The sequence below is a fragment of the Thalassovita sp. genome (assembly GCF_034670005.1).
Taxonomy (GTDB): domain Bacteria; phylum Pseudomonadota; class Alphaproteobacteria; order Rhodobacterales; family Rhodobacteraceae; genus Thalassobius.
Map to the genome: position 1 here is coordinate 1 of NZ_JAXMOH010000014.1, position 54,604 is coordinate 54,604.

A 54,604-nucleotide genomic window follows, 5' to 3' on the forward strand; every position below is an offset into this window, starting at 1 on the left:
CCAAGGACCTGTGCCGCAAGCATGGGATCAGTGATGCGACCTTCTACAAGTGGCGTTCAAAATACGGCGGCATGGAAGTATCCGACGCCAAGCGCCTGAAGGCGCTGGAGGCCGAGAACGCCAAGCTCAATATTCCGAATGCCACCATGATAGACGTGCACAAGCTGGTGAATGTCGGGCTGAATGACAAAGCTCCAGACGATCCAGTCTTGGCCATGAAGATGCTATGTTAGGTTATCAACCACCGTTCCAGCAGCCTTGGTTGCCTACAGGCCGGTCGTAATGCGCAAAAAAAGCGGCGCCTCCCCCAAGGCGCCGCTTTTTGTTTCCTACCCCTAGGAAAATCAGGCGATTTCGACCCCGAAATAGCACAGTGCGCGCGACAGGTCGGAGGCGGCTTCGGCGAAATAACCGGTGGCCAGTTCGTCGATGGCTTCGTCAAACAGGCCTGCATTGATCAGCGTGGCGACCGCACCGGCGGCGTCGTGGAATTCGGCGTGCAGCATGTCGACTTCGCGCATCTTCGGGGTGTTGCGGCCCTGAGCGCACAGCGCCATCAGCAACTGCGCCAGCGGCGTCTTGCTGCGATCGCGAACATGGCGCACCGAAATGGCGCGGTTTTCGTCATATGCTGCTGCGCGCAGCTGCAGGCCCAGAGCGTAATGCGCGACATGCGCTTGCTTAAGAGTGTCGCGGGTGTTCGCTGTGATCGTTTGCTGAGCCATTTTGATGTCCTTTGTGTCTTAAGTAGGGGCAGTCACGCGCCGTTGATTACCTAAACGACACTACAGGCAATCATTTTAGTTCGATACTATCCAAAAGTTTTTCAGACACGCTATTAAGTATGTAAGCGGTGATAAACTAACGAGTTTATCACCTCGCCAGAGGGGTTTTTACCTCATCAGAAGCGCAGACCGACCAACAATTGAAAGTGAGACTGCAATTTCGGGGCCAACTCGGGCATGCGATTCCCCGGGGGGCAGACATAAAACCGCCCCCGGCTGGGCGGGGGCGGTTAATTGTACAGAGTTCTGTCATCAACAGGAGTTGCCGCCTAAGGCAACGCCGCCACGGCCGGGTTGACGACCCGTGTTGTGATGGAGGCAGTACCTGATACTATCTGATCTGCTTCGCTAGGATCTTTATTGCACAGCCAATTTCCAACGCATCATCGCCTTGGCCAGTTCCACCGATAGATCGTTGTATTCGTGTCCGCTGAGATTGGAAATCGCTATATCGAATTGGCCGAGATATATCTGTTCGGCAATCCCGCCAGCACAGGCGTGAAACATCTTGTGCAGCCTATCAACTTCGCGGACTTCTCCTGAATTGCGCAGGAAATGCGGCAGAGACTGCAGCCATTCGCCAAAATCGCAACAAACATCGCTTTTGATTTCTTCGACAGGAAGATCGGTGTCCCCGTAGACGGCAGCTTCGCGCAGGCGCAGTTTCCAATCAGAGTGTGCCCGCATGGCGTCGTCCAGTTCGTCCTGCAATAAGATGGCTGTTTGGGTTTGCATGATTTCTTCCTCTATCGTGATGTCTCAATAAACTTTGTCGCCGTTGTCAGACCTCAAAACGACAGTGGACCCATACTTTTTATTGTGAAATAGCAAAAAAGAGAGCAAAAATGACTGTGACAAAGTACTGAAAAATAAGACCTTTGTTCTGTCTTTGATAGGAAGGGCCTAGAGACATGGCGTCGACTGAACACCGTTTCCCCTGCGATGAATGTGGCGCGGATTTGCGGTTTGACCCCGAACAGGGCCAATTGGTCTGCGATCATTGCGGGTACAAGGCCGAGATGGCGCAACAGTCGCCACGTACCGGCGGTATTCAGGAACTGGATTTCAAACACGCGCTGGACAACCTCTTACCAAGCCAGGATTTCGAAGAAACCAGGGTCAGTAAATGCCCCAATTGCGGTGCCCAAATCGAATTGGACGACGCCACACATGCCGCTGAATGCCCGTTCTGTGCCACGCCCGTGGTGACAGATACCGGCGCACATCGCCATATCAAGCCGCGCGGCGTGCTGCCCTTTGCCCTGACCGAAAGTCAGGCTCGCAAGGCGATGACCGATTGGTTGGGCCGGTTGTGGTTCGCGCCGAACGGATTACAGGATTACGCCCGCAAGGGCCGCAAGATGGAAGGCATCTATGTTCCCTACTGGACCTACGATGCCGACACCAAAAGCCGCTATCGCGGTGAACGGGGCGTCGTGTATTACGAAACCCGTACGGTTATGCGCGATGGCAAGCAGGTGCAGGAGCAAGTTCAAAAGGTACGGTGGTATCCCGCTTCGGGTCGGGTGGCCCGGTTCTTCGACGATGTGCTGGTTCTTGCTTCACGGTCTTTGCCAAAAAGCTATACCGACGCTCTTGAACCGTGGGATTTGGCGGCGCTGGAACCCTATCGACCGGAATTTCTGGCTGGGTTCAGGGCCGAAGGATACACGGTAGACCTGGACGAAGGCTATGACGAGGCGCGCCGCCACATGGACCGGGTGATTGAACGTGATGTCCGTTTCGATATCGGCGGCGACCGGCAGCGTGTCCACGATATTCAAACCCAGATCAGCGATGTTACCTTTAAACACATCCTCCTTCCGGTCTGGCTCGCCGCTTATAAATACCGTGGCAAGACCTATCGCTTCGTGGTGAACGGGCGGACGGGTCAGGTCCGGGGTGAACGGCCATGGTCGGTTTGGAAAATTACCATCGCTGTCATATTGGGACTGATCGCGGCGGGTGGCATTGGATATCTAATAGCGATGAGCGAAGGTAATGTCTGATCAAGAACCAAACCAACCGAGCAGTGCCTTCGATACGCTTTTCAGCCTTCTGCATGATCGGCACAGTTGCCGGGGATTTTTGCCTGATCCGGTGCCGGCGGAACAAATCACGCGGATTGTTGCTGCGGCACAACGGGTGCCCAGTTGGTGCAATGCTCAGCCGTGGCAGGTGATTGTCACCAGTGGCATGGAAACCGACCGGTTTCGGGACATGTTGTATGATGCAGCACTGACGAAACAACCCGAACCGGATCTTGATTGGCCCAAGCGCTATACCGGGGTTTATCAGTCGCGCCGTCGCACCTGTGGTTTGCAGCTCTATGACGCGGTCGGGGTAGAGCGCGGCGACCGTGCGGCCTCGGGGCAGCAGATGCTGGAGAATTACCGGCTTTTCGGCGCACCGCATGTGGCGATCGTGACCAGCGAAAGCGATCTGGGGCCGTATGGTGCGATGGATTGCGGCGGTTTCATCGCCGCTTTCACTCTGGCGGCACAGGCGTTGGGTATCGCGACCATCCCACAAGCGGCGGTGGCGGCTTTCGCCCCCAGCCTGCGGGACCATTTCGACATCCCCCAAGACCGCCTGATCCTGTGTGCCATTTCCTTCGGCTTTGAAGATGCCGACCACCCCGCCAACCGTTTCCGAACGGAACGGGCACCGCTGGACGAGGTGATTGACTGGCGCAAATAGGACAGGGCCCTTAGCCCTTGTTGATCTTGACCTTGGTGCCCTGCTTGGCTTCGGGGCCTGCCTTGGGTACGACCACCTGCAAAACACCGTCTTTCAGATGCGCTTCGACTTTGTCGCCATCGGCATCTTCAGGCAGGCGGAAGGACCGGCTGAAGGACCCGTATTGCCGTTCGGAAAAGAACCAGGTCTCGCCTTTCTCTTCTTTCTGTGACGTTTTTTCACCCTTTACGACGACCACACCGTCATGCACCGATACGTCGATATCTTTTTCCTCGACCCCGGGCAGTTCCAACGAAATCTTGTAACTGTTCTCTGTGGTCGACGCCTCTGATGCCGGCGCCAGCCAATCCGCCATCTTCTGACCAAAGTTTCTCAGCGGCTCGTAAAAATTCGGCCAAGTTCCGGCGGTATGGGATTTCTCTACCATTTGTTTTCTCCTCCGCGTAAATGTCTGCGCTTAGTATTCCGACACGGATGGGAACGCGCTTTGATCCGCATCAAGTCTGCTTGCGGTCAGCTCTGGATTGTTCAACCTATAAGGCAGGTGAATCGAGGAGAGATAAATGCGTGCTGTGTTGCAACGGGTCGGTCGGGCCTCGGTATCTGTCGCGGGAGAAGTGATCGGGCGCAGCGGCCCGGGACTGTTGATTCTGATCTGCGCCATGCAGGGCGACGGCGAAGCGCAAGCCGATCAGTTGGCAGCCAAGATTTCCAAACTGCGCATCTTCAAGGATGATTCGGGCAAAATGAACCGATCGCTTCTGGATGTTGGCGGATCGGCCCTAGTGGTGTCGCAATTCACCCTGGCCGCCGATACGTCGCGCGGCAATCGCCCGGGATTTTCCACCGCCGCCGCGCCGGAAGAGGGCAAGAGGCTCTATGAGTATTTTGCGGTGAGGCTTGCCGCGCTTGGTGTACCGGTCGAAACCGGGGTATTTGGTGCCGACATGCAGGTGGATCTGCTCAATGACGGTCCGGTAACGATCTGGATGGAAGCCTGAGACTCAATATTGCCGACGGCGCCAACCGTTTCACACGCTTGAAACGTCTTCATTTTATGTGGCGTGAAAAAAATCCGGACCGAGAGTTGAAAAAAATGTGACATAGGGGGCAATCGGGTCTGAATCGGTCTTGTACTCCCCCCGCGGTTCCCATAAACCACCCCAACAAGTGTCGCGGGGTGGAGCAGCCCGGTAGCTCGTCAGGCTCATAACCTGAAGGTCGTAGGTTCAAATCCTACCCCCGCAACCACTTTTCAATGCATATCAATATGTTGCCTGCCGCCCTTGGGCGGATATTTGCGTTGCCCAATCCGCGCTGGAAGCATCGTGGAAGCAAGTGAAGCGAACTGACGGCGTAGTTATTATGCAACACGAGAATGCCGGACTGGGGCGGATACTACGGCCCAAAGCTGCTGTTTCGAACAACATGAGAGGTGGCCCGACAAATCTGTACAGTTGAGTTAGGTGGATTTTCCCTTCCCAAGGGGCGCATTTCGTCGAACCGTGCTGCCAGCGCAAGATCCCGATCCTGTTCTTACAAAACACCACCGGTTTCATGGTCGGTTCGAAATACGAGGCGGGCGGGATCGCCAAGGACGGGGCCAAGCTCGTTACTGCCGTTTCAACCGCCAACGTCCCGAAGATCACCGTCATTATCGGCAGGTCCTACGGCGCGGGCAATTACGGCATGTGCGGCCGGGCCTACGGGAGGCGGCGGCAAGCCGCATGGGGCGGACGATGCGATTGATAAAAGGGAACACTGAGCAATCGTGGTTTAGAATTTGTCGATGTGCGTTTGACCACAAACCCTACCCACAAGATGAACCCCTATGGTTAGCCGATAGGCAAAGGGGGGTCATGTAACACCCCCCTCCACGACTACGAAAGCGAAGAGCATCGCAGATGAACGCACAAATCCTTCATTCGGGCTTTGACGGGCTAAGGTTCACCCTACAGGCGCAAATTACGCCGGAGCTGCGCAAGGAATTCGCCCAGGCGAAAGTCCACGCCAAGGAGCACAATCAGAATATCGACCTGCACTTTGGCGCTCGTCCGCGCATAGTTGTAAAAAATGCGGCCGAAATGATCGCGATCCGGTCGTGACGTTGCTGTGTAATATGGTCATTGTTTTCTCCTGACGTGTCGACGCATTTTCCCCACCCTCTCGCGTCACGGGACGGATCGGGTAACAAGCGGTCTGTCGAGTGTCGGGTTATTGCTTCAGCGCACCATCAGGCTTGGCAGCCACAGCGTGATCTGCGGAAAACTGAGCAGCAGAATCAGGACCAGAATTTCCATCACGAGAAACGGTAGAATTCCGCGGAATATTGTTCTGAGCGGCACACCGGTTTGCCCCGCCGCCACATAGGCGTTCAATCCCAAAGGCGGGGTCAAAAGTCCGATTTCCACCGTTTTAGTCACAACAACACCGAACCAGACCGGATCATAGCCAAGCGCCATCGCGGTCGGGAAGGCCAATGGCATTGACAGCGACAGGATCGCAAGCTGGTCCATGAACATCCCCATGACCAACAGCGCTAGTACCATGATCAGCATGATAACTTCGCGGGGCAGATCGGTCGTGGATGCGAATTCCAGCAAAGCATGGGTAATCCGGGTGAAGGCCAGGTAGTTGGAAAAAATCGCCGAACAGCAGACAATCGTCACGATCATGACGGTCGCCCTGATCGAACCCGAAATTGACCTGTTCAGCGCCGTGAAACTGAGTGTGCGCTGCATCAGGACGATAACCAGAGCTCCCATCACACCCAAAGCAGCGGCTTCGGAGGGCGAAGCAAGCCCGCCATAGATGGCTCCGATCACCGCCAGCATTAACAGACCCATCGGGATCACATGACGGCTGTTGCGGATCGCCTTGCCCAGCACAAAGGGATCGCCCTTGGGCGCCTGATCGGTACGCACGGCAATAAGGGCGATGACGACGACCAGCCCCGTAGCCGTCAACAGGCCGGGCAGGATGCCCGCGATGAACAGTTTGCCGATCGAGGTTTCGGTCAGCACTCCATAAACCACCAATACGATGGACGGGGGAACGACCACCGCAAGGGTGCCACCCACGCTCACAACTGCCGCGGCAAGCCGTTCGGAATAATTGTGGTTGCGCATTTCGGGAAAGGCCGAGGCGGCCATCGCCGCAGTCGATGCGGTCGAACTGCCCACCAGGGCTGCAAGGATGACCGACGCCGCGACGGTGGCCATTGCAAGACCGCCTTTGACATGGCCGATCCAGCTTTGGCACGCGTAAATGGCACGGCGCGTAACATCGCCTGCGGTCAGCAGTTCCGCCATCAGGATGAACAGCGGGATCGCGACCAGAATGAACGACGACGAACTGTCAAAAAATACCCGTTCCAGAACGGCGAATGCAGGACGGAGACCAAGTTGTAATGCGAGGCCGAAGAAACCGACCAGTCCCATAGCGAAAGCGATCGGCATGCGAAAGGCCATGAATACGGCAAGCAGGATAAGCAGAGCGAAAAAAGTCAGCATCAGCGGGTCGCGAGCTCCATTTGCCGGACGGTCGTCGAAACGATCGTCCGGCTGGCTTCAGGGCAAAGATGTTACTGGGAGGTCAATGTGCGATACTGGTCCAGCACTTCGGCTGCACTATCGCTCTTGATCCGTTCCACCCAGTCCGAGCTGACCGCGATCAGGTTGTCGCGGATTTCTACAAGTTCGGCATCGGTGAAGCTGTAGGTATCGATACCATCGGCTTTCCACTGGGTCAGCAGGCCCTGCACCGACTCGTCCTGTGCCATTGCCACATGCAGCGCGGCTTCGCCGCCCAGTTCGATCATTTTCGCCTGCACATCGGCAGACAGACCGTCGAACAGATCGCTGCGGATGGCCATCACGAAGCTGTAACCGCCGAACGATCCGTTGCTGGAAATGTGGCTGACCACTTCGTTCAGCTTGTACCCTGGCACCGACGGCAGCGGGAACAGCACCGCGTCCAGACGCCCGCGTTCGACTGCGGTATAAACTTCTGGACCGGGGATCGAGATTCCGACAGCGCCCAACGCGCGGGCGGTCATCGCCTGTGTCGATCCCGAGGTGCGGATGTCCAGGCCATTCCAGTCGGCGGGCACACCCAGATGCTTCTTGGCCAAAACCTGATAGGGTGGCAGCACGAAGCCGAAAATCGGGGTCACCCCGGCGGCCAGAAATTCATCGCGCAATGGGCCGTCTTTCAGCATGGTCTGCAGCGCCTCGGTGCCTTGCTGCGCCGTGCTGTAGAAACCGGGCAGGCCAACCACCGAATTCAGCGGCAGCGCTTCGGCGTGATACAGCGCCCCCAACAGGGCCGCGTCGAGAATGCCGTTGTTAACCGCATCGAGTTGCGCCTTGGATTTGGCGGCCTGCTGCGATGGGAAATGTTCAAACTTCACCTCGCCGTTGGTCGCTTCTTGCACTGCCGCCATCCAGCGGGTTGTACCTTCGACCGAAATGATGTGACCGGTCGCCTGGAAATCGCCCAGTCGCAGCGTCGTTTCGGCGGATGCGCCGAAGCTGGTCAGGCCAAGCGCTGCCAAGCCGGTCAGCGTTGCACGAACAGTGTTCAATAGTTTCATCTTATTTCCTCCCAATTTCTTTCCTCCAACTTTCAGATTATCCGAGTGAATCCAGACCCTTACTCAAAAAAGCATCGTGGATAAGCCGCAAAGCCAGAACCCCGCATCCCACCGGGACAACGGAATAGGCCCACCCGAGCGGCCAATCGATCACGCCATATTCGACCTCGCCATGCGTGATGGCCTCCAGGGCGAATTGGCCGGACTTGTAAGTGACGGCGGCAAAGAATGCCGCCGGCAGCAGAAGCCGGATTTTTACGATCAGAGCACCGAAGAGCCCCGGAAAGTTTTCCGGCATGAAGTCGACCGCCAGATGCCCGCCCTCGCGGAACACCCGCGACAACGACAATGTGGCCAAGGCTGGCATCAGATACAGTTCAGTCAGTTCGAACTGGATCTGCACGGGCCGGTTAGCGAACAATCGCAGCAGGATGTCTGCATTGATCAACACCGCCACTCCAGCCAGTGCGAGGCACCCGGCACTATGCAGGGTGTCCTCGATTTTTTTCAGGATGTTACCTAAGACGTCCAACCCAACCTCCTCATGGTTGACGCGCCGGTTCCCATCAGCGCTTTGGCAATTCGACGATGGCCGATCCCATAGCGGAAAGTTCCCCGTCCTGTTGCTCGGCGCGTTGCTGGATTTCCAGCAGGTAGCGGCCGTTTTCTTCGTATTTGCGGATCACGGTCCCGTGGATCAGGATGATGTCGCCTTCGGGGTTATGCCGGCGGACCTGGCATTTGGCCTGACGCAGGAACCCGTCATCGCTCATCCAGTTGGTGACTTGATGAGTCAGCCACGAAGTTCTCTCGGGGCCGTAGTCATACGCACCGGGCGCACCAACCTCGAGAGCGAATTCCTCTTCCCAGTGTACCCGCTCGGGGCAATCGGGAATGCCGAAACGGTTCTTGATGCCGGCCGAGGGGTGTTTCTGCTGCAGTTGCCAAGCCAGCTTGTTGGCACGGATGTAAAGACCGCCCCAGCCCTGCGCATAGGCGATGAAACCCGTTGCGGTCATCGGACCTTTCACCATTGTCGGCAATTCGTCGCCTTCGTTGACGTCGTCCCAATAGCGGGTTTCAGCACCGCGAATGGTTTCCTGCTCGTAATACTTGTAATATTTATCAAGCTCTTCCTGGGTGTAGACACGGCGACCTTTTTCTTTGGCCTCGGTGTACTTGGTCCCGTTTTCGCGCGCCTGATCGCGGTCGGTGCGGAAACACCAGCTATCGGCATCCGCAAGCAGGTCGCCGGTATTGGCGTCATAGAAATCGACGTGATAGATCTGCTGTACCGCCTTGCCGGCGAAGCGGGTCTCGTGTTCGACCAGGTCCTTCAGATAGGCTTCGGTACGGAATTCGGTGTTGCGCGGAATGACCTTATGCCAGTTCCAGTTCGCGCCCGACCACATTGCGTGGACGCCCGGCAGACCGCCGACATAGCCCGAGATGATCCGGCTGGTGGCGAACAGGAAGCTCGGCAGCGCGATGACTTCGCCGTATTTGGTGGTCTTTGCGTAGTCCGGGTCGCACCACAGCGGGTTGTCGTCGCCGATCCCATGGGCGTAGTGACGGATATTGTCGCGGGTGGCCTCATAGCACCACGGCTCGACGGTTCTCTCGATTTTCACACCGACGCGCTTGCGCAGATCGTCGAGACCTTCCTCGGTGATCTTCGGAAATTTCCGTACCATTTCGTTCATCTTGTTTTTCTCCTTGGATAATGACGGGGGCGCAGGCTCAGCCGGCAGCCTCCAGTTTTTTGGCCTGCTGATCGCGCAGGATTTTCCGATTGACCTTGCCTGCCGGTGTTTTCGGCAGTTCGGTCACGAATTCGATCTGGCGGGGGTATTCATGGCGGCCCAGCTTGGCCCGGACATGGTCCTGGATGCTCTTCGCGACGCTTTCGCTTTCGTCCTGGCCCTTTAGAATGATGTAAGCCTTGACCACTTGGCCACGCAGGTCGTCGGGCGCGCCGATCACGCCGCATTCGGCAACCGCCGGATGGCCGAGGATCGCGTCCTCAACCTCGACCGCGCCGATGGTCCAGCCGGCCGAGATGATCACGTCATCGGCCCGGCCGCCGTGGTAGAAATAGCCGTCCTCATCGACCCGGCCCAAATCCTTGGTCGGGAACCATTTGCCGCCCTTTTTGACCATCAGTTCACCGGGTTCATTCGGCTTGCACGGATTGCCGTCGGCATCCTGCACTTCGACTTCAACCCCAGGAACCGCCTTGCCCATTGCGCCATCGCGCACCTCAAGATCGTCGGCACCGGGATAGTTGGCGATGATCACACCGATCTCGGTTGTGCCATACATCGACCGCACCTTGGGCCCAAAGACACGCTCGACATAAACTGCTGTTTCGCTGTCGATTGGTTCACCGGTAAAGGACAGTTTTTCGAAGTAAAAATTGAATTCCTCGGCCCGACCCGAATTGCGCATCATGCGATAATGGGTGGCTGCCGCCGTCAGGTTGGTGATTTTGAAATCCTGCAGCGCCTTAAGCAACCGCACCGGATCGAACTTGCCACTGAACGTGCCGGTCGACACGCCCATGGCCAGCGGCGCCAGCGTACCGTGCCACAATCCGTGCCCCCAGGCCGGGGACGAAGGGCAGAAAAACCGGTCGCCCGGACGAATGCCGGTAGCGTAAAGCGCGGCTACCATCAGAGTCACGATCGACTGGTGGCTGTGTTTTACCGCAGCCGGCAACGCCCTTGTCGTACCCGAAGTGTATTGCAGTACCGCCAGATCGCGCCCAGACGTTGACCACTCGAACGTTTCGGGCAGGTCTGCAAGGCTTTCAAGAAAGGCCCGATCGACAACGGTGACGTTCTTCGCGCCGCCCTCTTCGGCTTCCGGTGCCTTTTCCACATTGGTGAAGAAAACGTCAGGATCGCAATCACCAACGCGCAGCTTGATCCCATCAGGCCCGAAAAGCGTGAACATCGGCACCGCCACTGCACCCGCCTTGATCGCACCGAAGATCGCACAATAGAATGCCAGCGAGGGTTCGATCATCACGGCGACCCGGTCGCCTTTCTCGATACCCTTCGCCTTCAGGTAATGCGCGATCTGTGACGAACGGCGGGAAATTTCCGCGAAAGTGATAACTTCGTCCGACCCATCCGAATGGGCGATCCGCAATGCGATATTGTCCCCGTCGACATGACGGTCGATGCACTCATGGGCGATGTTGAACCGTTCCCGCGTACCATCGAACAGCTCCCAAAGCCCCTCTTTGGTGTAGTGCGCCTGTGCATCCGCATAGGACGTGTATTCCGTCAATCGGACCATATCCCGTTTTCCTCCCGTTTCAACTCACACCGAACCGCCAATCCGCGGTCCGTCGCTTCGTTGACAACGGTAGAGAGTTGGATAATCTATTGTCAATACGCTTATATTATTGTACATGTACAACAAATATCAGCAATATCAGAGAGTTCCAATGGCCGACAAAGACGAAAAACAGATCACGAAACGACAGGTGCCCGCAGTGACGCGAGCCGTTGCAATCCTTAGGTTTTTGGCCCGTTCGAACGATCCTGTCGGGGTCAATCCGATGGCACGGGAACTGGACCTGGTGCCCAGCACTTGCCTGCACATTCTGCGGGTGTTGCAGGACGAGGGGCTCGTCGAATTCGATTCGCAGACGAAACGCTATTCGATCGGAATCGGCATCTTGCCACTGGCGCGCTCGGCGCTTCAGAAGAACACTTTCTCGGTGATGATTCAGCCGCGTCTGTCCGAACTGTCCACGCGTTTCGGGGTGACTTCGATCGCCACCCAGCTGTCCGAACCGGGTCAGATGGTCGTCGTTGCGCTGTCGCAATCCTCGCTGCCGTTCCGGCTTCAGGTGGATCTCGGGTCGCGTTTTCCTCTCTTGATCTCTGCGACCGGACGTCTGTTCGCGGCCTTCAATGATCTGTCCCGGGAAGAGCTCAATCGCGAATTTGCAAAACTGGTATGGGACCATCCGCCTTCATTCGAAGAATGGCTCACCGAAGTCGGAGAGGCTCGCGAGCGTGGTTATGCTGTTGACCAAGGGAGCTATATTTCGGGGGTCACGGTCGTCGCGGTCCCGATTTTCAATGAAAAGAAGCAAATGATCCGCTCGCTCGTCGCCATCGGCATCACCGAACGGCTTGGAGAAGGGGAAATCCCGAAACTCGCGCGCGCCCTGATGGATGTGCGCAATGAAATCGAAACCATGCAAATCACGACAGGGAGTTAGAGAGTGACAGACGCAAGGGAGGAAAAAACCTGGAAGCCGCTGAACGCGGGGGCTTTCATGGCGAATGTCGGCCCGTTGATGGCCGCGCACGACGGTGAAGGGGGGTATGTCTACGCGATAGATACGGCGGAACAACATGCCAACGCGCTTGGATTGGTCCATGGGGGTGTCATTACGGCGCTTCTCGATCAGGCAATCGCCATGGTGGCCTGGCATGCGGCCGACCGTGCCCCGACCGTCACGGTACAGATGGACACCCGGTTCGTCGGCGCCGCCAAACCCGGCGCACGCCTAGAGGCGCGGGCGAAATTGCGGCAGGCAACTGGGTCTATGATGTTTCTGGATGCCGAAATCGTCGATGGCGCTAGAATCGTTGCGCTGGCGTCGGCGGTAATGAAAATTTCCCGAAAGGTGGCCTGATATGACCGACCAGAAAAACGCCGCGTATCAAGGGCCGCTTGCCGGGATCAAGGTTCTCGATTTCTCGCGCATTCTTTCCGGGCCCTATGCGAGCATGGTTCTTGCGGATCTCGGTGCCGAGATCATCAAGGTGGAACCGATCGAAAAAGGCGATGAAACACGAAACTTCCCCCCGTTTCATGGTCCGCTCAGCCATTATTACATCGCGCTCAACCGCTGCAAACAAAGCATCGCGCTGAATCTGAAATCACCGGAAGGCATCCAGATCGCCAAGGATCTGGCGCGTCAGAGCGATATCGTTCTGGAAAATTTCCGACCCGGCGTGATGGACCGGCTGGGCCTTGGCTATGACGTTCTCAGGGCGGAGAACGAACGTCTCATCTACTGTTCCATTACCGGCTTCGGAAGGAACAGCCCGCACGGTGACAAGCCGGCCTTCGACATTGTGGCGCAGGCGCTGTCGGGCGTGATGAGCGTCAATTGCGAACCCGGTCAGGCCCCGAACAAGCTCGGGATTCCCATGGGGGATATGGCGGGTAGCATCTTTTCTCTGTTCGGACTGCTGGCCGCGCTGCATGAACGCAACGTGACTGGCCGGGGGCGTCATGTGGAAATCGCGATGCTTGACAGCCTCATCGCCCTGCAAGGTTATCTGTCTCAGATCTATTTTGTTACAGGGGAAAGCCCGAAGCCCGTCGGTACGCAACATCCAAGCATCGTGCCCTACGGGTCTTTCCCAACGTCGGACGGCCATGTCATCGTTGCTTGCCTCACCGAACGGTTCTGGCACAATTTCGCCCGCTGCCTCGGGCGCGAAGACCTGATCGAAGACCCCCGCTTCGCGCTTTACGAAGCGCGGCTCGATAACCGCGATGAGCTGGAGCCGATCATCCATGACCGCATGACACAAGACAGCACCGCCTATTGGCTGGACCGACTGACCGAATTCGATGTTCCCAACGCCCCGATTCTGTCGATTGCCGACGCCCTGGAACAGGAACATGTCGCCGCGCACGGTCTCGTCGAGACGGTTTCACACCCTTCGGTCGGCGAGATGAAGGTGGTGCGCGGTCCGATACTGTTCGATGGACAGGGGCCGAAGCCTTCGTCGGCCCCGTCATTGCTGGGCGAAGATACTGCAAGGGTGCTGCGCGACCGGTTCGGCTATGACGACGTGAAGCTGGCGGCGTTGAGCGAGGACGAGGTTATCTTGATGGGGGAAAAGCCCTGACAGGCAGGGGCCTGAAATCATGGTCCGGAGGCTTGGCTATTGATCCGCCTTCTCTGAAAATGCCTGCCGGTCCTTTCAGGCAAACCGAAGGCCTGAATGGCTGTGCCGGGGCATATACTCCGCCGGATTGCTATGCCGTTGCGGCAAATTAGGGTTCTGGCTGGCCAGGGGGTGGCCCGGTCATGCGATCCAGGAGGGTCGCATGACCGAACGGACCGAAGGCCGCAGGCGTAAACGGTAAACGCTCTTCATTTTATTCAACAAACCGCTGAGCTTAACTTGGAAACTCGTAGCGCCCTTTCGAAGTCGTCCATGGCAATGGGGGCCAAACTGGGCGATGTCGTCAGCCGCGACAGACTATCTCGACCTACAAGTACTCCTGCCTGACCAAGCGCGTTCTGGCTCTTCGCATACATCGCAGTTTTGGAAATCTCGGTCGTGCACTTTGGGGCGGTGAAGTGATCCCTAATTTATCCTACAGGCTTCTGCAAAGCATGAAGCCAGACCAGGCCGCAAACCCGGTCAACACGCCGCCCCAGAGCGTGTCGACGATCACCTGTTCAAGGCTCCAGTCGCGCAGCGTAGCGTAGTTGGTGAACTCATAGGTGCCATAGGCCATCAGCCCCAGAAGCGCCCCGCCGATCAGTGCCGCAAGCGGGTCCCCTGCACGCAGTGCCGGGACGGAGACGAACCAGAGCACCCCAGCCACGTAACCCAGATAAAACAACCCCGCTGCCCCCAGTCGGAACGGATCTGCCAAGAGATGCCCGACATGGCGTTCGAACACCGGCTTTATCAGCAGGCGCAGCCCGATCAGGTCGATCAGCAGAAACACAAGCGCGGTCGCGAGGTAGAGGATCAGAATCTTCATCATTTCGGCTCTTTCATCAAGGTAAGCAAAATGCGCACGCTAAGAAGCGCGACACCCAGGCAGGACAGGAAGATCACGGGCAGGTTCGGGCCGCCCGCATTGGCAATGATGACGCCGATCAGCGCCCAGACCACCGCAGCCGGATAAGCCCATTCGCCGGGACGCCGGGTTTGGACGGCGAGCGCGACGACCAAAACCGCGCTCAGGCACAAAAAGGCAGCGGATTGCGCTGACAAGATGCCATACCCGCCCAGCACCACGCCGGTGCCTACGCCCGAAGCTGCTGTCAGCCATCCGGCATAGAGCGCGATGGGGCGGACCAGCAGCCAAGGTGTGTCGGACCCTGAGCGCAGCATTGCGCGGATGGCACTGGCGGCCATTACCAGGATCATCCCTGTGGCCAGCAGTGGGGAGGCATTGGCCGCCGCGATCCAGAACGTGCCCACCCCCAGGCTGACGGCGAGCGCCGGGCGCATCGCCGCCCAGTCCGGGTGATCCGGTGCGCGCAACAGCCCATACAGACCACCCGCGATCAGGCCCAGATAAATCACGCCCCAGATCGAAAATGCATAGCCCGCGGGCTGCACGGGCGGGTCGACTTGCGGTAGCGGGAACTGCTCCGCCGCGAAGCCGTTGAACCCGGCGCTGAACAGCGGTGACAGGGCGAATGTCACCGTCAGCACCGCCACCAGAAGGGGCAGGGGAGCGTGGGCACGGATCATGTGATCAACCTTTTCAGCAGGGGCAGGCTGGCCCAATAGGGTAGGGCGCGCAGCAGTTTCAGGGCGCGGGTGAAGCGGCGGGGGAAGTGGATTTCGAACCGACGTCCGTCGAGCCCCGCCATGATCGCCTTCGCGGCCTGTTCCGGCGTGCTCAGCGCGGGCATGGCAAAGCGGTTCTTGCGTGTCAGCCGGGTGTCCACAAAACCAGGCGAAATCAGGCGTACATCTGTCTGCCCCGCCCATTCCGTGCGCAGGCTTTCGGCAAGGTTGATCACGCCGGCTTTGCTGGCGGAATAAATCTGCCCGAGCGGCAGGCCGATATAGCCAGCGACCGAACCACACAGCGCCAGTTGACCGCCGGGGCGCAACAGGCGGGGCGCAACCTGCGCCACGTGGAAGCTGCCGGTCAGGTTCACCGCCACGATTTGCGCGGCCCTATCAGGGTCCAGGTCGGCTACCATGCCGGGATCATAAAGCGCGGCCAGATGCACGATCCGATCAAGCGGCCCGTCCGCTGTGATCTGTTCTGCGGCGGCCTCCAGCTGTGCCCGGTCGCTCACATCCAACGGCAGGACCATGTGGCCGGGGCCGAGGCGTTCGGCCAGCGCGGTCAGAGGTGCCTTTGACCGGGCCGAAAGGATCAGCTCTACCTTCGGGCCAGCCCAGGCGCGCGCCAGTGCTGCGCCGATGCCGTCGGAGGCGCCGATGATCCAGATACGCTCGCGTATGGCGTCTGAGTCAGGCATGGGACAGTTCGACCTGCACAACATCGGTCTGACCTACCGCGAAACTGGCTGCGCAAATGCCCAGATAAAAACGCCAGTTGCGCAGGAATCCCTCGTCATAGCCCAACTTGCGTATCTTGGCGGCCTGTCGGTCCAGTGCCGTGCCCCATTGCGCGCAAGTCTGGCCGTAATCCGCGCCAAAGGCATAGCTGTCACGCACTTGCAGCCCTGCGCGGGCGGCCTGATCGGCAATCACCCGGGCGCTTAACAACATGCCGCCCGGGAAAGTGTAGTGCCGGATGAAATCCGAGCTGCGCCGGTAGGTCGCGAAATAGCTGTCGGGAACGGTAATCGCCTGGATCACCGCGCGGCCCTGATCGGCCAACCTTGCCTTCAGCGCGGTGAAATAGGTGGGCCAGTACCGTTCGCCTACCGCCTCGATCATCTCGATCGAGACGATGCTGTCGAAGCGGCCTTGGGTTTCGCGATAATCCTGCAAGCGGATATCGGCCCGCCCGTCAAGGCGCGCATCGGCATAGCCCTTCTGGCTGGGCGAAATGGTCAACCCGGTCACGGCATGGCCGCGATCGGCGGCGCGTTCGGCAAAACCGCCCCAACCACAGCCGATTTCCAGCACCCGTTCGCGCCCTTCCAGCCGGTTCAGGATGCGGTCGTATTTGCGGTTTTGCCCGCGTCCCAGATCGGTGTCGGTGCCTTCAAACAGGGCCGAGGAATAGGTCATGCTCTCGTCCAGCCAGAGCTGATAGAACTCGTTGCCCACATCGTAGTGCGCGCGGATGTTGCGAGACGCCCCGCGTCGGGAATTGGCGCGCAACAGATGGTTGACGACGCGAAATTTCAGGCTGTTCCAGACCCCGGCATAGGCATAGCCCGCGAACTGGTCGAGATTGCGCAGCGCCAGTTCGGTCAGGTTCTGGATCGAGGGCGTGTCCCACAGGCCCGCCACATAGGTCTCGCCCAGGCCGATGTCGCCGCGCGCAGCAATGGCTGGGATGACGGACCAGTCGTGGATCTGCATCTCGGCCACCGGTGTGCCGTACCCGAAGTCGTGAAATTCGCCCTCGGGGGTGTGGATGCGCAGACTGCCATTGGTGATGCGGGCGCAGGTGTCCAGGAAGTCATGCTTCACGCGCTTGGTCAGGAACAGCATCAGGTCACCTCGTGGTTGGGGGGCTGTGGCCGGGTGCGGTAACGCGCGCCCTTGAGTTTCAGGCGCAGGGCCTGCCAGTGGATCAGGATGGTGGTGCGCAGCGCACCTAGCGGGCGGCGGGCGAAGGCGCGGATCAGGCCGCGATTTGTCAGCGGCGTGCGTGGGCCGGAGAGGGTCGCCACCATCCTTTCGGAACCGTTGCGGAAATGGATCTGAATGGTGATTTGATCGGCGCGGATGTCGAAACCGAACCGATAGCCGCCCGCAACGTCCTGAAAGGGCGATACATGCAGCGATTTGGGCCGGTCTATCCGGGTCTTGCTCGTGATGGGGGCAAAGCCAGTTTGGTGACACAGATAGGAATGGCGATCACCGAAAGGGGTCGAAACCTCGGCCACCACCGCCAGCAGATCCTCCGCACGCCAGACCAGCCAGAAGCTGACCGGGTTGAAGGAATACCCCAGAAAGCGCGGCTGGGTCAGGAGTTCGATGCGCAGCCCTTCGGGGGTGAGGCCGTTCTGCGTCAGTACGTCGTGCAGCCAAACCACCCCGCGCCCGTGCCCCATACGCCCGCCGTGGTCGCAGTCATGCACGGCGGCAAGGTTGAACCGGTTGCGGGAAAAAAGGCGAGGACCGGGTGCGGGTGCCTCCGGGTCGATCAACACGTAGTCAACGCCGTAGCGAAACGCATTGCTAACTGCGCCGCGCCGGGTATGGGTGGTCATACCCGCGATATGTTCAGGGGCGCGGGTCATGCGACCTGTCGCGCCCAAGCAGGCTGTGCATTCCGATCCAGCATGCGCGCAATGCGCACGGCGCTGGCAAAACCATCTTCGTGAAAACCGTGGCGGGTATAGGCACCGGCGAACCATGTGGCATTCTGCCCCTGGATTTCGCCCAGCTTGCGCTGCGCGGCCAGCGCCGGTCCGTCGAAGACAGGGTGGCGGAACGTCTTTTGGTCATAGATCAGATGCTCGGGCACCTCAGTCGCCGGGTTCAAGGATACGAACAGCGGGTCGTGTTCGGGGATGTTTTGCAATCGGTTCATCCAATAGGTTACGCCGATTGCCGGTTCCTGCCGCGTAGTGTCGGCGCGGTAGACCCAGCTGGACCAGACTTTGCGGTTCTTTGGCATCTGAGCGGTGTCGCGGTGCAGGATCATTCGGTTATCCTGAAACCGTATGGCGGACAGGGCCGACTGTTCCTGATCTGTGGGACGGGCGAGCAGCGCCAGCGCCTGATCGGCGTGGCAGGCAAAGATCACCTGATCGAAGACCTCTGCCCCGACCGGACAGCGAACAGTGACTTGCCCCATGCCCCGTTCGACCGACCGAACTGGTGTACCGGGGCGCAGGGCCACGCCGCGTCCGCGCAGGTGGTGTTCCATACGGCGCACATATTCAATGCTGCCGCCATCGACCGTCCACCACTGATGCTGTCCGGTCGTGCTGAGCAGCGCGTGGTTGCGAAAAAATTGCACAAGGGTACGGGCGGGGAAGGCGCGGACCTGGCCGGGCGCGGTCGACCAGATCGCCCCGCAGAGCGGCATCAGGTAAAAGCGTTGAAACCAAGTCCCAAGGCGCAGCGTATCCATCAGCTCGCCAATCGTAATGGTGTCGTCCTGCGCCATCGCCTCGGCATGTTTGTTGAAACGCAGGATGTCGCGCACCATTCGGGCAAAACCGGGTCGGGCCAGATTGCGTTTCTGCGCCGTCAGCGCGATCAGATCACGCAGCCCGTATTCGATGCGGCCATTGTCGATCGTGGCGCCGAAACTCATGTCGCTTTTTACGACCGGAACGTCCAGGTCCTGAAACATGCGGGTCAGATGCGGATAGTTTGCATAGTTGAAAACAATGAAGCCCGTATCCACCGGTTGATCGCCCCGGAGCCCCGCCATGACCGTACGCGCATGCCCGCCCATGCCCGGTGCGGCCTCATACAGGGTCACGGCGTGCTGTGGCGCCAGCATATAGGCGGCTGCAAGGCCCGAGATGCCGCCGCCGATCACGGCAATGCGTTGAGGGTGGCTTGTGGGAAAGTCCATGTAAATTGGGCCTCTTTGTTTCATTTGGTTCGGATACGTGCCCAAAAAGAATTCGGATCAAAAAATGATCCAGTTTCCCTACGCCACGTATCCGCTCTATGATGATCGAGAATTTGGAAATAACGACACGAATGCCTCGCCCTGCCCGAAGGCAGGCGTCGCAGCCGCGAAAGGAGATCAAAGCGGTGACCTGCCCGTCCCCCGAGATCTCGCGCGAGACAGAATGCATGCTCGCGGTGCGCGACCGGCGCGACCGGGCGGCCTTTGCCGAGCTTTTCGATCATTTTGCGCCGCGCTTGAAAGGGTTCATCATGCGTACGGGCACCGGGGCAGGGCAGGCCGAAGAGATCGTCCAGGAGGTCATGTTGACGCTCTGGCACAAGGCCGAACAGTTCGATCCGGCGCGCGCGCAGGTCTCTTCCTGGATCTATCAAATCGCGCGAAATCGTCAGATCGACGTGGCGCGCAAGGAAAACCGCCCCTTACCCGAGGAACTGGCCGAAGACCCGGACGCCGAGCCCGACGCGGCCCAAGTATTGGCCGTTGAACAAGAGACCCAGAAGCTGAAACAGGCGCTGGCCAAACTGAAACACGACCAGCGCGAAATCATCGAACAGGCCTATATGGGCGAGCTGACCCATCAGGAGATCAGCACCCGCACCGGCCTGCCGCTGGGAACCATCAAGTCCCGCATCCGTCTCGGACTGGAACGGCTGCGACACGACCTTAAGGACATGCGTTAAGATGACGACGATCCGACACCATACCCCCGACGCCCTGCTGGCCGCTTATGCGGCAGGCAGCCTGCCGCAGCCATTTGCTCTTGCGGTCGCGGCCCATGTCTCTATGTGCCTGGACTGCCGCGCTGGGCTTGAGGCGCATCAGGCCGCAGGCGGGCTCGTACTGGAAGATACAGCGCCCAAGGAGCTGTCCGACGGGATGAAATCCCGTGTGCTAGATTTGCTGGACGGGCCCGCGCCGGTGTCTGTACCGCGCGAGCCGCGCTCTGGCATCTATCCCGGCCCGGTGATGGAGGCGCTGAAGGGCAAGCTGCCGCGCTGGAAGGCTTTGGGCGGTGGCGTGCGCCAACAGATCCTGTCGGCAACGGACGATGGATCGGTTCGGTTGTTGTTCATCCCCGCCGGGCAGGCGGTGCCCGATCATGGTCATGGCGGGCTGGAACTGACCCTGGTTCTGCAGGGCAGTTTCAGCGACGAGACCGGCCAATTCGGTGTGGGTGACCTGGAGGTGGCCGACGAGGATCTGGAACATGTGCCTGTCGCGGGGGCCGGGGCGCCCTGCATCTGCCTTGCGGCGACGGACGCGCCATTACGTTTCAACTCGCTAATCCCGCGTTTACTGCAACCCTTGTTCCGCATCTGACGGGGTCATGATTCCGGACGATACCGGCGAGATGGCGAATATGGTGATCGCGGACATCATTGCCGAAAATGGCGTGATCCATGTGGTGGACAAGGTGCTGCTGCCGGGAACCCGTCCCGCCTGCCTCTGATCGACTGTGACGACTGGCCAACTGGGCGGGGCGTTTTAGCAGATCCCCTCGCGGGGTTGATGACCGATTAAGTTGTGCGCATGTCAGTGGCTGATTGTACGGGCATTAGCCCCGTGAGCAGCAAGCTGGGCAGTTCGTCCTGCAGTGCCGGCCAAGGGTCGGGGCCTCCGGCGAACCCGGTGCGGATCAACGCATCAGGCACCCGAATTTCTGCTCAGCCAATTGACGATGTCCGTCATCTGTTGGGTCATGGCCGTATCGAATGCAGAAACGATCAGACCCGCGGATGTATCGGCGACTGCTGCGGTATTGCTGAAACTCCGGGACGAAACCACAGATCCATCGGTGCCGCGCAACAAGGTCATGGTCGAGCGAATAACAACCGTCACTTGGTCGGCGTCAACCTCGGCCTGAAACGCTTGCAGATCCGTCAGCAGCACATAATCCGGTGTCGGGCCCGAACCTGCGCTGGTGACCAGCGAAAAGCGGCCCGAATTGGCCAGTGATCGCACCAACAGAAGTTGAACATGTTCGGTTGCCTCGTTGACCCATCGCGCCTCGGGAAGGGATTGAATTTCAAGCGGCGTCGGTTTGATCACGATCCGGTCGCTGTTCAGCGCCCCGGTCGCCGTCGGCAACGCGACCTCTAGCTGGCGCCTGCCGCGCGGCACGGATACCGAACCTGCCGGCAATGGCGTAAGCTCGAACGTGTTGAGGGGTTTCGAAGCCGATTGAAGGCTTGTCAGGCCCGAACATCCGGTCAAGGCCGCAAGACCAAATCCCAACACAGCGAAGCGAAAGACATTTCGAAATGACATCTTGGTCTATCTCCTGAATTCGGGAATGTTGTTGCCGAAGAAGAACCGCGCGGGATCCCGTTGCATTTTCTTCGTCAATTGCTCCATCTGATAAACCAACTGCTGGGCCTCGCGTGCAAATTTGGTGAACTCCGGCAGGCCGGTTTGTGCAAAGGACTGGATAGGTGGCGCGCTGGCGCTAACGGTGTCGTCGATCTGCTGAATCACTTCCACGGCGCGCGTCACGGCTTCGCGCAGATCGGTGGTGACCGCCGGGATATCTTCCGACAGTGTCGCCATCGTCTCTTCGAATTGGCCCGCTGCCTTGCGGACATCCGATATTGCCGGGCTCAGATCGGTCGAGATAACGGTTTCGGCCCCGGCAAATGTGCGTTCGGCGACATCCAGCGTTTTCTCGGTTGCGCTCAGCGCCCGGTCCAGGTTGGCGAGTGTGCGGTTGGCGTTCTGCAACGTTTCCGTCGCCGCCTTGAGGGTTTCGTTTCCACTTTCGGCCAGCGGATCGAGCCGGGTCGTGAACGCCGCGAGATCGGCTGCGACTTGATCTATTACAGTGGTCGCCGATGTGACAGCCGTGCGGATGTCGGCGACGGTGCCCGGAATGTCTTCCTGAAACACCGTGTCCATTCCCGCGATCGTGTCCTGAACGGTTTTCAGCGTCGCCCGGGCATCGGTGACCAGCGCGGATCCCTCGCCGTCTACCAGCCCCTGAAAGTTGATCGATGCGTTTTCGACTGCGGCCAATGACGTGCGCGCGTCGGCAAGGGTGAGGTCGAGCGTGGCGATCGTGGTCTCCAGCTCGGAAAACCGTTGTGTCGCGGCTTCGGCAGAGCCTCCGAACTGCGTCAGCACGGTATCGAGCTGGGTTCGTAAATCGTTGGTTGCGGTGTCGATCGACTGGATCGCGGCCGCCAGGTCATCCGCGATTTGCGGCACGCGGGTCTGAACGAAGCTGTCGACGCCGCTGATCGTGGTTTCTGCGGTGGTGAAGGCCGCAGTCGCCGAGCGCATCGTCGGTTCGATTTCGCCAAGCGCAAGCTTTGCCGCGTCCAGAGTTTCGTTGACCTTCTGAAGCGAGGTTTGAACCGTTTGCCCGATCTCGTCTAGGCGGCCGGTGAATTTCGATATCTCGGCAGTGCCCGCAGATACAGTCTGTGAGATGTCGGAGAAATCCGACAGCGCCTGATCAAGCTGGCCTGACGCGCGATCAAGGTTTTGCAGAAGGTTCGACACCGCTGCCTGATTTTCCGGGCCAAGGAAGTTTCTGACTTCCTTGATCGCCTCTACCGCTTCGTTCACCAGATCGGGGGCATCCTCGGTCAGGGCCTGAACGGCGGACCGCTCTGCCGTGATCAAAGGAACTGTGGTCGGGTCGGCTGCATCGCGCAATAGCGCGGCGCTCTGGCTGCCTCCCGTCAGCGCGACGAAGGAAACACCGGTGACTCCCTGTGAATTCAGCTGCGCGGTGGTGTCGGTTTTGACCGGGGTGCCGGCGGCGACTTCGATCCGAACCCGCACCTTGCCGGGATTATCGGCATCAAGTCCCAGACCGATGACCTTGCCGACGGACAACCCGTTATAGCGCACATCCGCCGCCATCCCGAGCCCCGAAACGCTGTCGAACAGTACTTCGTATTCGGCATATTGCCGGTCTATCTCGACCTTTGCAAACCAGACCAGCAGGCCCAGAACCCCAAGCATGCCCAGGATTGTCACCGCACCGATCAGCACGAAATTGGCTTTGGTTTCCATTCGGTAAAATCCTCAGTTCCCGACCCCGGCCGCGCGGGCTCTGGGACCGTGAAAGTATTCGTGAACCCACGGATGATCCACATCCAACATGTCCGTCATCGTGCCCGTCACAAAGACCCGTTTTTCAGCAAGCACCGCGATACGGTCGCAGATAGCATGCAGGCTGTCCAGATCATGGGTGACCATGAACACCGTCAGCCCCAGCGTGGTCTGCAACTTCTTTATCAGCGCATCAAACGCCGCGGCCCCGATCGGATCCAGCCCGGCCGTGGGTTCGTCCAGAAACACGATTTCGGGGTCAAGCGCCAGCGCACGCGCAAGCCCGGCGCGCTTGCGCATCCCACCTGACAGCTCCGAGGGGTATTTATCAAAGGCGTTCGGCGGCAAACCGACCATCGACAGTTTCAGTTCGGCCAGGGCCCGGCGCGTTTGCGGCGACAGGTCGGTCTGTTCGCGCATTGGAACTTCGACATTTTCGCGGACGGTCAGCGATGAAAACAGGGCCCCGTCCTGGAACATCACGCCCCAGCGTTGCTCGATCTTCTGACGCGCCTGATCAGATGCGTTCAGCATGTCGGTACCAAACACGGCGATGCTGCCCGCTTGGGGGCGCAACAGGCCGACGATGGCGCGCAGCAGAACGGATTTTCCGGTGCCCGACCCACCGACCACGCCCAGCACCTCGCCCCGGAAAACATCCAGATCCAGACCGTCATGCACGACATGATCGCCGAATTGATTACGCAATCCGCGGACTTGGATGATGATTTCACGCGCGTCCTGCATCACACCCCGACAACCGCAAAAAAGATCGAGAACAAGGCGTCCGCCACAATGACAAGGAAGATAGAAAGAACAACCGATGTCGATGTCAGCCGCCCAAGCGATTCAGCGTCGCCACCAACCTTCAACCCTTCGTAACTGCCAACGATTCCGATGATGACGGCAAAGAACGGTGCCTTGATCAGGCCGACGGCATAATGCCAGACATCGACAGAATCATAGAGCCGGGTCTGGAACATCCCCGGTGAAACGCCCAGTTCGATCCACGCCATCACGGCACCGCCGAACAGACCCATGACATCCGCCACGAACCCCAGCAGCGGCAGCATGATGACCAGCCCCAAAACGCGTGGCAGTACCAGAACCTCGATCGGGTCTAGGCCCAGTGTCTGCATTGCGTCGATCTCTTCGCGCATCTTCATGGACCCGATCGCAGCGGTGAACGCCGCACCGGACCTGCCAGCGACGATGATGGCGGTCAGCAGGATACCCAATTCGCGCAGAATCGAAATCGCGATCAGATCGACGACGAACACCTCGGCCCCGAACTGGCGCAGCTGGACGGCCCCCTGAAACGCCATGACCACCCCGATCAGGAACGCCATCAGCGACACGATGGGAACGGCATTCAGCCCGATTTCCTGCATGTGGTGCACAAGCGACGTGAACCGCAAACGTCCCGGATGGATCAGCAGCCCGGCAAATCGCGCCACCACGGTGCCGAGAAAACCCAGAATTTCGATCAGGCTCTGGCCCCCGAGCCACGTCGCCTCGCCGACTGATTCAAGCCAGTCGAAAAAACCATGGCGCGGTTTTTGGGCCTGCTCCTTCACCGGGATGTTGTTTCGAACCACATCAATCAGGTCTGTATGTACAGTCGAGGCGCCTTCGATGTCGCATCGCCCGCCACGGTCGTGGATCTTGTTCTGAACGTCGATGATCAGCCAGGCCCCGGCCGTATCCAAGGCCTGTATCGACGACAGGTCAAACGTGACATCAAGCGATGCCTCCGCCGTCACCAATTGCGCCCGGATCTCATCGACCTTTGCGACCACGATCCGATCTGGCAACGTTACTTTCATAGATTTACTTGATGGCCTTCCAGAAGGTCCGTGGAGGCAGAACCAACGACATGCTAGCAGAGTTCAGTCGGGTGATCTACGGTCTACCAATGGTTTGAAGGCAACAAGAAAAGCGTTCTGAACGGGGCAGTCGGATCAGTGAAACGATCCCGGGAATTCGGACGGCGCGCTAAGGCCCGTCCCATCGCTGATCAGGTCGGAAACCCATAACCTTACACGATTTTCCGGAATACGCGGTTGACGCCATGCAACATCTTGACCGCGTTCTCGATGTCGGTGGTTTACCTGTTTTTATGCGTAACCGTACAGTCGGCAATCCGCATCAGGATCGCCCAGGCTTTGCCGGCATCCTTGTCAAATGAATAAATGCTGTGCTTGTAGCGTTTTCGAAGTGCGGCGTCGGTGTCCCTGAATGATTTTCCGACACGACCCTGCGGAGCCCGCACGGGTCAGATAGAAAAACGGGCGCTGCATGAGATTGCAGCGCCCGGTCTGATTTGGTCGATACGGCGCGGATGCGCCCCTCGGATCAGGTCAGGTCGAACCGGTCAGCATTCATCACCTTGGTCCAAGCGGCAACGAAATCACTAACGAATTTTTCCTGGTTGTCGTCCTGGGCGTAAACCTCGGCATAAGCGCGCAGGATCGAGTTTGACCCGAAGACCAGATCGACACGGCTTGCTGTCCATTTGACCGCGCCGGATTTGCGGTCGACGATGTCATAAGCGTTGTCGCCTGTCGGATTCCACTTGTTGCCCATATCGGTCAGATTGACGAAAAAGTCGTTCGTCAGCGCGCCGACGCGGTCGGTGAACACGCCATGCGCGGTGCCGCCATGATTGGTGCCCAGCATGCGCATGCCGCCGATCAGAACCGCCATTTCATGTGCGGTCAGTCCCATTAGCTGGGCACGATCGAGCAGCATTTCTTCGGCGCTGACCACATAGTCCTTCTTCATCCAGTTTCGGAAACCATCTGCCAGCGGTTCCAGAACATCGAAGGAGTCTGCGTCGGTCATGTCGTCGGTGGCATCGCCACGGCCCGGTGCGAACGGAACCGAGATGTCGTGACCGGCAACCTTGGCCGCCTGTTCGATGCCGACGTTGCCGGCCAGAACGATCACGTCGGCAACGCTGGCGCCGTATTCCGCCGCAATCGGTTCCAGTACGTTCAGAACCTTGGCCAGACGGTTAGGTTCGTTACCCTCCCAGTCCTTCTGTGGCGCCAGCCGGATGCGGGCACCATTTGCACCGCCACGCATGTCCGACTGACGATAAGTGCGGGCGCTGTCCCATGCAGTCGAAACCAGCTCGGATACTGACAGACCGGAAGCGGCGATCTTGGACTTGATGGCACCGATGTCGTAATTGGTTGGACCGGCCGGGATCGGATCCATCCAGATCAGTTCTTCGGCCGGAACGTCGGGGCCGACATAGCGCGCCTTCGGACCCATGTCGCGATGGGTCAGCTTGAACCAGGCGCGGGCAAACGTATCCTTGAAGTAATCGGGATCGGCCATGAACTTTTCGCAGATGGCGCGATAGGCCGGGTCGACTTTCATCGCCATGTCGGCATCGGTCATCATCGGCATCCGGCGGACTGACGGATCGGTCGAGTCGACCGGCATGTGCTCTTCCTTGATATCGACGGGTTGCCATTGGTTTGCGCCGGCCGGACTTTTGGTCAGTTCCCAATCATAGCCGAACAGCAGCTCGAAATAGCCCATATCGAAGGTGGTCGGATTGGTGGTCCATGCGCCTTCGATGCCCGAGGTGACGGCGTTGGTGGCTTTGCCGTCCATGTTCGGGTTGATCCAGCCGAAGCCCTGGTTTTCGACGCCCGCAGCTTCCGGTTCAGCGCCAAGCGCGTCGGCATCGCCATTGCCGTGCGCCTTGCCCACGGTGTGGCCGCCGGCGGTCAGCGCAGCGGTTTCTTCATCGTCCATCGCCATCCGGGCGAACGTTTCACGAACCTGTTCAGCGGTCTTAAGCGGATCGGGAGCGCCGTTCACGCCTTCGGGGTTCACATAGATCAGGCCCATCTGCACGGCGGCCAACGGGTTTTCCATCGTGGCGGGGTTGCCGACGTCTTCGTAGCGTTCGTCGGATGGTGCCAGCCATTCCTTTTCCGCCCCCCAGTAGGTGTCGATTTCCGGGTGCCAGATATCTTTGCGTCCAAAGCCGAAGCCGAAGGTTTTCAGGCCCATAGATTCATAGGCGATGGTCCCGGCCAAGATAATCAGGTCGGCCCAGGAAACCTTGTTGCCGTATTTCTTCTTCAACGGCCACAGCAGGCGGCGCGCCTTGTCGAGGTTACCGTTATCGGGCCAGGAATTCAGCGGTGCGAAACGGATGTTGCCACAACCGGCACCACCGCGGCCATCGGCCAGACGGTAGGATCCCGCCGAGTGCCAGGCCATGCGGATCATCAAGCCGCCATAGTGACCGTAATCGGCAGGCCACCAGTCCTGACTGTCGGTCATCAGAGCGTGCATGTCTTTTTTCAAAGCTTCTACGTCGAGCTTCTTGAGCTCTTCGCGATAGTCGAAATCTTCGCCCATCGGATTTGTCTTGCTGTCGTGCTGGTGCAGAATGTCTAGGTTGAGCGCATTCGGCCACCAATCCATGACAGTCTTGTCGTTGGCAGTGATCGCGCCATGCATCACGGGGCATTTGCCGATATCGTTTCCGTCCATCTCAGGTCTCCCATTCTTATATTTCGGATCAATTCACGCTTAGAAAAAATGCAGCTTTTGCCCGGCCGCGCGGATGCGTCGGGCCTCCGCTTCGGTCTGTGTGCGATTCTTCCCCTTTTCTAGAATGACTCTAAAGCAGGAAGGGCATTGGGCGAAGTTTCATTTTCTGATGAAACCAATAATCTGCAGTTATGAATGTTCTTTTGGTTAGGCACAAAACAATGGCGAAACCTTGGCAGACGCTTTTGCTATTGTCGTTGCCGCGCACGGAACGGGCGTCAAATAGTTCCTGGCAACGGCTTGACCCACCGCCGTGCATTGCCGACATAAGGCATAATGCTGCTATGAAAGAACACCATGCCCGAAAAAAGTCCTGCTGCCCTTGAGTTTTTGCTGTCCCGCCGATCGCGCCCGGCCAAAACGCTGACCACGCCGGTTCCCAGCCGGGATGAGCTGTTGCCGATCCTGACTGCCGCTGCACGCACCCCCGATCATGGCAAGCTGGAACCCTGGCGTTTTATCGTGATGGAAAAGCCCGCTCTGGATCGTCTGGCAGGGATTGCACAGACCCGGGGCGAGGCGCTCGCGCTTGAACCGGACCGGATCGCCAAGGGGGTGGATCAATTCGCAAACGGCAATCTGGTCGTGGCGGTGATCGAAATCATCAAGCCCAATGAAAAGGTTCCCGCGTTGGAACTGACCTATTCCGCCGGGGCCGTCTGCCTGGCGATGCTGAACGCGGCGCTGGCATCGGGCTGGGGCGCGAACTGGTTGTCGGGCTGGCCCAGCCACGATCGCGGTTTCATGACCGATGCTCTGGATCTGGCCGATGATGAACGGGTTGCCGGTTTCATCCATATTGGTACCGAAAAATCCGCCCCGCCCGAGCGTCCCCGTCCGGACCTGGAGAAGATCACCCAATGGCTATCGGAATAATTTTTTCGTCCTTCTTTGCCGCGCTGGGCCAGATTGGCGATCGCCGGTTCCGCAGGGTGTTGTTGCTGGGCGTCGGGCTGACCTTTGCGCTGCTGGTTGCCGTGTTCGCGGGGTTCCTGTGGTTCCTGCAATCCACGATCGGAGACGAGGCAGTCATTCCGCTGATCGGTCCGGTGACTTGGCTCGACGATCTGCTGAGCTGGTCGAGCTTCTTTGTGATGATCCTGTTGTCAGTGTTCCTGATGGTGCCGGTCGCGTCTGCCATCACGTCGATGTTTCTGGATGAAGTCGCGCAGGCGGTCGAGGATCGGCATTATCCGCATCTGCCCCCGGCGCATAATGTCGGCTTTTTCGAGGCGGTGAAGGATACTGTCAATTTCCTGGGCGTCATCGTTGTTGCCAACCTGCTGGCGATTTTGCTTTACGTGATTTTTTCGCCCGCAGCGCTGTTCATCTTCTGGGGGTTGAACGGCTATCTGCTGGGTATGGAATATTTCACCCTCGCCGCGATCCGCCGGGTCGGGCGGGCCGAGGCAAAGGTTTTGAGAAAACGGCATCGCGTCACGATCTGGGCCGCTGGAACGTTGATGGCGGTGCCGTTGTCAGTGCCGCTTGTGAATTTGCTGATCCCGATCCTTGGCGCGGCCACGTTCACTCATATCTATCACCGGGTTACAGGTCGGGCTGCGCCATACGGTGGAACCAGTCAATATCGCGCACGGTAATCACACCCGACAGGATGATGCCGGCAATGATGCACCACAGAAGAATGGCGATAATCGTGGTGATGATCGCCTTCTTCTTGAGGTGATGTTCTTGCGGGGCACCGGCATGGGTGCCCGGCACGACCGTCCCGACATCGCCTTGGGTTTTCAGGCGCAGTGGCAGCACGATAAAAAAGGTCATGAACCAGATCACCGCGTACAGGACAATAGCAGAGGTGGGACCCATCAGACCTGCTCCAGTTCTACCAGGCAGCCGTTGAAATCCTTCGGGTGCAGGAACAGGACCGGCTTGCCATGGGCGCCGATCTTGGGGTCGCCGGTGCCCAGAACGCGGGCGCCGGTTGCTTTCAGATGATCGCGCGCGGCGATGATGTCGTCGACCTCATAGCAGACATGATGGATGCCGCCTGAAGGGTTCTTTTCCAGAAACCCGTTGATCGGGCTGTCATCGCCCAGCGGGTAAAGCAGTTCGATCTTGGTGTTGGGCAGTTCAATGAACACCACGGTCACGCCGTGGTCAGGTTCGTCCTGCGGTTCACCGACCTTGGCTCCCAAGGCAGTGCGGTATTGTTCCGAAGCGGCGTCCAAGTCAGGAACGGCGATGGCGACATGGTTCAGGCGGCCGATCATTTCTGGTCTCCTTAATCAGGCAAGGCGTTGCAGCCCTTATGCGGGTTGCCGTGTCGCGGCGCAAGAGACAGGGGGACGCAGAAGGGGCGCCGACCCGTTAACGCAGCCTTAGCCTGGGCGGCGCGATGCTAGGGCGCTTAGGCTTTGGAAGGATACCACGATGGACGATAGCGATCTTTTCGAAACGGCCCGTTTTCCGACCCCGATGCGGCCATTGCTGGGGGTGACGGTTCTGGTGGTTGAAGACAGTCGTTATGCCTGTGACGCGATGCGGCTTTTATGTCTGCGCAGCGGTGCGCGGATTCGGCGTGCCGATAGCCTTTCATCGGCGGACAGGCATTTGTCGGTTTATCAGCCCACCGTGATCAGTGTTGATTTGGGTTTGCCCGATGGCGATGGTTTGCAACTGATTGCGAAATTGCACATGGCGGTGCCGCGGATCGGCGTCATTCTGGGAACCAGCGGCGACGACACGGCGGACGAGGCTGTGCGCATGGCAGGGGCCGACGGTTTCCTGCTCAAACCGATCAGCAGTCTGGCAAGCTTTCAGGAACTGGTTCTTTCGCTGTTACCGGAAAATTGTCGCCCGATGGGGCCGCGCATCGTCAATGACGATGTGATCTGCGCAGATTCCGGGGCCTATGCCGAGGATTTGCTGTTTATCCTTGATTTGCTGAATGACAAATCGTCAGGCAAAACACTGGACTATGTTGCGCAATTCCTGACCGGCGTGGCCCGCAGTGCCGGGGATAAGACGCTGTTATTGGCTGGTGAAAAACTGGCCATAGCACGAATGCAACGCCGCGGCTGCAGCAAAACCGTCGCGCGGATCGCCGGGTTGATCCAGACCAGGCTGAGCGCCCGCGCCGGTTCAGAGAGCTGGGTCTGAACTGACCCGTACCAGCCCGGTCAGATCGACCAGGCGTTCCTTTTGCCGACCGTCTGCGCCGAAATTTCCGGGTGATAGCCAGAACGTGAAGGCCTCTTCCAGCGCGGGCCATTCCTGATCGGTCGCAGCAAACCAGGCGGTATCGCGGTTGCGCCCCTTCACGATCAGGTGCTGTCGAAAAACGCCTTCAAAACTTAGCCCCAGACGCTGTGCGGCGTGGCGCGACCCGATATTCTTGGCGTCGCATTTCCATTCGAACCGGCGATAACCGTGATCGAAGGCCCATTTCATCATCAGGAAAAACGACTCGGTCGCGGCCCGTGTTTTTTGCAGAGCGGGGGACAGGTTGATATGGCCAAGTTCGATCACCCCCATGCTGGGCGTGATCCGCAAAAAACTGGCAACACCTCCGAACCGGTCGGTTTCAATATCCTTGATCGCATAGAACAAGGGATCGTCACCCTGCGTTATATCTCGCATCCAGCGATGATAGGCTGCTGCTGAATGGAACGGTCCATAGGGCAGGTAATCCCAAACCGCGTCATGGCCTTCAAAACGACGGTACAGCAACGCCGCATGGCGATCCGCCGACAGTTTTTCCAGTCGCGCATATCGGCCTTCCAATACATCGCCAGAGGGGGCAGGGGGCGTTTGCCAATTTCCCAGTGGTGTGTCGGATACCTTCTGTCCGGGCATTGCGCTCTCCATTCTTAGCGGCCTCACGCTAACGATGCAGTGCAGGTGGTGGAAGCGGAAAACAAGGGACGCGGCGCAAAGGTTTGGGGGCACCGATGATGTGGGGCCGCGGCGCGGGGGGTGTCGCCACACATCGTGGCAACGGTTTGCTGCGGGGGTCTTCCATATTCTTGCAACACATGTCAATGAAGCCGTCCAGACAGAGTAACAAACCTTTGCAAAAATCCGCCGACACCATATCCTGTGGCAGATCGGCCGGAACAAGGCAGGTATAGGGGACGGTATCCAATGGCGCATATTATTGTCGTCGGGAATGAAAAAGGTGGCGCGGGCAAGTCGACCGTGTCGATGCATATCGCCACGGCTCTGGCGCGGATGGGGCACAAGGTGGGTGTTCTGGATTTGGACCTGCGCCAGAAAACCTTTGGCCGCTATGTCGAAAATCGCAAAAATTTCCTTGAAAAATCTGGTCTGGACCTGCCTAGCCCGGATTACTACGACCTGCCCAATGCCGATCAGGACAAACTGAAGCCGGGCGAGAATCCCTATGATCATCGCCTTTCAGCCGCCATAGCAGCCCTGGAGCCCGAGCATGATTTCATCATGATCGACTGCCCCGGATCGCATACAAGGCTGAGCCAGGTGGCGCATTCACTGGCTGACACGCTGGTCACGCCGCTGAATGACAGCTTTGTCGATTTCGATCTGCTGGCCAAGGTTGATCCGGATGGCAAGAAAATCCTTGGCCCTTCGGTTTATTCCGAAATGGTGTGGAATGCGCGGCAGCTTCGGGCGCAGGCCGGGCTGAAGCCGATCGACTGGATCGTGCTGCGCAACCGTTTGGGTGCACAGCACATGGTGAACAAGGAAAAGATGGGGAAGGCACTGGACAATCTGGCCAAACGGATCGGGTTTCGTGTCGCCCCCGGGTTCAATGAACGGGTTGTTTTCCGCGAATTGTTCCCACGCGGGCTGACTTTGCTTGATCTCAAGGATATCGGTGTGACCAGCCTGAACATTTCGAATGTCGCCGCGCGGCAAGAGCTGCGTGATCTGATCAAGGCTCTGAACCTACCGGGGGTAGAGCCGGATTTCTGAGGCCGGACATTTTTTCCGGCGAGGGGATTTAGGTTTCTTCGGTTCGCTGCGCTGTCAACAACTCAGCCCATTTTGGCCAGTTTGCGCAGTACCTGGCGCAACACCTCGTTTTCCTCTGTCGTCAGGCTGGCCGACAGCTTGTCATCGTAGGTTTGAGCCACGGTCAGCAGGTCACGGTAAGCGGTTCGGCCCAGATGGGTCAGTTCCAGATATTCCAGACGGCGGTCCTTGTCGTCTTGCTGCCGGTTCAAAAATCGCCGTTCAGCCAGCCGGGCCACGGCGCGGCTGATCTTGGTTTTGTGCATCTTGGACCTCTGGCCGATGTCCTTGGCCGTCATCCGACCGTAGATACCCAGATGAAACAGCACGCGCCATTCGGTTCTGAGCATCCCATATCGGTCTTTGTAAACCTGTTGAAAGGCAAGACTGCTTTCCTCGGCTGCCTGGTTTAAAAGATAGGGCAGGAAATTCTGCAAATCGAAATCATCTTTTTCCATCATTTTTACGGCTCCTTTGGTTGTTAGTTACAAAATCAACTATTAACAGGGCAAGCGAATAGGAGGACGCGCCATGAATCACCAGACAAAATCGCACGCTTTCGTGCAGGCTCCTACCCCTGCAGGGACCACCCCCGGCTATATGCCGGGATTCGGCAACGACTTCGAAACCGAAGCCTTGCCCGGTGCGCTGCCGCAGGGCATGAACAGCCCGCAGAAATGCAATTATGGACTTTATGGTGAACAGCTTTCGGGAACAGCTTTCACCGCGCCCAGCCATCAGAACGAACGCACCTGGTGTTATCGCATCCGCCCCTCGGTCAAACATTCGCACCGCTACGAAAAGATCGACCTGCCGTATTGGAAATCGGCCCCCAACGTCGATCCCGACGTGATTTCTTTGGGTCAGTACCGCTGGGACCCGGTGCCGGTGTCGGATGACAGTCTGACATGGCTGACCGGCATGCGCACAATGACGACGGCGGGGGATGTGAACACTCAGGTTGGTATGGCAACCCATATCTATCTGGTCACAGAATCGATGGTCGACAGCTATTTCTATTCTGCCGATTCCGAACTTCTGGTCGTGCCGCAGGAAGGCCGGCTGCGGTTTTGCACCGAGCTGGGGATCATTGATCTGGAGCCTAAGGAAATCGCCATCCTGCCGCGTGGATTGTTGTACCGCGTCGAGGTCCTCGAAGGCCCCTGCCGCGGCTTTGTATGTGAAAACTACGGCCAGAAATTCGAACTGCCGGGACGTGGCCCGATCGGCGCCAACTGCATGGCGAACCGGCGCGATTTCAAAACTCCGGTGGCGGCGTATGAAGATCGCGATGCACCCTCGACCGTGACGATCAAATGGTGTGGTCAGTTTCATGAAACACAGATCGGCCATTCGCCGCTCGACGTGGTCGCTTGGCATGGCAATTACGCACCGGTGAAATACGACTTGAGGACCTATTGCCCGGTCGGGTCGATTCTGTTCGACCATCCCGATCCGTCGATTTTCACTGTGCTGACCGCCGCGTCCGGTGTGCCGGGCACCGCCAATATCGACTTCGTGCTGTTCCGCGAACGCTGGATGGTGGCCGAAGACACGTTCCGCCCACCATGGTATCACAAGAACATCATGTCGGAACTGATGGGCAACATTTATGGCCAGTACGACGCCAAGCCGCAGGGCTTCGTTCCCGGCGGCATGTCGCTGCACAATATGATGCTGCCACACGGGCCGGACAAGAACGCCTTTGAAGGTGCGTCGAATGCCGAGCTTGGGGCTGAAAAGCTGGACAATACCATGTCCTTCATGTTCGAAACCCGCTTCCCGCAGCATCTGACGGCTTTCGCCGCGAAAGAAGCGCCGCTGCAGGATGATTACATCGACTGCTGGTCGGATATCGAAAAGAAATTCGACGGTACGCCGGGCAAGAAATAACCGTGGCCGGTGGGTGACGCCCCACCGTCCGCGCAAAAAGGAAACGCGAATGACCCTGATGAAAAGCTGGGTGGCAAGCGCCAACGACGCCAACCACCCGTTCCCGCTCAACAACCTGCCTTACGGCGTGTTTTCCGTAGGCGATGAAGACCCGCGCTGCGGCGTCGCCATTGGCGACATGATTTTCGACTGCGCCGCCGCCGAAGAATCCGATCTGATCGACCTTGGCGTCGGGTCCGTCTTCGACGTTCCGTTCTGGAACGAAGTGATGGAACTGGGGGCCGAGAAATGGGCTGAACTGCGCGCCCGCCTGATCGAAATCCTGTCCGAGGGCAGCGCCGATCAGGACACCGCACAGGACATGCTGGTGGCACAATCCGATGCGTCCATGCACATGCCGTTCCTGGTCAGCGAATACACCGATTTCTACGCTGGTAAGAACCACGCTTATAACGTCGGCTGCATGTTCCGCGGCCCGGAAAACGCGTTGCCGCCGAATTGGCTGCATATCCCGATCGGCTATAATGGCCGCGCGTCTTCGGTGGTGGTGTCGGGCACCGAAATCCGCCGCCCCTGGGGGCAGCTGAAATCGCCTGATCACGACAAACCCGCTTTCCTGCCGTCGCGCCGTTTCGACATCGAACTGGAAATGGGCGCCATCGTTGGCACCGCGTCCGACGGTCCGATCACCGTGCAGGAAGCTGATGACAACATCTTCGGCTATGTGCTGCTGAACGACTGGTCGGCGCGCGATATTCAGGCTTGGGAATACCAGCCGCTGGGGCCGTTTCAGGCCAAGGCGACGGCGACTACCATCAGCCCGTGGATTGTGACCAAGGCGGCGCTGTCCCCGTTCCGTTGCGACACCCCCGCGCGCGAGGTCGAACTGCTGGATCACCTCAAAGATTGCGGCCCGATGCTGTATGACATCGAGCTGGAAGTGACGATGCAGCCTCAGGGCGGCACCGAAAGCACCATCGCGCGCACGAATTACAAGGAAATGTATTATTCCGCCGCACAGCAGCTGGCGCATCACACCACCAGCGGCTGCCCGATGAATACCGGCGACCTGCTGGGATCGGGTACTATTTCCGGCGCTACCAAGGAAAGCCGCGGATCGCTTCTGGAACTTAGCTGGGGCGGTAAGGAACCGATGACGCTGCCCACCGGCGAGACCCGCAGCTTTATCGACGACAATGACACGCTGACGCTGAAAGGCGCGGCAAAGGGTGATGGATATACCATCGGTTTCGGCGATTGCGTGGGCAAGGTTCTGCCCGCCCTCGATGACCCTTACAAACGCTAAAGGAAGACCAAAATGGCAAAGGCATTCGCGTCCCAAGGGGACATGACCGAAAAAACCATCAGCTTCACCGAAGTCGGCGAGGGGCTCTACGCTTTCACCGCCGAGGGCGACCCGAATTCGGGTGTGATCATCGGCGATGACTCTGTGATGATCGTCGAAGCGCAGGCTACGCCCCGGTTGGCCAACAAAGTGATCGAATGCGTGCGGTCCGTGACCGACAAACCGATCACCCATGTTGCACTGACTCATTACCACGCGGTGCGCGTGCTGGGCGCATCCGCCTTTGGCGCGCAACAGATCATCATGTCGGATGCCGCGCGCGGCATGGTGGTGGAACGGGGTCAGGAAGACTGGGACAGCGAATTCCAACGCTTCCCGCGCCTGTTCGAGGGCCATGAAAGCATTCCCGGCCTGACCTTCCCCACGACGACGTTCAGCGACAGCATGACGGTCTACCTTGGCAATCGCCGGGTCGATATCATGCATCTGGGCCGCGCCCATACCGCCGGCGACGCGGTGATCCACGTGCCGGACCAGAACGTGATGTTCACCGGCGATATCGTCGAATACCACTCGGCCTGCTATTGCGGCGACGGACATTTCGCCGATTGGGGCGATACGCTGGACGCGATCAAGTGGTTCGATGTCGACGCCATCGCGCCGGGCCGGGGCGATGCTTTGGTCGGTCACGAAATGGTCAATGCGGCGATTGAAAATACCCGGGATTTCGTCGAAAGCACCTATCGCCCAGCGGCCAAGGTCGCGGCGCGCGGCGGGTCGCTGAAGGAAGCATGGGATGCGGTGCGTGCCGAATGCGATCCCAAATTCAGCGATTACGCGATCTACGAACATTGCCTGCCCTTCAACGTTGCTCGCGCCTATGACGAAGCGCGCGGCATCGAAACCCCTCGGATCTGGACTGCCCAGCGTGATCTGGAAATGTGGGAACAGTTGCAGGGCTGATATCTGAGCCAAAGGGAACGCCCTGTCATGGGGCGTTCCGGGCGGGACATCCCGCCCCCCCTTGGGCCATTGGTGCAGGGGAAAAGAGAGATTTGTCTTTTGCTGGGAGGAACCAGATGAACAAGATTTTCGAAATCCCCCTCTACCCCTATGCTCGCAGCGCCGATCAGGATGCGGCAAAACCGGTGCGGCACAAGGCCGTTGTGGTTGGTGCGGGTCCGATCGGACTGGGGGCTGCCATCGACCTGGCGCAACAGGGCATAGAAGTCCTTGTCGTAGATGAAAATGACAAGGTCAGCTGGGGCAGTCGTGCGATCTGTTTCGCCAAGCGGCCGCTGGAAATCCTCGACCGGCTTGGCTGTGGTCATCCGATGGTCGACAAGGGCGTGGTGTGGAACCAGGGTAAGGTGTTTTTTGATACCCGTCAGGTTTATGACTTCAACCTGTTGCCCGAGGATGGGCACGAATTCCCGGCCTTTATCAACCTGCAGCAATATTATTTCGAAGAATATCTGCTGAACCGGCTACGTGAACTGGAAACCGAAGGCGCACCGATCGAACTGCGCGGCAACAACAAGGTTCTGAAGGTTGAGGACAAGGGCGATCACACGGCGGTTCTGATCGATACGCCCGAAGGGCAATACACGGTCGAGGCCGATTGGCTGATCGCCTGCGACGGCGCTGCGTCGCCGATCCGGTCGATGCTGGGACTGGATTTCGTCGGTCGGATTTTCGAGGACAATTTCCTGATCGCCGATGTGATCATGGAGGCAGAGTTTCCCACTGAACGCTGGTTCTGGTTCGACCCGCCCTTCAACAAGGGCCAATCGGCGCTGTTGCACAAACAACCCGACGGGGTCTGGCGGATTGACCTGCAGCTTGGCTGGGACATCGACAAGGAAGAAGAAAAGAAACCCGAAAACGTCATTCCCCGGCTCAAGGCGATGCTGGGCGAGGATGTGAAATTCGATCTGGAATGGGTGTCGATCTATACCTTCCAGTGCCGCCGGATGGAAAACTTCCGTCACAACCGGGTGATCTTTGCCGGTGACGCGGCGCATCAGGTGTCGCCCTTCGGTGCGCGCGGGGCAAATTCCGGATTGCAGGATACCGATAACCTGATCTGGAAACTGAAGCTGGTGATGGACGGGCTTGCACCTGAAAGCCTGCTCGACAGCTATGACTTCGAACGTGTTCACGGGGCGGACGAGAATATTCTCAATTCCTCGCGGTCGACTGATTTCATCACGCCGAAATCGGAAATCAGCCGTGCATTCCGCGATGCGGTTCTGGACCTGTCAGGGCATTATGAATTTGCCCGTCCGCTGGTGAATTCGGGGCGTCTCTCGGTGCCCTGCACCTATGATGGTTCGACACTGAACACGCCCGATGCGCTGCCCGGTGGCCCTGCCCGGTCCCGCCCGGGATCGTCCTGTTCCGACGCTCCGTTGGATGAAGGTTATCTGCTGCAGCGGCTTGGCAACGAATTCACGCTGATGGCGATCAATACCGATGCCCCGGCAGAGATGGAAGAAAGCGGGATCAAGGTCGGCAGCCTGTCGCTTTATAGCGAAGCGCTCGATCCGGCCCTGGCCGAACGCTATCTGGGGGCTGCGCAAAGTGCCGTCTATCTGATCCGCCCGGACCAGCATGTCGCCGCCCGCTGGGAAAAATTCGACGAAGCCGCAACCCGCGCTGCGATCCGCCGCGCCATTGGCAAGGAGTAAGCAGATGTCCCTGACCCTGACGCCCAATATCGCAAGTGCCGACGATTTTTATGCTGAATTGTTGGCGACCCACGAGGGCCGCAGCAAAGCCGAAAGCGATGCGCTGAATGCGCGGCTGATCCTGATTCTGGCCAACCATATCGGCGATCGCGCGGTCCTGAGCGAAGCACTGGCCGCCGCGTCGAAAGCCGCGCATCAGGAGAAATGACAACCTTTGCGTTGTAGAACGAACCAAGCGGCCCTAATCGGGCCGCTTTTTTTTGATTCTTGACCTCGCCGGGCGCGGATGATCGATTTCCCTTGCCGACCGTCTGGTGTGCATGTTACTTAACATGTTAATTGAAAAGGGAGAGGCTGATGCGATGGAGCGAGTTCCCCAAATGGGGTAAATGGGCGGCGGACTGGGCTGCACAGTACCATGCCGGTTTGCGTGACCGGCCGGTGCGGGCACAGACCAAACCGGGCGAGGTGATGGCTCAGCTTCCTACAGCGCCCCCCGATGCACCGCAGCCGATCGAAGACATCGTCGCGGATTTCGAATCCATCGTGATGCCCGGGATCACCCACTGGCAGCATCCCCGCTTCTTCGCCTATTTCCCTTCCAACGCCTCGCCCGCTGCGGTTCTGGCTGACAACCTTGTCACCGCAATGGCACCGCAATGCATGTTGTGGCAGACCTCGCCAGCCGCAACCGAGATGGAAACCCGGATGATGGACTGGCTGCGCCAGTCTTTGGGCCTGCCGACCGGGTTTTCCGGCGTCATTCAGGACAGCGCGTCCTCGGCGACGCTGGCCGCTGTGCTGGTGATGCGCGAACGGGCGCTGAATTGGGACGGCAACGCCAACGGGCTGCCGGGTCAGAAAGTGCTGCGTGTCTATTGTTCGAACGAGGTTCACACCTCGGTCGACCGGGCGATCTGGATCGCCGGGATCGGGCAGGCCAACCTTGTCCGGATTCCCACCCAAGGACCGCTGCGGTCGATGGATACCCAAGCACTGGACGCCGCCATTCAGGCGGATATTGAAGCAGGTTACCTGCCCGCCGGGGTGATCGCCTGTACCGGCGGCACCGGTACCGGCGCCTGCGACGACATCTCGGCCACCATCGCGGTGGCGAAGAAATACGACCTTTACACCCATGTCGATGCGGCCTGGGCCGGGGCGGCAATGATCTGTCCCGAATACCGAGATCTGTGGACCGGGGTGGAAGAGGCAGATTCGATTGTCTTCAACCCGCATAAGTGGCTGGGGACACAGTTCGACCTGTCGGCCCATTTCGTCAAGTCGCCCGATGACCTGACCCGCACTCTGGCAATCCAGCCGGAATACCTGAAAACCCACGGCGCCGACGGGATCATCAATTATTCCGAATGGTCGGTGCCGCTGGGCCGCCGGTTCCGGGCGCTGAAACTGTGGTTCCTGATCCGCGCCTATGGCTTGGATGGGCTGCGCCAGATGATCCGCAACCACGTGACGTGGTCGCAGGCGCTGGCCGAAAAGCTGCGGGACGTGCCGGATATCGAAATCGTCACCGACCCGGTGCTGTCGTTGTTCACCTTCCGCTTCACCCCCGCAGGGCAGAACGCCGACGACACCACGCTGAACCTGCTCAACGCGATCAACGATGATGGCCGCATCTACCTGACCCAGACCCGTACCGACGGCAAGCTGGTGATCCGCTTTCAGGCCGGGCAATTTGATTGTACGCAGGAAGATATCGACACCGCATTCGACGTGATTGTGGAAACCGCCAACCGACTGAAGGACGCTTGACATGCCCGCACCTGAAAACACCTTCAAATCCGCGCTGAAGCGGGGCGAAATGCAATATGGCTGCTGGGCCGGGTTCGCCGACCCCTATGCGACCGAAATCCTTGCCACCGCCAATTTCGATTGGCTGGTGATCGACGGTGAACACGCGCCCAACGACCTGCGCAGCATCATGCACCAGTTGCAGGTGCTGGACGGCAAGCATTCCGAAGCCGTCGTGCGCCTGCCTATCGGCAACGAGTGGCTGATCAAGCAGGTGCTGGACGTCGGCGCGCAGACGTTGCTGATCCCGATGGTGGAAACGGCGGAACAGGCCCGCGATCTGGTCCGTGCCTGCCGCTACCCGCCCGAAGGCATCCGCGGATCGGGCGCGGCTTTGGCCCGCGCCTCGCGATTTTCTGACATCCCCGATTACATCCAGACCGCCAACGAACAGATCTGCCTGCTGCTGCAGGTCGAAACCCGCAAAGGGGTGGAAAACCTCGAAGCGATACTTGAGGTCGAAGGTGTCGACGGCGTCTTCATAGGCCCCTCGGACTTGGCGGCAGACCTTGGCCATCCGGGCCAGAGCGGCCACGATACGGTGCGTGAGGTGATCAGGACCGGCCTTGCCAAGATCGCCGCCTCGGACAAGGCCGCCGGCATTCTGGCGGTCGATCAGACAGTGGCCACGGAATACCGCGACTGGGGCGCGCAATTCCTGGCGGTGGGCATCGATGTGGTGATGCTGGCATCGGCGGCACGCGCCACAATGGCGAAGTGGAAGGGGTAGGGGTAGGTCTTTCTACCCCTTCATCGTTCTGAGAAATACTTCCGACGGAGGCATCCCGCCTGCGTCTTCGCTCACCAACGGTCGAGCGCGGCCTCGTCTTCGTCCTTGGCCGCGACCCATTCGGCGCCCGAGGTGGTGAATTCCTTTTTCCAGAACGGTGCGCGGGATTTCAGATAATCCATCAGGAATTCCGCTGCGGCAAAGGCATCGGCACGGTGGCGCGAAGACGTCGCCACCATCATGATCCGGTCATCTGCTTTCAGGTTGCCGTACCGGTGGATAATTAAAATATCGCCCAGATTCCAGCGTTCCATGGCTTGCGCCGCAATCTTTTCCAGCGCCTTTTCGGTCATGCCGGGGTAATGCTCGATCTCCATCCGGTCCAACCCTTCACCTGGCAGATCGCGCACGATACCAGTGAAGGTCACCACTGCGCCCATGCTCTTTTGCGCATCGGCAAAGGCATCGGTTTCCGATCCCAGATCGAACGGTTCAGGCTGCACCCGAATGATCATGCTAGCCCCCTGTCATCGGCGGGAAGAACGCCACTTCACGCACGCCCTCAAGCGAGGCGTCAAAATCGGTGAGTTCCTGATCGACAGCAACGCGCAGCGCCGACAGGTCGGCAAAGGCCGCCCGATAGCGGTCTTCGCGTGCGCGTAATTCGTCGACTAGATCGGTCACGGTCTTGGCGGAGGTTTCAAGCGTTTCGCGCGGAATGCCGATCCGTTCCCGGACCCAGGCAAAATAAAGCACATCCATATCAGCCATCCTTCAGATGCGGCAGCGCCTTGCGGAAATAGTCCCCGCCTGTAATCAGTGTCAGCAGCGCGGCAATCCAAAGCAGAAACAATCCAACATTGCCAGCCCAGATCATGCCCCGCAGTTTCCAGCCCAAGCCGTGAATGTCTTCTTCGCGGCCTTCCAGGATGTCGGCAATAATACCTTGGTCCATGCCCTGTATGCTCATTCCGAAATAGTGTTCGAACACGCCTTGGGAAAATAGGGTAGCGATGGCAACCATCTGAAAAGTGGTCTTCCACTTTGCCAGCTTGGTCACTTTCAGCGTGCCTGCTGTATCGCCCAGATATTCCCGCAGCCCGGACACGAACACCTCCCGGAAAAGTATAACCGTTGCCGGTAATACCAGCCAGGGCGACATCGACGAATAGCCGACAATCACCATCAGTGCGATGACCACCATCGCTTTGTCTGCGATCGGATCGAGCATGGTGCCAATCTTGGTTTCCTGCCCCCAAAGCCGGGCCAGATACCCGTCGAACCAATCGGTTACCGCCGCGCCGACGAACAACAAAAGCGCGAACCAATCGGCATAGGGTCTTGTGAAATAGAGAAACATCACCGCTACGCCCGGCGCGGCCAGAAGACGGATAACCGTCAGGATATTGGGGATTGTCCACTTCATAAGACGTTGAATAACCTGTCTGACCGGCGGGGGGAAGCGGGCGTTTCGCTGCAATCTGCGCCAGAATAAGCTTTTTCCTGCGGATTATATGGCTGCGGACTTTTCGCTTAGGACCAGGGAACGCGCTTGCGGGTGCGCGTGGCAGGCTCTTTGCGCATCTTAGGGGTGCTGACGTGCCGACTATGTGCTGCTTGGACCTTTGGTGAGGCTTTGATCGCCAACCCATTTTTGCAGCACTTCTTTCAGTTCTTTGGTTTGGATCGGCTTGGTCAGATAATCTGACATCCCGGCATCGTAGCAGCGATCAGCTTCTTCTTTTAGCGCGCCAGCTGTGATTGCGATGATCGTTGTCTTGGGGCGATCTGTTCGGGCCTCGGCTTCTCGAATTTTTCGCGTCATTTCCAGCCCGTCCATTACGGGCATCTGACAATCGGTCAGAATGGTTCCAAAATGTGTTTTTTGCCATTTCTCGAAACCCTCACTGCCATTCGTTGCAGTGTCATAGTCATGCCCGAGAAGTTCCAATTGCTGCTTGAGAACAGACATGTTTAATGGGTTGTCCTCGACAATCAGAATGGGTTGGGCGGGTTGCTTCTGATCGTCCGGTTGTTGCCCCGTAGCCGGTTCCGTATTGAGCAGACCAGCATCCTTTTCCCGACCGGTCATAAGGGCGATGCCCCGCAATGTATCTGACAGATGCCAGGGAAACCGGTAAGAGATATAAAGCTGTTTTCGCAACCATCCCTTGGGGTGTTCACGCGTGGGATCGAGTACAATGACGTTACAATTCGGATTGCGTTCGGCAATCTTGTCGATCATCAGCAGGTTTTCAGTCAGCGTTTCAAGAGCCAGATAGACCACCGTATCGTCATCGGCTGCGGCTGCGGCCTCCAGCAGGTCGTGTTCGGTTTGAGGTAGCATGACATTGGCGCCTCTGGTTGTGTAGAATTTCGAGATGCGCTCGTGATAGACGGAACTATCCAGCTTAATGATAAGTTTTGTCCCGGCGATGTCGGGTAACTGTTCAGTGCATTCGGCTATCTGCAAAGGCAGCTTCACCGTGAAGCTCGTCCCCTTGTCCGGCTCGCTTTCGACCTCGATTTGCCCATTCATCAGGTCGACAAGTTTGCGTGTGATGACCAATCCAAGCCCGGTCCCACCAAAGCGTCGTGTGGTCGAGTCTTCGGCCTGTTGGAACGGTCGGAAAAGCTGCGCTATCGTTTCTTGGGTCATGCCGATCCCATTGTCGCGTACCCGAAAGCGCATGAATTGGCCAAGGGCGTCGCAATCGACCCATAGTTCAACAAAGCTGATCCTTTCGGTCCCGGGATCAGGTTTGGTGAATTTGATTGCATTGCTGAGCAGGTTCAAAAGAATTTGCCGCAACCGCAAAGGGTCGCTTGCGACACAATCCGGGATCTCTGGATCGACATAAATGAGCAGGCGCACATTGTTTTTCTTCGCCTCGGTTGCCATCGATTCCGCTGTCTTCTCGATCGCTTCCAGCAATGGGAAGGTGGTTCTTTCGATTTCGAGCTTGCCCGCCTCGATCTTTGAGGCATCGAGGATGTCATTGATGATGCCCATCAGGAAAAAGGAGGAATCGCGGATTACATCGACCATACGTTGTTGGTCGTCGGTTAATCTGGTGGTCTTTTGCAGCAGTTCGATCATGCCGACGATGCCGTTCATCGGCGTTCTGATTTCATGGCTCATATTTGCCAGGAAGGCCGATTTCGCCTTGCTGGCATACTCGGCCTCGATCCGCTTGTTGTGCTGTACCCGTTCGGCCCGCATGAACAAAGCGATGACCCCGAAGACAACCAACGCCACGACCAAAGCGACGAGCAAGGTCTGTAGCCACACCGATTGTCGGTATTCATCGGTCTGCAGCTTGGAATATTCCTTGGTAAATGCCGAATAGACACGCTGTTCGTATTGGGCGGTGACTCGATCGATACTCGCAATGCTTTCCTGCAGCGCTGTGAGTTCATCCGCCGTCGGCGAAAGGTTTGCCTCCTGCATCAGACGCTGGATTTTCTCGATATGGCCGATCACGGTCCGGAGTTCGGTATATTCGTACAGGTAGGCGCTGTTTACGAACCCTATTGCGCCAAGCAGATAGTTGGAGGCCTGCTTCAGGTCGTCTTCATTCTGCGTCAGCACCGCGTTCTGATAGGCCACCAAAGCCCGGCGGCTGAGCTTGTCGATCTTGAAGGTCAGGCGCGCCGAGTTGATGATCTGATTGACGCGCCGCGAATTTTCCAGAACGAAATTTCCATTGCGATACTGATATGTCGCATAGCCGACGACTGCGGCAATCCCCAGAAGAATGACGACGATGTATCTGGCATTCCAGAATCTGGTTACTCTTTGAACTCGATCCGAGTGATCATCCAAATCCATTTTGGCAATGTTTCCTGGTATTCAGGTTTTGTAGCGTCATAATCGGGAAAGACGACGCGCATCGGTCCCTTCTTATCAAAACCGATATATTCGCCGTTCACGCGCGTCGACAGCACAATTTGCAGGTCGTTCCATTCTTCCCGGCTGAATTCGATTATGTAATCGTCGATTGCGGTGAGCGTTATCGACTGAACGTTTTCGGCGCCAAATTTCGCAACCAAGTCGGAAAATAAGACTCCTGTATATTTGTCTTCGCGCTGGTCATACGGGTTGAACAGGGTGAAATCGTGCAGTCCTGCCTCCTCGATTTCCCTGACCGTCACGCTGGTTCCCACACGTTCGGTCAAGGCCCCCGCGATGCTGATACGCTTGCTGCCGTCTTCCCCAGCGCTGGCGATGCCGGTGAACAACGCAGAAACCAACAGCGTAATCACCGGGATCGACAGCAGGATGGTTTTCCGCATTCCAAGACCTCTTCCGCGCCCGGGGCGCCCCCGCCCCGACCGTTAAACGCGACTGCATTCGGGATCGACTCGGAATTAAAGTATGTATTTCAGCTACGCTATTTTATAGGTCCCGCGAAATCAACGAGAAGCACACAAGAATGCCCTTCCCGGCGAAGCTCCGGGGTCATCAGCAATCCAAGAGGGAACGCCCAGATCAGCCCTTTTCGTGGAAGAAATCGTATATGGTTTCCGCCAGAGCACCGGAAATGCCATCGACTGCCTTCAGGTCCGCCAGCGCCGCGCGGCTGACCGCCTTGGCCGACCCGAAATGCGCCAACAATGCGCGCTTTCGCGTCGCGCCGACGCCCGGCACATCGTCCAGCGGCGTGGCGCCGATTGCCTTGGTCCGTTTGGCCCGGTGTGTGCCGATGGCAAACCGATGCGCCTCGTCGCGCAGTCGCTGAATAAAATACAGCACCGGGTCGTTCATTTTCAGCGCGAAAGGCCTGCCGCCGGGGCGGTGGAATTCCTCCTTGCCGTGATCGCGGTCGACCCCCTTGGCGACGCCCACCATCGGGATGTCCTCGACCCCGAACTCTTCCATGATCCCGTAGACGGCCGATACCTGCCCGGCGCCGCCGTCGATCAGCAACAGGTCGGGCCACAGACCCTTGTCGCGGTCCGGGTCGTCCTTCAGCAGGCGCTTGAAACGGCGGGTCAGCACCTCTTTCATCATGCCGAAATCGTCGCCGGGGGTCAGATCATCGCCCTTGATATTGAATTTGCGGTACTGGTTCTTCATGAACCCGTCCGGCCCGGCGACGATCATGCCGCCGACGGCATTGGTGCCTTGGATATGGCTGTTGTCATAAACTTCGATGCGCTGGGGGGGGGCATCCAGACCAAAGGCGTCGCTCAGCCCGGTCAAGAGTTTCGATTGGGTCGCGCTTTCCGACATTTTCCGGGCCAGGCTTTCGCGCGCATTGCGTGCCGCACCTGCGACCAGTTCAGCCTTTTCGCCCCGCTGCGGTACCAGCACTTCTACCTTGCGGCCCAGTTTCTGGCTCAGCGCCTCTTCCATCAGATCCGTGTTTTCAATCGGATGGGACAGGATGATCTGCCGCGGCGGTTCCTTGGTGTCATAGAACTGACCCAGAAAGGCTTCCAGCACTTCGGGGGCCTCGATCTCGGCCCCGACCCGGGGATAGAAATCGCGATTGCCCCAGTTTTGACCGGCGCGGATGAAAAATACCTGTACGCAGGCCTGACCCTTTTCGAGATGCAGCGCTACGATATCGGCTTCGGTCACGGTGCGCGGATTGATCCCCTGCGCCGTCTGGACCTGGGTCATGGCCTTGATCCGATCGCGCAAGGCGGCGGCGCGTTCGAATTCCAACGCTTCGGAGGCCATCGCCATTTCTGCCGCGAGGCTTTCCTGAATCTCGGTCGATTTGCCGGACAGGAAACGTTTGGCATCCGCCACCGACGTGGCATAGTCGGCTTCGGAAATCTTTCCGACGCAGGGTCCGGAGCAACGCCTGATCTGATACAGCAGGCAGGGCCGGGTGCGGCTGGTATACATCGCGTCGGAGCAATTCCTGAGCAAGAACGCTTTCTGAAGCTGGTTCAGCGTCCGGTTCACCGCACCGGCGCTGGCGAACGGGCCATAATAGCTGCCCTTTTGCTTTTTTGCGCCGCGATGTTTCTTGATTTGCGGGAAGGGGTGGTCATCGGTCACCAGAATATTGGGGAAGGATTTATCGTCGCGCAGCAACACGTTATAGTGTGGCTTCAACTGCTTGATCAGGTTTTGTTCCAGCAGCAGCGCCTCGGTTTCCGTCCGCGTGGTCAGAAACATCATAGAGGCGGTTTCGGAAATCATCCGCGCGATCCGACCGGAATGGCCGGTGGCCCGGGCATAGTTTGACACCCGCGCCCGCAGATTTCGCGCCTTGCCGACATATAGTACCCGCGCTTGGGCATCCAGCATCCGGTAAACGCCCGGAGAGGCGTCCAGCGTCTTCAGATAGGATTGAATCAGCGCGTGGCCGGTCAGCGAATCAGGGGTCGGGTTCGTCATGTTACAGAAATAGGATTCCCCGGCGGCCGCTGCAATCTTTGGGCGATCAGAGCAAGAGAAAACCTGTCCACCATTTCTGTGGATAAGTCTGCAGATAACTTCGGCCCATTTGGAATTTTTTGTTGTATTTGACCAATTTCGTCGATTTGCCTAAAAAATAGGCAGACTTATAACGCGTTGATTTTAAGTGATATTTTTTATTAATATTGGCAAGTGTTTGAAAGTATTAGACATTTGATGACAGAAACGTGACAAAGATCGGACCGGTGCAAAACTTACCTGAGGGCACCTCGCCTATTCCTCGACCCCCATGACATCAGGTGTCTGCCAACCAAGGTGCTGACCACCATCGGTACAGATCAACTGGCCGGTAACTGCTGGCGAATCGAGGAAAAATCCGAGAGCAGCATTGACGTCCGAGGGATTCGAACCCCGTCTCAAAACGGTGGCGGCCCGTTGGCCTTTGAAATGGGTTTCGGACTGTCTTCCGCCCCGTAAAGTGGGCCCCGGACCGATGGCATTGACCCGTACTCTGGGTGCCAGCCCCTGTGCGGCGGTCTGGGTGAAGGCCCAGAGCCCCATTTTGGCCAGCGTGTAGGACATGAACTCGGGTGTCAGCTTGCGCACCCTCTGGTCGATCATGTTGACCACCACGCCCTGCGCGACCGGTTCGCCCGCCTCGTCGTCGATCGGGGTGGGCACCTGTGCCGCCATGGCCTGTGTCAGGACAAAGGGCGCACGCAGATTGGATTCAAAATGCCGGTCCCAGCTTTCGCGGGTGGCTGTTTCCAAGCGGTCATGTTCAAAGATCGACGCATTATTGACCAGGCAGGTCACCGGAGCATCGAAGCTGGCGCTGACTTTCGGGAACAGAGCTTGGGTTTCCGCTTCGGACAGCAGGTCGGCCTGAAACGCGACGGACTTGCGTCCCAATGCCTGAATTTCATCAACCAGGCTCTGCGCATGGGCGTCCGAACTGGCATAGTGAATGGCGACATCGAAACCGCGCTGGGCCAGATAGGTTGCCATCGACCGTCCCAGACGTTTACCCGCCCCCGTGACCAATGCGACCGTCATCTTGCCCCCTTAGCTCAGTACCGCCACGATATAGCCGATATAAAGCAGCGACAACAGCGCGCCCCATGCCCGGCTGATATCGGTCTTGAAGAACACGAAGGGGATCAGCAGCAGCGATGCGCCCAGCATTACCCACAGATCGAAGCGCAAGAAAGCCGGATCGACCGGAATCGGGCTGACCAGAGACGCGATGCCGATAATGGCCAGCAAGTTGAACATGTTTGACCCGATCACATTGCCCAGCGCGACATCTGCCTGCCGACGCAACGCGGCCATAACGGTGGTCGCCAATTCCGGCAGCGACGTGCCGAGTGCGACCAAGGTCAACCCGATCACACTTTCGGAAATATCGAACATCCGCGCGATCGTGACCGCGCTTTCCAGCAACAGGTTGGCGCCCAGCGGCAGGCCGACAAGGCCCAGGACAAGAAACATGATGATTTTCCACCACGGCATGTCTGGATCGGCACCTTCGAGGTCTTCGTCGTCGTCTTCCCCCGCCGAGATATGGGCCCGCGCGTCGCGGAAGGCGTCGATCAGAACACCGGTCAGAACAGTCAGCAGGATAATGCCGCTGATCCAGGTGAATTCACCAAAGAAACACAAAGCGACAAACAGCAGGGACCCAGCGATCATCAGGACATAGCTTTTGCGGCTGTCGCATTCGCTGGTGTGCATCTTGGCCAGCAACGCGGGTAGCCCAAGTACCAGAAGGATGTTGGCGGTGTTCGACCCTACCACGTTGCCCAATGCGATCCCGGGGACGCCTTCCAATGCGGCGGTGATCGAAATCAACAGTTCGGGTGCCGATGTGCCGAAAGCCACAATGGTCAGGCTGACGATCAGCGCCGGAATGCCGACCCTCAAGCTAAGGTTCACCGCGCCTTTGACCAGCGCATCGCCAGCCAGCAATAGGATCACAAGCCCCAGAGTGCCGAAGAGCCATTCCGTCATGGTTTAGCGTGCTCCCTTTTTGCAGGGGCAGGGGCCCTTGCCGATCCTGTAACGCCCACAGCGCGGGCATTTGGCTGCCTTCAGGCGTTTTTGCCCGGGAAAGCTGAACTTACCGAACATCGCCAGAACGGCCATACCGGCAAGGAAAAGAACGATGACCTTTAATATCACGTCAGAGGCCCAGACGGGCATAGGCGGCCCGCTCCTCTATCGCGGTGACGGCATCATCGGCAAACGACAGTCCAAAGCGCTGTATCACGCTGCGGCGGCGGCCGTAGCGGATGAAACGGGTCTTGTCGCCATAGATCTGTTTCAATCTGGGTTCGGCATGGGCCAGCCCATCGATCAGGCCCAATTGCAGGGCCTTTTCGCCCATCCAGACCCGACCGCTGAACAGGTCCGGATCATCGGCTAGTTTTCCGGCGCGGCGGGATCGAACATAGGTTTCGAACACCTTGTGCATGTCGCCAAGGATATCTTTCAGCCGCTCCACGTCTTCGGGTTTTTCCGGCAGGAAAGGGTCCAGCATGGATTTCGATTTGACCGAGGTATAGACCCGGCGTTCGATCCCATGGCGGGAAATGAAATCATGCGCGCCAAAGCCTGCGGAAATGACCCCGATTGACCCAACAATAGATGCGGGATCGGCATGTATGTCATCCGCCGCAGCGGCCAGCCAATATCCGCCTGAGGCGGCCACATCTTCAACGAAGGCATGGACCGGAACCTCATGCTTTTCCGACAGCCGACGGATGCGCGCGGCGATCAGGGCCGATTGCACCGGCGACCCGCCGGGCGAATTGATAATCAGCGCCACCGCCGCTGGCTTGCCTTTGCGAAACGCCTTTTCGATTACCGGGGCCAGTGCGGCATCGTTCAATGGTGCGCGCGCGCTGGCCGCGATCATGCCGTGAAGGCGGAGCACGGCAACACGGGGCCGGGATGTCTGGAAGGGCAGTTTCAAACTCATAAAGCCCATGTAGAGGCCTGATGCGGGGCAGACAAGGCGCAGGCCGGTCTGGCCCTAAGTTTCGTGGCGAAAATAGCGCGAAACCACGCTTTGCCGGGCTCAGTCCGGAAACGCCGACCTAACGCCACAGAATCAAGTAAGGTCTCAGGCTGCAGGTGGAGGAGACGCCTGATTTCATCGGCGGCCAGTCCTGCCGGGAACAACGCCCCAAAAGCAATTAGGTCTGGGCGATGCTCTTGTTCAAAGTAAACATGTCAGTTTCACCCGGCCAGCATTTTTAAACCTTGGGTGACATCCGAGCGAACCGCCAGACGCAATCCCGGTTCATCCCCGGCCCGCAACGCGGCGATGATCAGGCGGTGAAAATGCGGCGGCTCCTTGCGCCGAAGTCGGCCGTAAAGCGCCCGCATGGTCGGGCCCAGTTGAAGCCAGACGGTTTCTGCCATCGCCAGCATGGCCGGTGCCTGTGCCCGCAAATAAAGCGTCCTATGAAATTCCAGATTGGACCGGATATAGCCGACTGCATCCTGACGGGTGATCATATCGGCAACGCTGGTATTGATTGTTTGCAGCCGCTCGATCAGCGCCATATGGGCGCGTGGCAGGGCGCGACTGGCCAGTTCGACTTCGATCAGAGATCGCAACGCGGCCAGTTCTTCGATCCTTTCGTTGCTCAGTTCCGGCGTCGACACCCGGCCCGAGGTCGACAGCGTTAGTGCCCCTTCGGCCACCAGACGGCGCACCGATTCTCGGGCCGGTGTCATCGAAACCCCGAATTCCTTGCCGATCCCGCGCAGGGTCAGCGCCTGACCGGGGGCGATTTCGCCATGCATGATGCGGCTACGCAGCCCGCGATAGACGCGGTCATGGGCGGAGCTGGGGGTGGATTCGGGGCGCGATGTAATGAGCATGTGTCTTTTGTGATCACATTTTTCGATGCGGTCAATTGCCAAACCGGTAGCGGTGCAGCTTTGCGCCATTTTCGCGCAACCAATTACGTGGAGAGGCGTAATCGCCATACAGGGTTTCGACCTCCGCCCAGAAGGCGGCGGAATGGTTCATGTGGCTCAGATGAGCGACCTCGTGAGCGGCGACGTAATTCAGCACCTCGGGCGGTGCCATGATCAGCCGCCAAGAATACATCAGGGCCCCGGCCGACGAACATGATCCCCAGCGCGAGCGGGTGTCACGCAAGGTCAGCCGGTGATAATCTTGCCCCAGCGCGGCGGCATAGCGATCCGATGCCAGCGACAGCCGAGTCCGTGCCAGCTGCTTGAGATGGCCCGCCAGCCGCGCTCCGGCGGTGTCGGGATTGCCGGGAACAAGGATTTGGCCCGCCTCGATGCGGACGCGTCGGCCCGGTCCGTGCACGACGCGCAGCAACGCGCCTTCACAGGGCAATTCGCTTCCCGGTCCGACGTTGTGGGCTTGGGGTGTCGCGCGCAGTTGCTGTCGCAACCAGTTGGCCTTTTCTTCGGCAAAGGCGACACCTTCGGATTTCGCAACCCCTCGGGGCAGGGTCAGCGTGACCTTGGCATCCAGCCCCGACACCCGCAGAGATATTCTGCGCGCCTGCGCCGAACGGCGCAGATAAACCTGAACCGGGGGATTGCCATCCAGAATATGTTGCCCCATATCGGCTTTGTCCGATCTCACGACCCATCTATCCTTTAAAGCCTTTGACACGCACGGCCTGTTATGGCAGGTGGCGCAGATCGTCGACAAGACCAATTGAAAAAAATGAAAGGGATCGCAGATGCCCAAGGAAGAATGGGGTGTGAAACGTGTTTGCCCGACTACGGGCAAGCGGTTTTACGACCTGAACAAAGATCCGATCGTCAGCCCGTATACCGGCGAAGTCGTTGAGATGCAAAACGGCAAAAGCCGGATGATCTCGGCTGATGCCGAAGACGCGGCCACCAAGAAGGCCGCAGCAGTCGAATCCGACGACGATACCGATCTGGTCGATGACGCAGATGTTGATGTCGATCTGGATGACGATCTGCTGGACGACGAAGAAGAAGATAACGTTTCCTTGGACGATCTGGCCGATGTTCCGGCGGACGACGACGAATAAGAGAATTTCATGTCTGCGGGCGGAATTTTCCGCTTGATCCCGCCCGCAGCATTGCCTAAGTAGCGGCGCACAGGTCAGATTGGCCTGAAAACGGGGCCTTAGCTCAGCTGGGAGAGCGCTTGCATGGCATGCAAGAGGTCAGGGGTTCGATCCCCCTAGGCTCCACCAAATCTCCCTCACAACTATTTGATTTTGCGCAAAAAATGCGAGAGAGAAGAACTCTTGCCAACAACAGTCCCAACATTCAGCGGGAATTAAGACGCATCGGATTAACTTCGTGTTTTTCATTTAGAAAAGCAAACAAAGCTTAGGGGGCTCAAAGTAGGGGCCTCACCCGTCAAGGGAGCGCGGCATGCGAACGCGGAGAAAGATTTTAGCCAGACTAAAAATTAAAGAGCGCGAGAGAGCGGCCAAGAGAAGATCATCGCAGTGACCAAAGCCATTTAAACAGGGTCGACACGCCCCAGATCAACGCCAAGCTTATGATAATCATGGCTAGGTCAACCTTAAAGCCTCCCCACCGGGTGAGGTGCCGCGCATTTCCAATGTATATCAGTTCCGGTTCAGGCTTTGTGGCTTCTGAAGCGGCTTGCATTGTGCGAACTGCCCATATCTGCTGGAATTCAGAATTAGGTCGCCCATTCCCCATCCAGAGATCGGGGAATGGGTGAGAAACCGCGACATACTCCGTCCCATCTTCGGCGGATTTGAACACCGTTCCTGGTTTATATTTCGCATACGACTTCAACATGTGGGCAATTCGCTACGTCGGCGCATGAACTCAAATATTGTTTAGCGTACCCCAATATACCTCTCGCAACAGTCTCAGCAATGGGCACGAACTAGTCCCTCTCTAAGGATGCCCATTTCTTTTAGTTTGGCGGTGGCACCCATTACCCCGAAAGTGGCCTTTGCTCTCCTCCGGCCCGAAGATAATCGGGGAATGAGTGGAAGAGATAAACACTTATCAGCGGTGCCAAGCGCATCTGTGAACCATGACGGCACGAGGCGGCCTATGTTATACGGGGGCAAGGCCCAACATTTTGGTCCTAGAAAATAGGGACGGGGTTCAAGTGGCATGAATGACGGAAGTGACAAGGCTTATCGGATGACGGTCTCCATAAATAACGAGATATATGGAAAAAACACACTTGCCGCAGAGATCGCCAACAACAATGCGCTGGGAAACAACATTCTAAAAGATGATCTCGGCACCTACGAGGAAACGAACATCCCTAGGCTCGCAAATGACCTTGACTGGCAAACACGGGATCAACTTATTTCGCATACCAGACAAGATGTAGCATCAACATTCGCGCATGCTCTGTCAGCATTTAAAGCTGCTCATGAAGCCCGAGAAATAGCCGGAAAGACAAGACGATTAGCCCGATGGATTTTGTTTTTAATGATTATCCTAGTTGTGCAAGGCTTTCTGATTTTGAGCGCCCTAGCATAAGCACCAACGGCCAGTTTGCCCCCCCTGTTTTCTGGACTAAACGACCCACCATCTCAGTGGTGGTGAAGGAACAGCTTTCTAACAGTCCTGCGCGGTCTCACCTAGCTTTCCAAATGTATCAC

General features: G+C 58.3%; 57 protein-coding genes, 2 tRNA genes and 3 pseudogenes. 27 read left to right on the forward strand and 35 right to left on the reverse strand.

The genetic code is table 11. The features are described 5' to 3' along the window. Nucleotides 1-128: pseudogene (locus VOI23_RS17645) on the forward strand (transposase); the annotation flags it as partial. Between the two features lie 216 nt (nucleotides 129-344). Here the strand turns inward: VOI23_RS17645 and VOI23_RS17650 are convergent. Further along, a complete protein-coding gene (locus tag VOI23_RS17650) occupies nucleotides 345-725 on the reverse strand; it encodes a hypothetical protein (RefSeq protein ID WP_323786342.1) in 381 nt (126 codons plus the stop codon). 417 nt (nucleotides 726-1,142) lie between these two features. Next, nucleotides 1,143-1,520 carry a CZB domain-containing protein gene (locus VOI23_RS17655; protein WP_323786343.1) on the reverse strand — a complete coding sequence of 126 codons (378 nt, stop codon included), beginning with the start codon at nucleotides 1,518-1,520 and terminating at the stop codon, nucleotides 1,143-1,145. A gap of 176 nt (nucleotides 1,521-1,696) precedes the next feature. On the opposite strand from VOI23_RS17655, the gene VOI23_RS17660 reads away from it, so the two are divergent. Both VOI23_RS17660 and VOI23_RS17665 read left to right on the forward strand, forming a co-directional pair. Beyond that, nucleotides 1,697-2,794 carry a TFIIB-type zinc finger domain-containing protein gene (locus VOI23_RS17660; protein ID WP_323786344.1) on the forward strand — a complete coding sequence of 366 codons (1,098 nt, stop codon included), beginning with the start codon at nucleotides 1,697-1,699 and terminating at the stop codon, nucleotides 2,792-2,794. Next, nucleotides 2,787-3,485, forward strand: coding sequence for a nitroreductase (locus VOI23_RS17665; protein WP_323786345.1), 699 nt, complete (start codon nucleotides 2,787-2,789; stop codon nucleotides 3,483-3,485). Before VOI23_RS17660 ends, VOI23_RS17665 begins: the two co-directional genes overlap by 8 nt. A 10-nt stretch (nucleotides 3,486-3,495) precedes the next feature. Here VOI23_RS17665 and VOI23_RS17670 read toward each other — a convergent pair whose 3' ends face one another. Beyond that, a complete protein-coding gene (locus VOI23_RS17670; protein WP_323786346.1) occupies nucleotides 3,496-3,912 on the reverse strand; it encodes an Hsp20/alpha crystallin family protein in 417 nt (138 codons plus the stop codon). Between the two features lie 136 nt (nucleotides 3,913-4,048). On the opposite strand from VOI23_RS17670, the gene dtd reads away from it, so the two are divergent. The 4 genes and pseudogenes from dtd (at nucleotide 4,049) to VOI23_RS17690 (ending at nucleotide 5,590) form a co-directional block, all read left to right on the forward strand. Further along, a complete protein-coding gene (dtd, locus tag VOI23_RS17675; RefSeq protein WP_323786347.1) occupies nucleotides 4,049-4,486 on the forward strand; it encodes a D-aminoacyl-tRNA deacylase in 438 nt (145 codons plus the stop codon). A 173-nt stretch (nucleotides 4,487-4,659) separates the two neighbouring features. Continuing rightward, nucleotides 4,660-4,736, forward strand: a tRNA-Met gene (locus tag VOI23_RS17680). Nucleotides 4,737-4,967: 231 nt separating this feature from the next. Next, nucleotides 4,968-5,216: pseudogene (locus VOI23_RS17685) on the forward strand (carboxyl transferase domain-containing protein); the annotation flags it as partial. Nucleotides 5,217-5,389: 173 nt separating this feature from the next. Then, nucleotides 5,390-5,590: a hypothetical protein gene (locus tag VOI23_RS17690; protein ID WP_323786348.1), complete on the forward strand. Its 201-nt coding sequence runs from the start codon at nucleotides 5,390-5,392 to the stop codon at nucleotides 5,588-5,590. A 117-nt stretch (nucleotides 5,591-5,707) separates the two neighbouring features. On the opposite strand, the gene VOI23_RS17695 is transcribed toward VOI23_RS17690, so the two are convergent. The 5 genes from VOI23_RS17695 to VOI23_RS17715 form a co-directional block, all read right to left on the reverse strand. Then, a complete protein-coding gene (locus tag VOI23_RS17695; RefSeq protein WP_323786349.1) occupies nucleotides 5,708-6,997 on the reverse strand; it encodes a TRAP transporter large permease in 1,290 nt (429 codons plus the stop codon). A 71-nt stretch (nucleotides 6,998-7,068) separates the two neighbouring features. Continuing rightward, entirely contained in the window at nucleotides 7,069-8,079 is a 1,011-nt protein-coding gene (gene dctP, locus VOI23_RS17700) for a TRAP transporter substrate-binding protein DctP (protein WP_323786350.1), read from the reverse strand. Between the two features lie 37 nt (nucleotides 8,080-8,116). Beyond that, nucleotides 8,117-8,611 carry a TRAP transporter small permease gene (locus VOI23_RS17705; RefSeq protein ID WP_323786351.1) on the reverse strand — a complete coding sequence of 165 codons (495 nt, stop codon included), beginning with the start codon at nucleotides 8,609-8,611 and terminating at the stop codon, nucleotides 8,117-8,119. A gap of 34 nt (nucleotides 8,612-8,645) precedes the next feature. Next, entirely contained in the window at nucleotides 8,646-9,782 is a 1,137-nt protein-coding gene (locus VOI23_RS17710; RefSeq protein ID WP_323786353.1) for an FAS1-like dehydratase domain-containing protein, read from the reverse strand. A gap of 37 nt (nucleotides 9,783-9,819) precedes the next feature. Beyond that, nucleotides 9,820-11,382 (reverse strand): acyl-CoA synthetase, encoded by a 1,563-nt coding sequence (locus VOI23_RS17715; RefSeq protein WP_323786355.1) that lies wholly within the window; start codon nucleotides 11,380-11,382, stop codon nucleotides 9,820-9,822. Nucleotides 11,383-11,533: 151 nt separating this feature from the next. Here VOI23_RS17715 and VOI23_RS17720 point away from each other — a divergent pair, with 151 nt between their 5' ends. The 3 genes from VOI23_RS17720 to VOI23_RS17730 are packed head-to-tail and all read left to right on the forward strand — an operon-like array spanning nucleotide 11,534 to nucleotide 13,970. After that, entirely contained in the window at nucleotides 11,534-12,319 is a 786-nt protein-coding gene (locus VOI23_RS17720; protein WP_323786356.1) for an IclR family transcriptional regulator, read from the forward strand. 3 nt (nucleotides 12,320-12,322) lie between these two features. Beyond that, nucleotides 12,323-12,739, forward strand: coding sequence for a PaaI family thioesterase (locus tag VOI23_RS17725; protein ID WP_323786357.1), 417 nt, complete (start codon nucleotides 12,323-12,325; stop codon nucleotides 12,737-12,739). Nucleotide 12,740: 1 nt separating this feature from the next. Further along, complete coding sequence (locus tag VOI23_RS17730; protein ID WP_323786358.1) at nucleotides 12,741-13,970, forward strand: CoA transferase; 1,230 nt, start codon at nucleotides 12,741-12,743, stop codon at nucleotides 13,968-13,970. 475 nt (nucleotides 13,971-14,445) lie between these two features. Here VOI23_RS17730 and VOI23_RS17735 read toward each other — a convergent pair whose 3' ends face one another. The 6 genes from VOI23_RS17735 to VOI23_RS17760 are packed head-to-tail and all read right to left on the reverse strand — an operon-like array spanning nucleotide 14,446 to nucleotide 19,512. Continuing rightward, on the reverse strand, nucleotides 14,446-14,841 hold the full coding sequence (locus VOI23_RS17735) for a DUF2177 family protein (RefSeq protein WP_323786359.1): 396 nt from the start codon (nucleotides 14,839-14,841) through the stop codon (nucleotides 14,446-14,448). Then, nucleotides 14,841-15,563, reverse strand: a complete 723-nt coding sequence (locus VOI23_RS17740; RefSeq protein ID WP_323786360.1) for a hypothetical protein — start codon at nucleotides 15,561-15,563, stop codon at nucleotides 14,841-14,843. The genes VOI23_RS17735 and VOI23_RS17740 overlap by 1 nt, the downstream gene beginning before the upstream one ends. Next, nucleotides 15,560-16,309 carry an SDR family NAD(P)-dependent oxidoreductase gene (locus VOI23_RS17745; RefSeq protein WP_323786361.1) on the reverse strand — a complete coding sequence of 250 codons (750 nt, stop codon included), beginning with the start codon at nucleotides 16,307-16,309 and terminating at the stop codon, nucleotides 15,560-15,562. Before VOI23_RS17745 ends, VOI23_RS17740 begins: the two co-directional genes overlap by 4 nt. Further along, nucleotides 16,302-17,459: a cyclopropane-fatty-acyl-phospholipid synthase family protein gene (locus VOI23_RS17750; protein WP_323786362.1), complete on the reverse strand. Its 1,158-nt coding sequence runs from the start codon at nucleotides 17,457-17,459 to the stop codon at nucleotides 16,302-16,304. The genes VOI23_RS17745 and VOI23_RS17750 overlap by 8 nt, the downstream gene beginning before the upstream one ends. After that, complete coding sequence (locus tag VOI23_RS17755) at nucleotides 17,459-18,214, reverse strand: DUF1365 domain-containing protein (protein WP_323786363.1); 756 nt, start codon at nucleotides 18,212-18,214, stop codon at nucleotides 17,459-17,461. Before VOI23_RS17755 ends, VOI23_RS17750 begins: the two co-directional genes overlap by 1 nt. Then, nucleotides 18,211-19,512, reverse strand: coding sequence for an NAD(P)/FAD-dependent oxidoreductase (locus VOI23_RS17760; protein ID WP_416376547.1), 1,302 nt, complete (start codon nucleotides 19,510-19,512; stop codon nucleotides 18,211-18,213). Before VOI23_RS17760 ends, VOI23_RS17755 begins: the two co-directional genes overlap by 4 nt. A 221-nt stretch (nucleotides 19,513-19,733) precedes the next feature. Here VOI23_RS17760 and VOI23_RS17765 point away from each other — a divergent pair, with 221 nt between their 5' ends. From VOI23_RS17765 to VOI23_RS17775, 3 genes and pseudogenes are all read left to right on the forward strand, one after another. Continuing rightward, the gene (locus VOI23_RS17765) at nucleotides 19,734-20,249 is read left to right on the forward strand and encodes a sigma-70 family RNA polymerase sigma factor (RefSeq protein ID WP_323786428.1); all 516 of its coding nucleotides are present in this window, start codon (nucleotides 19,734-19,736) and stop codon (nucleotides 20,247-20,249) included. 1 nt (nucleotide 20,250) lies between these two features. Then, nucleotides 20,251-20,889 (forward strand): ChrR family anti-sigma-E factor, encoded by a 639-nt coding sequence (locus VOI23_RS17770; RefSeq protein WP_323786365.1) that lies wholly within the window; start codon nucleotides 20,251-20,253, stop codon nucleotides 20,887-20,889. Then, nucleotides 20,888-21,019: pseudogene (locus VOI23_RS17775) on the forward strand (fasciclin domain-containing protein); the annotation flags it as partial. The gene VOI23_RS17770 and the pseudogene VOI23_RS17775, both read left to right, overlap by 2 nt. Nucleotides 21,020-21,213: 194 nt before the next feature. Here the strand turns inward: VOI23_RS17775 and VOI23_RS17780 are convergent. The 5 genes from VOI23_RS17780 to katG form a co-directional block, all read right to left on the reverse strand. Further along, nucleotides 21,214-21,837, reverse strand: a complete 624-nt coding sequence (locus VOI23_RS17780) for an ABC-type transport auxiliary lipoprotein family protein (RefSeq protein ID WP_323786366.1) — start codon at nucleotides 21,835-21,837, stop codon at nucleotides 21,214-21,216. A gap of 6 nt (nucleotides 21,838-21,843) precedes the next feature. Further along, nucleotides 21,844-23,586: an MlaD family protein gene (locus VOI23_RS17785; RefSeq protein WP_323786367.1), complete on the reverse strand. Its 1,743-nt coding sequence runs from the start codon at nucleotides 23,584-23,586 to the stop codon at nucleotides 21,844-21,846. A gap of 12 nt (nucleotides 23,587-23,598) precedes the next feature. Further along, nucleotides 23,599-24,372: an ABC transporter ATP-binding protein gene (locus VOI23_RS17790; protein WP_323786368.1), complete on the reverse strand. Its 774-nt coding sequence runs from the start codon at nucleotides 24,370-24,372 to the stop codon at nucleotides 23,599-23,601. Beyond that, complete coding sequence (locus VOI23_RS17795; RefSeq protein ID WP_323786369.1) at nucleotides 24,372-25,451, reverse strand: ABC transporter permease; 1,080 nt, start codon at nucleotides 25,449-25,451, stop codon at nucleotides 24,372-24,374. The genes VOI23_RS17790 and VOI23_RS17795 overlap by 1 nt, the downstream gene beginning before the upstream one ends. A gap of 529 nt (nucleotides 25,452-25,980) precedes the next feature. Further along, on the reverse strand, nucleotides 25,981-28,146 hold the full coding sequence (gene katG, locus VOI23_RS17800) for a catalase/peroxidase HPI (protein WP_323786370.1): 2,166 nt from the start codon (nucleotides 28,144-28,146) through the stop codon (nucleotides 25,981-25,983). Between the two features lie 357 nt (nucleotides 28,147-28,503). Between katG and VOI23_RS17805 the strand changes: the two genes are divergently transcribed. Together VOI23_RS17805 and VOI23_RS17810 are read left to right on the forward strand one after the other, a co-directional pair. Further along, nucleotides 28,504-29,082: a nitroreductase gene (locus VOI23_RS17805; protein ID WP_323786371.1), complete on the forward strand. Its 579-nt coding sequence runs from the start codon at nucleotides 28,504-28,506 to the stop codon at nucleotides 29,080-29,082. Further along, complete coding sequence (locus VOI23_RS17810; protein ID WP_323786373.1) at nucleotides 29,067-29,807, forward strand: EI24 domain-containing protein; 741 nt, start codon at nucleotides 29,067-29,069, stop codon at nucleotides 29,805-29,807. Before VOI23_RS17805 ends, VOI23_RS17810 begins: the two co-directional genes overlap by 16 nt. Here VOI23_RS17810 and VOI23_RS17815 read toward each other — a convergent pair. Both VOI23_RS17815 and mce read right to left on the reverse strand, forming a co-directional pair. Further along, complete coding sequence (locus VOI23_RS17815; protein ID WP_323786374.1) at nucleotides 29,755-30,033, reverse strand: DUF1467 family protein; 279 nt, start codon at nucleotides 30,031-30,033, stop codon at nucleotides 29,755-29,757. The two genes, VOI23_RS17810 and VOI23_RS17815, sit on opposite strands and share 53 nt — an antisense overlap. Then, complete coding sequence (mce, locus tag VOI23_RS17820; RefSeq protein WP_323786375.1) at nucleotides 30,033-30,437, reverse strand: methylmalonyl-CoA epimerase; 405 nt, start codon at nucleotides 30,435-30,437, stop codon at nucleotides 30,033-30,035. Before mce ends, VOI23_RS17815 begins: the two co-directional genes overlap by 1 nt. A 160-nt stretch (nucleotides 30,438-30,597) precedes the next feature. Between mce and VOI23_RS17825 the strand changes: the two genes are divergently transcribed. Then, a complete protein-coding gene (locus tag VOI23_RS17825; RefSeq protein WP_323786376.1) occupies nucleotides 30,598-31,326 on the forward strand; it encodes a response regulator in 729 nt (242 codons plus the stop codon). On the opposite strand, the gene VOI23_RS17830 is transcribed toward VOI23_RS17825, so the two are convergent. Beyond that, nucleotides 31,309-32,022 (reverse strand): GNAT family protein, encoded by a 714-nt coding sequence (locus VOI23_RS17830; RefSeq protein ID WP_323786378.1) that lies wholly within the window; start codon nucleotides 32,020-32,022, stop codon nucleotides 31,309-31,311. The genes VOI23_RS17825 and VOI23_RS17830 overlap by 18 nt on opposite strands. Before the next feature lie 288 nt (nucleotides 32,023-32,310). On the opposite strand from VOI23_RS17830, the gene VOI23_RS17835 reads away from it, so the two are divergent. Further along, the gene (locus VOI23_RS17835) at nucleotides 32,311-33,120 is read left to right on the forward strand and encodes a division plane positioning ATPase MipZ (RefSeq protein WP_323786379.1); all 810 of its coding nucleotides are present in this window, start codon (nucleotides 32,311-32,313) and stop codon (nucleotides 33,118-33,120) included. A 62-nt stretch (nucleotides 33,121-33,182) separates the two neighbouring features. Here VOI23_RS17835 and VOI23_RS17840 read toward each other — a convergent pair whose 3' ends face one another. Next, a complete protein-coding gene (locus VOI23_RS17840) occupies nucleotides 33,183-33,620 on the reverse strand; it encodes a MarR family winged helix-turn-helix transcriptional regulator (RefSeq protein ID WP_323786381.1) in 438 nt (145 codons plus the stop codon). 70 nt (nucleotides 33,621-33,690) lie between these two features. Here VOI23_RS17840 and hmgA point away from each other — a divergent pair, with 70 nt between their 5' ends. From hmgA to VOI23_RS17875, 7 genes are all read left to right on the forward strand, one after another. After that, nucleotides 33,691-35,052 carry a homogentisate 1,2-dioxygenase gene (gene hmgA / locus VOI23_RS17845; RefSeq protein ID WP_323786382.1) on the forward strand — a complete coding sequence of 454 codons (1,362 nt, stop codon included), beginning with the start codon at nucleotides 33,691-33,693 and terminating at the stop codon, nucleotides 35,050-35,052. A 49-nt stretch (nucleotides 35,053-35,101) separates the two neighbouring features. Next, the gene (gene fahA, locus VOI23_RS17850; protein ID WP_323786385.1) at nucleotides 35,102-36,358 is read left to right on the forward strand and encodes a fumarylacetoacetase; all 1,257 of its coding nucleotides are present in this window, start codon (nucleotides 35,102-35,104) and stop codon (nucleotides 36,356-36,358) included. Between the two features lie 12 nt (nucleotides 36,359-36,370). Then, the gene (locus tag VOI23_RS17855) at nucleotides 36,371-37,321 is read left to right on the forward strand and encodes an MBL fold metallo-hydrolase (RefSeq protein WP_323786387.1); all 951 of its coding nucleotides are present in this window, start codon (nucleotides 36,371-36,373) and stop codon (nucleotides 37,319-37,321) included. Nucleotides 37,322-37,437: 116 nt separating this feature from the next. Then, nucleotides 37,438-39,048 carry an FAD-dependent oxidoreductase gene (locus VOI23_RS17860; protein ID WP_323786388.1) on the forward strand — a complete coding sequence of 537 codons (1,611 nt, stop codon included), beginning with the start codon at nucleotides 37,438-37,440 and terminating at the stop codon, nucleotides 39,046-39,048. A gap of 4 nt (nucleotides 39,049-39,052) precedes the next feature. Further along, the gene (locus VOI23_RS17865; RefSeq protein WP_323786390.1) at nucleotides 39,053-39,256 is read left to right on the forward strand and encodes a DUF2783 domain-containing protein; all 204 of its coding nucleotides are present in this window, start codon (nucleotides 39,053-39,055) and stop codon (nucleotides 39,254-39,256) included. Between the two features lie 149 nt (nucleotides 39,257-39,405). Next, a complete protein-coding gene (locus VOI23_RS17870) occupies nucleotides 39,406-40,821 on the forward strand; it encodes a pyridoxal phosphate-dependent decarboxylase family protein (RefSeq protein WP_323786392.1) in 1,416 nt (471 codons plus the stop codon). Nucleotide 40,822: 1 nt separating this feature from the next. Further along, a complete protein-coding gene (locus VOI23_RS17875; RefSeq protein WP_323786393.1) occupies nucleotides 40,823-41,590 on the forward strand; it encodes an HpcH/HpaI aldolase/citrate lyase family protein in 768 nt (255 codons plus the stop codon). A 71-nt stretch (nucleotides 41,591-41,661) separates the two neighbouring features. Here the strand turns inward: VOI23_RS17875 and VOI23_RS17880 are convergent, their stop codons facing one another. From VOI23_RS17880 to VOI23_RS17935, 12 genes are all read right to left on the reverse strand, one after another. Then, complete coding sequence (locus VOI23_RS17880; protein WP_323786394.1) at nucleotides 41,662-42,105, reverse strand: molybdenum cofactor biosynthesis protein MoaE; 444 nt, start codon at nucleotides 42,103-42,105, stop codon at nucleotides 41,662-41,664. A 1-nt stretch (nucleotide 42,106) separates the two neighbouring features. After that, on the reverse strand, nucleotides 42,107-42,352 hold the full coding sequence (moaD, locus tag VOI23_RS17885; RefSeq protein WP_323786395.1) for a molybdopterin converting factor subunit 1: 246 nt from the start codon (nucleotides 42,350-42,352) through the stop codon (nucleotides 42,107-42,109). 1 nt (nucleotide 42,353) lies between these two features. Further along, complete coding sequence (pgsA, locus tag VOI23_RS17890; RefSeq protein WP_323786396.1) at nucleotides 42,354-43,016, reverse strand: CDP-diacylglycerol--glycerol-3-phosphate 3-phosphatidyltransferase; 663 nt, start codon at nucleotides 43,014-43,016, stop codon at nucleotides 42,354-42,356. 180 nt (nucleotides 43,017-43,196) lie between these two features. Then, complete coding sequence (locus tag VOI23_RS17895) at nucleotides 43,197-45,422, reverse strand: ATP-binding protein (RefSeq protein WP_323786398.1); 2,226 nt, start codon at nucleotides 45,420-45,422, stop codon at nucleotides 43,197-43,199. After that, nucleotides 45,383-45,886 (reverse strand): hypothetical protein, encoded by a 504-nt coding sequence (locus tag VOI23_RS17900; RefSeq protein WP_323786401.1) that lies wholly within the window; start codon nucleotides 45,884-45,886, stop codon nucleotides 45,383-45,385. Before VOI23_RS17900 ends, VOI23_RS17895 begins: the two co-directional genes overlap by 40 nt. 196 nt (nucleotides 45,887-46,082) lie before the next feature. After that, nucleotides 46,083-47,948 (reverse strand): excinuclease ABC subunit UvrC, encoded by a 1,866-nt coding sequence (gene uvrC / locus VOI23_RS17905; protein ID WP_323786403.1) that lies wholly within the window; start codon nucleotides 47,946-47,948, stop codon nucleotides 46,083-46,085. A gap of 294 nt (nucleotides 47,949-48,242) precedes the next feature. Beyond that, nucleotides 48,243-49,025: an SDR family oxidoreductase gene (locus tag VOI23_RS17910; RefSeq protein WP_323786404.1), complete on the reverse strand. Its 783-nt coding sequence runs from the start codon at nucleotides 49,023-49,025 to the stop codon at nucleotides 48,243-48,245. A 9-nt stretch (nucleotides 49,026-49,034) separates the two neighbouring features. Then, nucleotides 49,035-49,979 carry a calcium/sodium antiporter gene (locus tag VOI23_RS17915; RefSeq protein ID WP_323786405.1) on the reverse strand — a complete coding sequence of 315 codons (945 nt, stop codon included), beginning with the start codon at nucleotides 49,977-49,979 and terminating at the stop codon, nucleotides 49,035-49,037. Nucleotides 49,980-49,982: 3 nt separating this feature from the next. Continuing rightward, the gene (locus tag VOI23_RS17920; RefSeq protein WP_323786406.1) at nucleotides 49,983-50,171 is read right to left on the reverse strand and encodes a hypothetical protein; all 189 of its coding nucleotides are present in this window, start codon (nucleotides 50,169-50,171) and stop codon (nucleotides 49,983-49,985) included. Then, nucleotides 50,152-50,949: a S49 family peptidase gene (locus VOI23_RS17925; protein ID WP_323786407.1), complete on the reverse strand. Its 798-nt coding sequence runs from the start codon at nucleotides 50,947-50,949 to the stop codon at nucleotides 50,152-50,154. The genes VOI23_RS17920 and VOI23_RS17925 overlap by 20 nt, the downstream gene beginning before the upstream one ends. Nucleotides 50,950-51,209: 260 nt before the next feature. After that, the gene (locus VOI23_RS17930) at nucleotides 51,210-51,860 is read right to left on the reverse strand and encodes a GntR family transcriptional regulator (protein WP_323786409.1); all 651 of its coding nucleotides are present in this window, start codon (nucleotides 51,858-51,860) and stop codon (nucleotides 51,210-51,212) included. A 31-nt stretch (nucleotides 51,861-51,891) separates the two neighbouring features. After that, complete coding sequence (locus VOI23_RS17935) at nucleotides 51,892-52,584, reverse strand: M48 family metallopeptidase (protein ID WP_416376548.1); 693 nt, start codon at nucleotides 52,582-52,584, stop codon at nucleotides 51,892-51,894. A 121-nt stretch (nucleotides 52,585-52,705) separates the two neighbouring features. Between VOI23_RS17935 and VOI23_RS17940 the strand changes: the two genes are divergently transcribed. From VOI23_RS17940 to VOI23_RS17950, 3 genes are all read left to right on the forward strand, one after another. Next, entirely contained in the window at nucleotides 52,706-53,026 is a 321-nt protein-coding gene (locus VOI23_RS17940; RefSeq protein ID WP_323786412.1) for a TIGR02300 family protein, read from the forward strand. Between the two features lie 92 nt (nucleotides 53,027-53,118). Further along, nucleotides 53,119-53,194 (forward strand) — tRNA-Ala (locus tag VOI23_RS17945). 910 nt (nucleotides 53,195-54,104) lie between these two features. Then, complete coding sequence (locus VOI23_RS17950; protein ID WP_323786413.1) at nucleotides 54,105-54,482, forward strand: hypothetical protein; 378 nt, start codon at nucleotides 54,105-54,107, stop codon at nucleotides 54,480-54,482. Nucleotides 54,483-54,604: the final 122 nt, after the last annotated feature.

Excerpts from the sequence above, each read along its gene's own strand:
- VOI23_RS17770 (WP_323786365.1), top strand. The coding sequence starts at position 20,251 with ATGACGACGATCCGACACCATACCCCCGACGCCCTGCTGGCCGCTTAT.
- pgsA (WP_323786396.1), bottom strand. The coding sequence starts at position 43,016 with ATGAAGTGGACAATCCCCAATATCCTGACGGTTATCCGTCTTCTGGCC.
- VOI23_RS17745 (WP_323786361.1), bottom strand. The coding sequence starts at position 16,309 with ATGCCTGACTCAGACGCCATACGCGAGCGTATCTGGATCATCGGCGCC.
- moaD (WP_323786395.1), bottom strand. The coding sequence starts at position 42,352 with ATGGATGTGCTTTATTTTGCCTGGGTCCGGGAACGGATCGGCATTCCG.
- VOI23_RS17670 (WP_323786346.1), bottom strand. The coding sequence starts at position 3,912 with ATGGTAGAGAAATCCCATACCGCCGGAACTTGGCCGAATTTTTACGAG.
- VOI23_RS17835 (WP_323786379.1), top strand. The coding sequence starts at position 32,311 with ATGGCGCATATTATTGTCGTCGGGAATGAAAAAGGTGGCGCGGGCAAG.
- mce (WP_323786375.1), bottom strand. The coding sequence starts at position 30,437 with ATGATCGGCCGCCTGAACCATGTCGCCATCGCCGTTCCTGACTTGGAC.
- VOI23_RS17755 (WP_323786363.1), bottom strand. The coding sequence starts at position 18,214 with ATGACCCGCGCCCCTGAACATATCGCGGGTATGACCACCCATACCCGG.
- VOI23_RS17875 (WP_323786393.1), top strand. The coding sequence starts at position 40,823 with ATGCCCGCACCTGAAAACACCTTCAAATCCGCGCTGAAGCGGGGCGAA.
- katG (WP_323786370.1), bottom strand. The coding sequence starts at position 28,146 with ATGGACGGAAACGATATCGGCAAATGCCCCGTGATGCATGGCGCGATC.
- VOI23_RS17715 (WP_323786355.1), bottom strand. The coding sequence starts at position 11,382 with ATGGTCCGATTGACGGAATACACGTCCTATGCGGATGCACAGGCGCAC.
- VOI23_RS17740 (WP_323786360.1), bottom strand. The coding sequence starts at position 15,563 with ATGATCCGTGCCCACGCTCCCCTGCCCCTTCTGGTGGCGGTGCTGACG.
- VOI23_RS17765 (WP_323786428.1), top strand. The coding sequence starts at position 19,734 with ATGCTCGCGGTGCGCGACCGGCGCGACCGGGCGGCCTTTGCCGAGCTT.
- VOI23_RS17795 (WP_323786369.1), bottom strand. The coding sequence starts at position 25,451 with ATGAAAGTAACGTTGCCAGATCGGATCGTGGTCGCAAAGGTCGATGAG.
- dtd (WP_323786347.1), top strand. The coding sequence starts at position 4,049 with ATGCGTGCTGTGTTGCAACGGGTCGGTCGGGCCTCGGTATCTGTCGCG.
- VOI23_RS17940 (WP_323786412.1), top strand. The coding sequence starts at position 52,706 with ATGCCCAAGGAAGAATGGGGTGTGAAACGTGTTTGCCCGACTACGGGC.
- VOI23_RS17865 (WP_323786390.1), top strand. The coding sequence starts at position 39,053 with ATGTCCCTGACCCTGACGCCCAATATCGCAAGTGCCGACGATTTTTAT.
- VOI23_RS17655 (WP_323786343.1), bottom strand. The coding sequence starts at position 1,520 with ATGCAAACCCAAACAGCCATCTTATTGCAGGACGAACTGGACGACGCC.
- VOI23_RS17810 (WP_323786373.1), top strand. The coding sequence starts at position 29,067 with ATGGCTATCGGAATAATTTTTTCGTCCTTCTTTGCCGCGCTGGGCCAG.
- VOI23_RS17650 (WP_323786342.1), bottom strand. The coding sequence starts at position 725 with ATGGCTCAGCAAACGATCACAGCGAACACCCGCGACACTCTTAAGCAA.
- VOI23_RS17860 (WP_323786388.1), top strand. The coding sequence starts at position 37,438 with ATGAACAAGATTTTCGAAATCCCCCTCTACCCCTATGCTCGCAGCGCC.
- VOI23_RS17830 (WP_323786378.1), bottom strand. The coding sequence starts at position 32,022 with ATGCCCGGACAGAAGGTATCCGACACACCACTGGGAAATTGGCAAACG.
- VOI23_RS17695 (WP_323786349.1), bottom strand. The coding sequence starts at position 6,997 with ATGCTGACTTTTTTCGCTCTGCTTATCCTGCTTGCCGTATTCATGGCC.
- VOI23_RS17785 (WP_323786367.1), bottom strand. The coding sequence starts at position 23,586 with ATGGAAACCAAAGCCAATTTCGTGCTGATCGGTGCGGTGACAATCCTG.
- VOI23_RS17750 (WP_323786362.1), bottom strand. The coding sequence starts at position 17,459 with ATGCTGTTCCTGACCAAGCGCGTGAAGCATGACTTCCTGGACACCTGC.
- VOI23_RS17665 (WP_323786345.1), top strand. The coding sequence starts at position 2,787 with ATGTCTGATCAAGAACCAAACCAACCGAGCAGTGCCTTCGATACGCTT.
- VOI23_RS17930 (WP_323786409.1), bottom strand. The coding sequence starts at position 51,860 with ATGCTCATTACATCGCGCCCCGAATCCACCCCCAGCTCCGCCCATGAC.
- VOI23_RS17925 (WP_323786407.1), bottom strand. The coding sequence starts at position 50,949 with ATGAGTTTGAAACTGCCCTTCCAGACATCCCGGCCCCGTGTTGCCGTG.
- VOI23_RS17910 (WP_323786404.1), bottom strand. The coding sequence starts at position 49,025 with ATGACGGTCGCATTGGTCACGGGGGCGGGTAAACGTCTGGGACGGTCG.
- VOI23_RS17915 (WP_323786405.1), bottom strand. The coding sequence starts at position 49,979 with ATGACGGAATGGCTCTTCGGCACTCTGGGGCTTGTGATCCTATTGCTG.
- VOI23_RS17920 (WP_323786406.1), bottom strand. The coding sequence starts at position 50,171 with ATGCCCGTCTGGGCCTCTGACGTGATATTAAAGGTCATCGTTCTTTTC.
- VOI23_RS17880 (WP_323786394.1), bottom strand. The coding sequence starts at position 42,105 with ATGATCATTCGGGTGCAGCCTGAACCGTTCGATCTGGGATCGGAAACC.
- VOI23_RS17815 (WP_323786374.1), bottom strand. The coding sequence starts at position 30,033 with ATGGGTCCCACCTCTGCTATTGTCCTGTACGCGGTGATCTGGTTCATG.
- VOI23_RS17710 (WP_323786353.1), bottom strand. The coding sequence starts at position 9,782 with ATGAACGAAATGGTACGGAAATTTCCGAAGATCACCGAGGAAGGTCTC.
- dctP (WP_323786350.1), bottom strand. The coding sequence starts at position 8,079 with ATGAAACTATTGAACACTGTTCGTGCAACGCTGACCGGCTTGGCAGCG.
- VOI23_RS17895 (WP_323786398.1), bottom strand. The coding sequence starts at position 45,422 with ATGGATTTGGATGATCACTCGGATCGAGTTCAAAGAGTAACCAGATTC.
- VOI23_RS17720 (WP_323786356.1), top strand. The coding sequence starts at position 11,534 with ATGGCCGACAAAGACGAAAAACAGATCACGAAACGACAGGTGCCCGCA.
- VOI23_RS17900 (WP_323786401.1), bottom strand. The coding sequence starts at position 45,886 with ATGCGGAAAACCATCCTGCTGTCGATCCCGGTGATTACGCTGTTGGTT.
- VOI23_RS17790 (WP_323786368.1), bottom strand. The coding sequence starts at position 24,372 with ATGCAGGACGCGCGTGAAATCATCATCCAAGTCCGCGGATTGCGTAAT.
- VOI23_RS17935 (WP_416376548.1), bottom strand. The coding sequence starts at position 52,584 with ATGGGGCAACATATTCTGGATGGCAATCCCCCGGTTCAGGTTTATCTG.
- VOI23_RS17730 (WP_323786358.1), top strand. The coding sequence starts at position 12,741 with ATGACCGACCAGAAAAACGCCGCGTATCAAGGGCCGCTTGCCGGGATC.
- VOI23_RS17950 (WP_323786413.1), top strand. The coding sequence starts at position 54,105 with ATGAATGACGGAAGTGACAAGGCTTATCGGATGACGGTCTCCATAAAT.
- VOI23_RS17825 (WP_323786376.1), top strand. The coding sequence starts at position 30,598 with ATGGACGATAGCGATCTTTTCGAAACGGCCCGTTTTCCGACCCCGATG.
- VOI23_RS17840 (WP_323786381.1), bottom strand. The coding sequence starts at position 33,620 with ATGATGGAAAAAGATGATTTCGATTTGCAGAATTTCCTGCCCTATCTT.
- VOI23_RS17855 (WP_323786387.1), top strand. The coding sequence starts at position 36,371 with ATGGCAAAGGCATTCGCGTCCCAAGGGGACATGACCGAAAAAACCATC.
- VOI23_RS17870 (WP_323786392.1), top strand. The coding sequence starts at position 39,406 with ATGCGATGGAGCGAGTTCCCCAAATGGGGTAAATGGGCGGCGGACTGG.
- VOI23_RS17805 (WP_323786371.1), top strand. The coding sequence starts at position 28,504 with ATGCCCGAAAAAAGTCCTGCTGCCCTTGAGTTTTTGCTGTCCCGCCGA.
- uvrC (WP_323786403.1), bottom strand. The coding sequence starts at position 47,948 with ATGACGAACCCGACCCCTGATTCGCTGACCGGCCACGCGCTGATTCAA.
- hmgA (WP_323786382.1), top strand. The coding sequence starts at position 33,691 with ATGAATCACCAGACAAAATCGCACGCTTTCGTGCAGGCTCCTACCCCT.
- fahA (WP_323786385.1), top strand. The coding sequence starts at position 35,102 with ATGACCCTGATGAAAAGCTGGGTGGCAAGCGCCAACGACGCCAACCAC.
- VOI23_RS17780 (WP_323786366.1), bottom strand. The coding sequence starts at position 21,837 with ATGTCATTTCGAAATGTCTTTCGCTTCGCTGTGTTGGGATTTGGTCTT.
- VOI23_RS17735 (WP_323786359.1), bottom strand. The coding sequence starts at position 14,841 with ATGAAGATTCTGATCCTCTACCTCGCGACCGCGCTTGTGTTTCTGCTG.
- VOI23_RS17690 (WP_323786348.1), top strand. The coding sequence starts at position 5,390 with ATGAACGCACAAATCCTTCATTCGGGCTTTGACGGGCTAAGGTTCACC.
- VOI23_RS17660 (WP_323786344.1), top strand. The coding sequence starts at position 1,697 with ATGGCGTCGACTGAACACCGTTTCCCCTGCGATGAATGTGGCGCGGAT.